Annotated in this window: 52 protein-coding genes and 1 other RNA gene (2 of these 53 cut by a window edge); 14 read left to right on the forward strand and 39 right to left on the reverse strand. The window is 51.1% G+C overall.

Annotated elements, in window-relative coordinates; genetic code table 11:
* The 8 genes in view from hisG to hisIE are tightly spaced (at most 16 nt apart) and all read left to right on the forward strand, a layout consistent with a single transcriptional unit that may run on beyond the window.
* Positions 1 to 235 carry the 3' end of an ATP phosphoribosyltransferase gene (gene hisG, locus CWE09_RS05545; protein WP_126802996.1) on the forward strand. Its footprint begins 665 nt before the window's first position, so 235 of the gene's 900 nt are visible here — the last part of the coding sequence; its start codon lies beyond the left edge, outside the window; it ends in the stop codon at positions 233 to 235.
* 2 nt (positions 236 to 237) lie between these two features.
* Positions 238 to 1,569, forward strand: a complete 1,332-nt coding sequence (gene hisD, locus CWE09_RS05550; RefSeq protein ID WP_126802997.1) for a histidinol dehydrogenase — start codon at positions 238 to 240, stop codon at positions 1,567 to 1,569.
* Complete coding sequence (hisC, locus tag CWE09_RS05555; RefSeq protein ID WP_126802998.1) at positions 1,566 to 2,633, forward strand: histidinol-phosphate transaminase; 1,068 nt, start codon at positions 1,566 to 1,568, stop codon at positions 2,631 to 2,633. Before hisD ends, hisC begins: the two co-directional genes overlap by 4 nt.
* Entirely contained in the window at positions 2,630 to 3,700 is a 1,071-nt protein-coding gene (gene hisB / locus CWE09_RS05560; RefSeq protein WP_126802999.1) for a bifunctional histidinol-phosphatase/imidazoleglycerol-phosphate dehydratase HisB, read from the forward strand. The genes hisC and hisB overlap by 4 nt, the downstream gene beginning before the upstream one ends.
* Before the next feature lie 2 nt (positions 3,701 to 3,702).
* Positions 3,703 to 4,317 (forward strand): imidazole glycerol phosphate synthase subunit HisH, encoded by a 615-nt coding sequence (gene hisH, locus CWE09_RS05565; RefSeq protein WP_126803000.1) that lies wholly within the window; start codon positions 3,703 to 3,705, stop codon positions 4,315 to 4,317.
* Positions 4,311 to 5,048, forward strand: a complete 738-nt coding sequence (hisA, locus tag CWE09_RS05570) for a 1-(5-phosphoribosyl)-5-[(5-phosphoribosylamino)methylideneamino]imidazole-4-carboxamide isomerase (protein WP_126803001.1) — start codon at positions 4,311 to 4,313, stop codon at positions 5,046 to 5,048. Before hisH ends, hisA begins: the two co-directional genes overlap by 7 nt.
* Entirely contained in the window at positions 5,030 to 5,803 is a 774-nt protein-coding gene (hisF, locus tag CWE09_RS05575; protein WP_126803002.1) for an imidazole glycerol phosphate synthase subunit HisF, read from the forward strand. Before hisA ends, hisF begins: the two co-directional genes overlap by 19 nt.
* Positions 5,804 to 5,819: 16 nt before the next feature.
* Positions 5,820 to 6,440 (forward strand): bifunctional phosphoribosyl-AMP cyclohydrolase/phosphoribosyl-ATP diphosphatase HisIE, encoded by a 621-nt coding sequence (gene hisIE / locus CWE09_RS05580; protein ID WP_126803003.1) that lies wholly within the window; start codon positions 5,820 to 5,822, stop codon positions 6,438 to 6,440.
* Positions 6,441 to 6,583: 143 nt separating this feature from the next.
* Here the strand turns inward: hisIE and CWE09_RS05585 are convergent, their stop codons facing one another.
* The 20 genes from CWE09_RS05585 to CWE09_RS05675 all read right to left on the reverse strand — a co-directional run bounded on the left by CWE09_RS05585 (position 6,584) and on the right by CWE09_RS05675 (position 28,822).
* Positions 6,584 to 7,996 (reverse strand): MATE family efflux transporter, encoded by a 1,413-nt coding sequence (locus tag CWE09_RS05585; RefSeq protein WP_420807988.1) that lies wholly within the window; start codon positions 7,994 to 7,996, stop codon positions 6,584 to 6,586.
* A 40-nt stretch (positions 7,997 to 8,036) separates the two neighbouring features.
* Positions 8,037 to 9,233 carry an aminotransferase class V-fold PLP-dependent enzyme gene (locus CWE09_RS05590; protein ID WP_126803005.1) on the reverse strand — a complete coding sequence of 399 codons (1,197 nt, stop codon included), beginning with the start codon at positions 9,231 to 9,233 and terminating at the stop codon, positions 8,037 to 8,039.
* 7 nt (positions 9,234 to 9,240) lie between these two features.
* Positions 9,241 to 9,999, reverse strand: a complete 759-nt coding sequence (locus tag CWE09_RS05595; protein WP_126803006.1) for an alpha/beta fold hydrolase — start codon at positions 9,997 to 9,999, stop codon at positions 9,241 to 9,243.
* A gap of 5 nt (positions 10,000 to 10,004) precedes the next feature.
* Positions 10,005 to 10,409 (reverse strand): MAPEG family protein, encoded by a 405-nt coding sequence (locus CWE09_RS05600; protein ID WP_126803007.1) that lies wholly within the window; start codon positions 10,407 to 10,409, stop codon positions 10,005 to 10,007.
* Entirely contained in the window at positions 10,406 to 11,050 is a 645-nt protein-coding gene (gene adk / locus CWE09_RS05605) for an adenylate kinase (RefSeq protein ID WP_126803008.1), read from the reverse strand. The genes CWE09_RS05600 and adk overlap by 4 nt, the downstream gene beginning before the upstream one ends.
* Positions 11,051 to 11,168: 118 nt before the next feature.
* Positions 11,169 to 13,094: a molecular chaperone HtpG gene (gene htpG / locus CWE09_RS05610; RefSeq protein ID WP_126803009.1), complete on the reverse strand. Its 1,926-nt coding sequence runs from the start codon at positions 13,092 to 13,094 to the stop codon at positions 11,169 to 11,171.
* Between the two features lie 114 nt (positions 13,095 to 13,208).
* Entirely contained in the window at positions 13,209 to 13,808 is a 600-nt protein-coding gene (gene recR / locus CWE09_RS05615) for a recombination mediator RecR (RefSeq protein ID WP_126803010.1), read from the reverse strand.
* A gap of 15 nt (positions 13,809 to 13,823) precedes the next feature.
* Positions 13,824 to 14,153, reverse strand: a complete 330-nt coding sequence (locus CWE09_RS05620; RefSeq protein WP_126803011.1) for a YbaB/EbfC family nucleoid-associated protein — start codon at positions 14,151 to 14,153, stop codon at positions 13,824 to 13,826.
* Between the two features lie 96 nt (positions 14,154 to 14,249).
* Positions 14,250 to 16,133 carry a DNA polymerase III subunit gamma/tau gene (gene dnaX / locus CWE09_RS05625; RefSeq protein WP_126803012.1) on the reverse strand — a complete coding sequence of 628 codons (1,884 nt, stop codon included), beginning with the start codon at positions 16,131 to 16,133 and terminating at the stop codon, positions 14,250 to 14,252.
* Between the two features lie 36 nt (positions 16,134 to 16,169).
* Complete coding sequence (locus CWE09_RS05630; RefSeq protein ID WP_126803013.1) at positions 16,170 to 16,721, reverse strand: adenine phosphoribosyltransferase; 552 nt, start codon at positions 16,719 to 16,721, stop codon at positions 16,170 to 16,172.
* A 132-nt stretch (positions 16,722 to 16,853) separates the two neighbouring features.
* Positions 16,854 to 19,769, reverse strand: a complete 2,916-nt coding sequence (locus CWE09_RS05635; protein WP_126803014.1) for a TonB-dependent receptor domain-containing protein — start codon at positions 19,767 to 19,769, stop codon at positions 16,854 to 16,856.
* Between the two features lie 166 nt (positions 19,770 to 19,935).
* The gene (locus tag CWE09_RS05640; protein ID WP_126803015.1) at positions 19,936 to 20,313 is read right to left on the reverse strand and encodes a response regulator; all 378 of its coding nucleotides are present in this window, start codon (positions 20,311 to 20,313) and stop codon (positions 19,936 to 19,938) included.
* Positions 20,314 to 20,340: 27 nt separating this feature from the next.
* Positions 20,341 to 20,466 carry a hypothetical protein gene (locus tag CWE09_RS14290; RefSeq protein WP_275541088.1) on the reverse strand — a complete coding sequence of 42 codons (126 nt, stop codon included), beginning with the start codon at positions 20,464 to 20,466 and terminating at the stop codon, positions 20,341 to 20,343.
* A gap of 185 nt (positions 20,467 to 20,651) precedes the next feature.
* Positions 20,652 to 21,998, reverse strand: a complete 1,347-nt coding sequence (locus CWE09_RS05645) for a tetratricopeptide repeat protein (RefSeq protein WP_126803016.1) — start codon at positions 21,996 to 21,998, stop codon at positions 20,652 to 20,654.
* Entirely contained in the window at positions 21,998 to 22,612 is a 615-nt protein-coding gene (locus CWE09_RS05650) for an energy transducer TonB (RefSeq protein WP_126803017.1), read from the reverse strand. The genes CWE09_RS05645 and CWE09_RS05650 overlap by 1 nt, the downstream gene beginning before the upstream one ends.
* Before the next feature lies 1 nt (position 22,613).
* Positions 22,614 to 23,015 (reverse strand): ExbD/TolR family protein, encoded by a 402-nt coding sequence (locus tag CWE09_RS05655; protein ID WP_126803018.1) that lies wholly within the window; start codon positions 23,013 to 23,015, stop codon positions 22,614 to 22,616.
* A gap of 12 nt (positions 23,016 to 23,027) precedes the next feature.
* A complete protein-coding gene (locus tag CWE09_RS05660) occupies positions 23,028 to 23,555 on the reverse strand; it encodes a MotA/TolQ/ExbB proton channel family protein (protein WP_126803019.1) in 528 nt (175 codons plus the stop codon).
* Positions 23,556 to 23,557: 2 nt separating this feature from the next.
* A complete protein-coding gene (locus tag CWE09_RS05665; RefSeq protein WP_126803020.1) occupies positions 23,558 to 24,919 on the reverse strand; it encodes a MotA/TolQ/ExbB proton channel family protein in 1,362 nt (453 codons plus the stop codon).
* A complete protein-coding gene (locus CWE09_RS05670; RefSeq protein WP_126803021.1) occupies positions 24,916 to 25,701 on the reverse strand; it encodes a DUF3450 domain-containing protein in 786 nt (261 codons plus the stop codon). The genes CWE09_RS05665 and CWE09_RS05670 overlap by 4 nt, the downstream gene beginning before the upstream one ends.
* A gap of 382 nt (positions 25,702 to 26,083) precedes the next feature.
* Positions 26,084 to 28,822 (reverse strand): TonB-dependent receptor plug domain-containing protein, encoded by a 2,739-nt coding sequence (locus CWE09_RS05675; RefSeq protein WP_126803022.1) that lies wholly within the window; start codon positions 28,820 to 28,822, stop codon positions 26,084 to 26,086.
* Between the two features lie 333 nt (positions 28,823 to 29,155).
* Here CWE09_RS05675 and priC point away from each other — a divergent pair, with 333 nt between their 5' ends.
* Positions 29,156 to 29,683, forward strand: a complete 528-nt coding sequence (gene priC / locus CWE09_RS05680; RefSeq protein ID WP_126803023.1) for a primosomal replication protein PriC — start codon at positions 29,156 to 29,158, stop codon at positions 29,681 to 29,683.
* Here priC and CWE09_RS05685 read toward each other — a convergent pair.
* Positions 29,680 to 30,762, reverse strand: a complete 1,083-nt coding sequence (locus tag CWE09_RS05685) for a tryptophan 2,3-dioxygenase family protein (RefSeq protein ID WP_126803024.1) — start codon at positions 30,760 to 30,762, stop codon at positions 29,680 to 29,682. The genes priC and CWE09_RS05685 overlap by 4 nt on opposite strands.
* Before the next feature lie 140 nt (positions 30,763 to 30,902).
* Here CWE09_RS05685 and CWE09_RS05690 point away from each other — a divergent pair, with 140 nt between their 5' ends.
* Positions 30,903 to 31,175, forward strand: a complete 273-nt coding sequence (locus CWE09_RS05690; protein ID WP_126803025.1) for a late competence development ComFB family protein — start codon at positions 30,903 to 30,905, stop codon at positions 31,173 to 31,175.
* Positions 31,176 to 31,189: 14 nt separating this feature from the next.
* On the opposite strand, the gene ffs is transcribed toward CWE09_RS05690, so the two are convergent.
* The 7 genes from ffs to CWE09_RS05725 form a co-directional block, all read right to left on the reverse strand.
* Positions 31,190 to 31,286: signal recognition particle sRNA small type (gene ffs, locus CWE09_RS05695), an RNA gene on the reverse strand.
* Positions 31,287 to 31,372: 86 nt separating this feature from the next.
* Positions 31,373 to 35,977, reverse strand: a complete 4,605-nt coding sequence (locus tag CWE09_RS05700) for an RCC1 domain-containing protein (protein ID WP_126803026.1) — start codon at positions 35,975 to 35,977, stop codon at positions 31,373 to 31,375.
* A gap of 82 nt (positions 35,978 to 36,059) precedes the next feature.
* A complete protein-coding gene (locus CWE09_RS05705) occupies positions 36,060 to 36,242 on the reverse strand; it encodes a hypothetical protein (protein ID WP_126803027.1) in 183 nt (60 codons plus the stop codon).
* A gap of 13 nt (positions 36,243 to 36,255) precedes the next feature.
* Positions 36,256 to 36,747, reverse strand: a complete 492-nt coding sequence (locus tag CWE09_RS05710) for an LPP20 family lipoprotein (protein ID WP_126803028.1) — start codon at positions 36,745 to 36,747, stop codon at positions 36,256 to 36,258.
* Positions 36,748 to 36,860: 113 nt separating this feature from the next.
* The gene (locus CWE09_RS05715; protein WP_126803029.1) at positions 36,861 to 37,619 is read right to left on the reverse strand and encodes an enoyl-CoA hydratase; all 759 of its coding nucleotides are present in this window, start codon (positions 37,617 to 37,619) and stop codon (positions 36,861 to 36,863) included.
* 58 nt (positions 37,620 to 37,677) lie between these two features.
* Positions 37,678 to 39,036, reverse strand: coding sequence for a hypothetical protein (locus tag CWE09_RS05720; RefSeq protein ID WP_126803030.1), 1,359 nt, complete (start codon positions 39,034 to 39,036; stop codon positions 37,678 to 37,680).
* Entirely contained in the window at positions 39,015 to 40,109 is a 1,095-nt protein-coding gene (locus tag CWE09_RS05725) for a ketoacyl-ACP synthase III (RefSeq protein WP_126803031.1), read from the reverse strand. The genes CWE09_RS05720 and CWE09_RS05725 overlap by 22 nt, the downstream gene beginning before the upstream one ends.
* A 141-nt stretch (positions 40,110 to 40,250) precedes the next feature.
* Between CWE09_RS05725 and CWE09_RS05730 the strand changes: the two genes are divergently transcribed.
* The 4 genes from CWE09_RS05730 to CWE09_RS05745 are packed head-to-tail and all read left to right on the forward strand — an operon-like array spanning position 40,251 to position 43,916.
* A complete protein-coding gene (locus CWE09_RS05730) occupies positions 40,251 to 40,793 on the forward strand; it encodes a YajG family lipoprotein (protein WP_126803032.1) in 543 nt (180 codons plus the stop codon).
* A 4-nt stretch (positions 40,794 to 40,797) separates the two neighbouring features.
* Positions 40,798 to 41,397: a peptidylprolyl isomerase gene (locus CWE09_RS05735; protein WP_126803033.1), complete on the forward strand. Its 600-nt coding sequence runs from the start codon at positions 40,798 to 40,800 to the stop codon at positions 41,395 to 41,397.
* Positions 41,398 to 43,014 carry an AmpG family muropeptide MFS transporter gene (locus CWE09_RS14250; RefSeq protein WP_126803034.1) on the forward strand — a complete coding sequence of 539 codons (1,617 nt, stop codon included), beginning with the start codon at positions 41,398 to 41,400 and terminating at the stop codon, positions 43,012 to 43,014.
* On the forward strand, positions 43,014 to 43,916 hold the full coding sequence (locus CWE09_RS05745; protein WP_126803035.1) for a ketopantoate reductase family protein: 903 nt from the start codon (positions 43,014 to 43,016) through the stop codon (positions 43,914 to 43,916). Before CWE09_RS14250 ends, CWE09_RS05745 begins: the two co-directional genes overlap by 1 nt.
* A gap of 642 nt (positions 43,917 to 44,558) precedes the next feature.
* Here CWE09_RS05745 and CWE09_RS05750 read toward each other — a convergent pair.
* The 11 genes from CWE09_RS05750 to CWE09_RS05800 form a co-directional block, all read right to left on the reverse strand.
* Complete coding sequence (locus CWE09_RS05750; RefSeq protein WP_126803036.1) at positions 44,559 to 45,068, reverse strand: REP-associated tyrosine transposase; 510 nt, start codon at positions 45,066 to 45,068, stop codon at positions 44,559 to 44,561.
* Between the two features lie 1,077 nt (positions 45,069 to 46,145).
* Positions 46,146 to 47,261: a bifunctional 3,4-dihydroxy-2-butanone-4-phosphate synthase/GTP cyclohydrolase II gene (gene ribBA, locus CWE09_RS05755; protein WP_126803037.1), complete on the reverse strand. Its 1,116-nt coding sequence runs from the start codon at positions 47,259 to 47,261 to the stop codon at positions 46,146 to 46,148.
* 1,259 nt (positions 47,262 to 48,520) lie between these two features.
* Entirely contained in the window at positions 48,521 to 49,648 is a 1,128-nt protein-coding gene (gene ribD, locus CWE09_RS05760) for a bifunctional diaminohydroxyphosphoribosylaminopyrimidine deaminase/5-amino-6-(5-phosphoribosylamino)uracil reductase RibD (protein ID WP_126803038.1), read from the reverse strand.
* Positions 49,641 to 50,090 (reverse strand): transcriptional regulator NrdR, encoded by a 450-nt coding sequence (gene nrdR, locus CWE09_RS05765; protein WP_126803039.1) that lies wholly within the window; start codon positions 50,088 to 50,090, stop codon positions 49,641 to 49,643. Before nrdR ends, ribD begins: the two co-directional genes overlap by 8 nt.
* 23 nt (positions 50,091 to 50,113) lie before the next feature.
* A complete protein-coding gene (gene glyA / locus CWE09_RS05770; protein ID WP_126803040.1) occupies positions 50,114 to 51,370 on the reverse strand; it encodes a serine hydroxymethyltransferase in 1,257 nt (418 codons plus the stop codon).
* 48 nt (positions 51,371 to 51,418) lie between these two features.
* Positions 51,419 to 53,257, reverse strand: coding sequence for a TonB-dependent receptor domain-containing protein (locus CWE09_RS05775; RefSeq protein WP_126803041.1), 1,839 nt, complete (start codon positions 53,255 to 53,257; stop codon positions 51,419 to 51,421).
* The gene (gene ettA, locus CWE09_RS05780; protein WP_126803042.1) at positions 53,257 to 54,921 is read right to left on the reverse strand and encodes an energy-dependent translational throttle protein EttA; all 1,665 of its coding nucleotides are present in this window, start codon (positions 54,919 to 54,921) and stop codon (positions 53,257 to 53,259) included. The genes CWE09_RS05775 and ettA overlap by 1 nt, the downstream gene beginning before the upstream one ends.
* An 80-nt stretch (positions 54,922 to 55,001) precedes the next feature.
* Positions 55,002 to 55,718, reverse strand: coding sequence for an ABC transporter ATP-binding protein (locus CWE09_RS05785; protein WP_126803043.1), 717 nt, complete (start codon positions 55,716 to 55,718; stop codon positions 55,002 to 55,004).
* Positions 55,711 to 56,709 carry a FecCD family ABC transporter permease gene (locus CWE09_RS05790; RefSeq protein ID WP_126803044.1) on the reverse strand — a complete coding sequence of 333 codons (999 nt, stop codon included), beginning with the start codon at positions 56,707 to 56,709 and terminating at the stop codon, positions 55,711 to 55,713. Before CWE09_RS05790 ends, CWE09_RS05785 begins: the two co-directional genes overlap by 8 nt.
* Positions 56,706 to 57,533, reverse strand: coding sequence for an ABC transporter substrate-binding protein (locus tag CWE09_RS05795; protein WP_157982818.1), 828 nt, complete (start codon positions 57,531 to 57,533; stop codon positions 56,706 to 56,708). Before CWE09_RS05795 ends, CWE09_RS05790 begins: the two co-directional genes overlap by 4 nt.
* 22 nt (positions 57,534 to 57,555) lie before the next feature.
* Positions 57,556 to 57,671, reverse strand: the final stretch of a protein-coding gene (locus tag CWE09_RS05800) for a PilZ domain-containing protein (RefSeq protein WP_126803046.1). The gene runs 2,428 nt beyond the window's last position; only the last 116 of its 2,544 coding nucleotides appear in the window; its start codon lies beyond the right edge, outside the window; it ends in the stop codon at positions 57,556 to 57,558.

Here is a 57,671-nt window from a genome sequence, read left to right on the forward strand (position 1 = left end):
GGCCAAAGAAAGCAAATACATCATGCTGCATGCACCTAAGAACAAACTCAAAGAAGTTGAAGACATTCTGCCTGGTGCTGAGCGCCCGACCATATTGCCGCTCAGTCACACCGACGAGATTGTCGCCATTCACGTGGTCAGCACAGAAACTTTATTCTGGGAAACCATGGAAAAACTGAAAGCGCTGGGCTGCAGCTCAATACTGGTGCTGCCAATTGAAAAAATGATGGGGTAACTATGATTGCACAAGCCGTAATCTGGAATCAGCTCAGCAGCAGCGAGCAACAGCAACGCCTATCCAGGCCCGCACAGCAGGCCAGTCAGCAACTGATGGCTCAGGTGCAGGCCATTATTAATGACGTGCAGCGTGACGGTGACAAAGCCCTGCTTGAGTATACTCAGCGCTTTGATAAGGTCAGTCTGACCAGACCGCGTCTTGAGCAGGAACAGGTTGCAGCACTGGCAGCGCAAACCCCGCAAGCGGTCAAGGAAGCCATAGATCTGGCGTATGCCAATATTAAAGCCTTTCACCAGGCCCAGCAGCCGCAGAATGTGGTGATGGAAACCATGCCTGGTGTGCGCTGCGAACAACGTTTTGCGGCACTGGAAAAAGTCGGTTTATATATTCCAGGTGGCAGCGCCAGCCTGCCCAGCACTGTGCTGATGTGTGGCGTGCCCGCGCAAATTGCCGGCTGTCAGGAGCGCGTACTTATCAGCCCTCCGGACGCCAGCGGCCAGTTACGCCCCGCTATTTGTTACGCTGCGCAGCTATGCGGTGTCACTCAGGTCTTTTTAGGCGGCGGCGCGCAGGCTATTGCCGCTCTTGCTTATGGCACAGCAAGCATTCCTGCGGTGGATAAAATTATCGGCCCGGGCAACAGCTATGTGACCGCGGCTAAACAATTAGTCAGCCAGATACCTGGCGGCCCGGCTATTGATTTACCCGCTGGCCCTTCAGAACTGCTGGTGATTGCTGATGACAGCGCTGAAGCTGAGTTTGTGGCTGCCGATCTGCTCTCTCAGGCTGAACACGGACCGGATTCTCAGGCATTACTGCTCAGCCCGGATGCCGCTATGGTCGAAGCCGTGCGTAAAGAACTGGAACGCCAGCTAGCCGAATTGCCGCGTGCTGAAATCACCGCCCAGGCATTGACCAGCAGCAGCCTGATTGTTACCGAGAGTCTGCAACAAGCCGCAGAGATCAGTCAGCGTTATGCGCCCGAGCACCTGAGTCTGCAAATCCGCGATGCCAACAGCTGGATAGAGCGCACCAACAAAGCAGGTTCAGTCTTTGTGGGTCACTATGCACCGGAATCCGGCGGTGACTACGCAACAGGCACCAATCACGTACTGCCTACCTATGGTTATGCGCGTAATTACAGTAGCTTAGGCCTGCTTGATTTCTACCGCCGTTACACGGTGCAGGAGCTCACCCCGGCCGGTCTGGCGGCGCTGGCACCTGCCATTACCACTCTGGCGGCAGAAGAAGAGCTGGACGCCCATCGCTTAGCGGTTACCCGACGCATGCAAAGTGCACGTATGCAAAAAGATGCCGGAGGCAATTCATGAATATAGCCCAGCAGTTACTCCGTCCGCACCTGCGGGACGTCACCCCGTACGCGTCAGCACGACGCAGCATGAGCTGTGGCAATATCTGGCTGAACGCCAATGAATCGCCATACAGTGGCGAATATCAGGTGAGTACCGCACAACTTAATCGTTATCCGAATTTTCAGTCATCGGCTTTGAATCAGGCCTACGCCCGCTATGCGGGCATAGACGCCGATCAGTTGCTCAGTCACCGTGGCAGCGATGAGAGCATTGAACTCTTAATCCGTAGTTTCTGCGAACCTGGTAGCGACCGCATCATGATCTGCCCGCCGACCTATGGCATGTACAGTATTTCAGCGGCGCTGAACAATACACCTGTAGTTTCAGTACCTTTGCGCTCTGACAACTGGCAGCTCGATTTAGCAGGCATACAGGCACAACGTGAACAGGTAAAAGTAGTCTTTTTATGCAACCCGTCGAACCCACTGGGTAACAGCCTGAATGCCGATGACGTGCGCCAGATGATTGAGTTCTTTAAAGAGCAGGCACTGGTGGTGGTCGACGAAGCCTATATTGAGTTTTCTGCCAGCGACAGCTTCGCCAGCCTGATTAACGAATACCCTAATCTGGTGGTCATGCGCACCCTGTCCAAAGCCTTTGGCCTGGCCGGCATACGTGTTGGCTTCACGCTCAGTAACCAGGATGTGATTCAGGCGCTGGTGCCTGTACTCGCTCCCTATCCTTTGCCGGATGTCAGCATTCAAATCGCCGAGCAGGCACTGAGTGCGGACAACCAAATACTGATACGACAGAACACCATTGAAGCTCAGCTTGAACGCCAGCGCTTAATGGCCGCGCTGCCGCAGCTCGACTTTGTCAAAAAGCTCTACCCCAGCGATACCAATTTCATTCTGCTGCAGGTCACCGATGTGGAGGCTATCATGCAGCACTGCCAGAGTGCCGGCATTCTGCTGCGCAATCAGTCCGCCCAGCTGGGCCTTAGTAATTGCCTGCGCATTACCGTCGGTGCGCCCGCTGAAAACGACGCCTTGCTTGAAGTACTTAACGGAGTTTCTTTATGAGCCAGCAAAAAATTCTATTTATCGATCGTGATGGCACCCTGGTTGAAGAACCCGCCATTGATAAACAGTTAGATAGCCTGCAAAAGCTGGTCTATGAACCCGGCGTTATCAGCGCGTTGCAACAACTGCAAAACGCCGGTTATCGTCTGGTCATGGTCAGTAATCAGGACGGCCTGGGCACAGACAGCTTTCCGCAGGCCGACTTTGATGCGCCCCATGATGCCATGATGGCGTTGTTTGAAAGTCAGGGCATAGGTTTTTCCGATGTACGTATCTGCCCACACTTTGAGTCCGACAACTGCAGTTGCCGTAAACCCAAGCTAGGCCTGGTGCAGGACTTTTTGCGGGAAGGTCTGGTCGACTTTACCCAAAGTGCCGTTATCGGCGACCGCGACACCGACCTGCAATTAGCCGCTGCCATGGGCATACAGGGCATTCGTTACGATCGGGAAAAAACTAACTGGCCGGCTATTGTTGAAGCTTTGACTAAAAAGCCGCGTCAGGCCAGCGTGACCCGCACCACCCGCGAAACCGACATCAATGTGAATATCGATCTGGACACCAGCGGCCCGGTCAGCATCAGCACAGGCATTGGATTTTTTGACCACATGCTCGAGCAGATCGCCACCCATGGTGGTTTTTCCATGCAGGTTAACGTCAAAGGCGATTTGCACATTGACGATCACCACAGCGTTGAAGACACCGCATTGGCGCTGGGCGAAGCTCTGAGCCAGGCCCTGGGCGACAAACGCGGCATCGGTCGTTTTGGCTTTGTGTTACCTATGGACGAATGCCGGGCGGAGTGTGTACTGGATGTGTCCGGTCGTCCTTACCTGGTATTTGACGCGGACTTCAGCGACAACCAGGTAGGCAGCATGTCGACCCAGATGGTCGGTCACTTCTTCCGCTCGCTGGCCGATGCCATGAAAATCACCCTGCACCTGAGCACCAGCGAAGGCAATGCCCACCATCAGGTGGAAAGCCTGTTTAAAGTCTTTGGTCGCGCCTTGCGTCAGGCCATTACTAAATCAGGTGATCAACTGCCTTCCAGCAAAGGAGTACTCTAAGCATGAACCTGGTTATCGTAAACACCAGTTGTGCCAACCTGGCCTCCGTCGACTTTGCTTTTAAGCGCCTGGGCGTGACCCCGGTGATCAGCGCAGACCCAACGGTTATCCGCAGCGCCGAGCGCGTCGTTTTGCCTGGTGTTGGCACCGCAGGCGCGGCCATGCGTGAACTGAACCGCCTGCAACTGGTCGGTACCTTGCAACGTCTGAGTCAGCCTTTACTCGGTATCTGCCTGGGCATGCAAATGCTGACCCGGCAATCCGCTGAGCTGCGCGACGGACAACCGGTATCGTGTCTGAATCTGATTCCTACTGAAGTAGAGCGTATGCCTAAAGCTTTGGATCTGCCCCTGCCTCATATGGGCTGGAACCGCACTGAAGTTAGCGAACACCCGTTATTTAAAGGTTTTGGTGAGGGCGAAGCTGCGCCTTATTTTTATTATGTGCACAGCTTTGCCGCACCTTTAAGTCAGCAAAGCATAGCGCGCTGTGACTATACCCAGCCATTTTCCGCCGCCATTGCGCAGAACAACTTTATGGGCGTGCAGTTTCATCCTGAACGCTCCGGTGAAGCCGGTGCCAGGGTCCTGCAAAATTTTCTGGAGATCTCATGTTAATACCTGCTCTTGATTTAATTAACGGTGAAGTGGTACGCCTGCAACAAGGGGACTTTGCCCAGCAAACCACCTATAACCAGGATCCTGTTGCTGTTGCCTGTGCCTATCAGGCATCCGGTGCTGAATTTTTGCATATCGTTGATTTAGACGGTGCCAGAGATCCCGCTAAGCGTCAGTTAGCGCTTATTCACCGTATGCAGCAGGAAAGCGGCTTACGCACTCAGACCGGTGGCGGCATACGTAGTCGCGACGACATAGCCGCTTTGCTCAAAGCTGGCGTAGAACGGGTTGTAGTCGGCTCCAGTGCGGTGAAAGACCCGGCTCTTGCTGCCCAATGGCTGGACGAGTTCGGCAGTGACGCTATTGTACTGGCGCTGGATCTTAATATTGATGCTGAAGGTGGCCGCTGGCTGGCCACTCATGGCTGGCAGGAGCAAAGTGACTTGCGCATTGAAGAGTTACTGGAAACACTGCGGCCTGCAGGCTGTAAACATGTACTTTGCACCGACATCAGTCGTGACGGCATGTTAAGTGGCCCTAATGTTGAGCTGTACCGTGACCTGAAACGGGACTTCCCGCAAATTGTCTGGCAGGCCTCAGGTGGCGTTGCCAAACTGACTGACTTAGAGGACTTACATAAAGTGAATTGCGACAGCGTGATTCTGGGTAAGTCTTTATTAACGGGTCAATTTACCCTTGAGGAGGCAACCCAATGCTGGCAAAACGCATAATTCCCTGCCTCGACGTCCGTGACGGCCAGGTCGTCAAAGGTGTTCAGTTCCGAAACCACGAAATCGTTGGCGACATAGTGCCGTTAGCCCAGGGTTATGCTGCAGCTGGCGCAGACGAGCTGGTCTTTTATGATATTACCGCCTCGTCTGACGAACGCGTAGTAGACAAATCCTGGGTCAGCCGTGTCGCTGAAGTCATTAATATCCCTTTTGCTGTCGCCGGTGGCATTAAATCCGTCGCCGCCGCACGGGACATTCTGGCTATGGGTGCCGATAAAATATCCATCAACACCCCTGCCCTGCGCGACCCGGACCTGATCAATACCCTGGTTGATGAATTTGGCCAGCAATGCATAGTGATAGGCATCGACAGCTTTTATAACCAGCAAAGCGGTGACTACGAAGTGCATCAGTTTACCGGCGATGAAGCCCGTAGTGGCAAGACCAACTGGCAAACCAGCGACTGGGTGCAGGAAGTCATTCGTCGCGGCGCTGGCGAAATCGTGCTCAACTGCATGAATCAGGACGGCGTGCGCCGGGGTTATGATATCGAACAGCTGAAAAACGTACGTAAGCAATGCACAGTGCCCTTAATTGCATCCGGTGGTGCCGGTAGCATGGAGCACTTCTATGAAGTCTTCAGCCAGGCTCAGGTAGACGGTGCGCTGGCCGCTTCAGTATTTCATAAAGCCGTTATTCAGATACCGCAACTGAAAGACTATTTACGTGCTCAGGGCATCAGCATTCGCCCCTGACGGAAAAGGAACGCATATGATCATCAATGACAACAACATCGATAAGCTGGCCTGGGACAAAATGCAGGGGCTGATCCCCTGCATAGTGCAGGACGCCGCCAGCGGCCGGGTTTTAATGCAGGGCTATATGAACCCTGAAGCCGTTGCCAGCACACTGCAAAGCAAAGAAGTCACCTTTTTCAGCCGCAGCAAAGAACGCCTGTGGCGCAAAGGCGAAACCTCAGGCAACACACTGCAACTGCAAGAGCTGGTCGCCGATTGCGATCAGGACTCACTGCTGGCACTGGTCAACCCCAACGGGCCAACCTGCCATTTAGGCACTGAAAGCTGCTGGATACCTGAACAGCAACCCGCAGCCAGTGAACTCATCGAATTGCAACGCACCGTGCAGGCACGTAAAGCCGAAGGCAACGATAGCAATAGCTACACCGCCAGCCTGCTGCAGGATGGTGTGCGTCGCTGCGCCCAGAAAGTCGGTGAAGAAGGCGTAGAAGTAGCGCTAGCCGCTGTTGCTCAGGACGACGAAGCCCTGCTCAACGAAAGCGCCGACCTGCTCTACCACCTCACCGTAGTGCTAGCCGCCCGCGACCTCAAGCTAGAAGACGTCATCAAAGTCCTCCGCCAACGCCGCAAATAACGGTGAAAACTGCGGGGTCAGAGCTAAAATTCACCACATTAGAAACGGTTAAATTTAGCCCTGAACCTTTTATATTCAATAGGTTGCTATAAGAAAAAAGTGGTTACTTTTAGCCCTGACCCCATCTTTTTCACCATTTTTTATTAGGGGTTTGGGGTGGTGAATTTTAGCTCTGACCCCATTGTTTTTTGGTGGACGCGGAAGAGGCGGATGGTTAGTAGTAGTGCGGCGACGCTGAGGCCGCTGATGAAACCTATCCAGAAACCGGCGGGGCCCATGGCGGGGACCAGGTAGTCGGTACGGCCCAGCACATAACCTACGCTCAGGCCAAACGGCCAGTACGATATAAAGGTTACCACCATAGCGGCGCGGGTATCTTTATAACCGCGCAAGGCGCCGATAGAAATAGCCTGGAAGGTATCGGAAACGGTAAAAATAGCAGCCAGTCCGAGCAAGGTACCGGCTAGCTCGATAATAGCCGGGTTATCGGTATAAAAAGAGGCTAGCCAGCGACCGGCTAACCACATGCCTAAAGCATTCACCACCGCGAAACCTACGCCCATCACCAGGGCTATCTTATAGCTGCGCATAGCGTCTGCGGCGCGCTCCGATCCCAAAGCAAAGCCAACCCGCAGGGTCACTGCCATGCTTATACTCAGAGGCACCATATAGACTACAGAAGACACATTCAGCGCAATCTGATGACTAGCTACCATGACTGACCCCAACGGCGCTATCAATATGGCAACAGCGGCAAAAAGGCTGACTTCAAAGAACAGCGACATGGAGATAGGGAAACCCAGCCGGACAAAATGCCAGATGTCGTCCCAGTCGGGTAAATACAACTTACGCAGTGGTGCTAATACCTGGTAGCGTTTGGCGGTAAGCACATAAAACAACAGGGATAACCCCATGCCCCAATACACAATAGCCGAGGCTATACCAGCGCCGGCGCCGCCTAAAGCGGGGGCTCCGAAGGCACCGTAAATAAAAATATAGTTAGCCGGAATATTAATAAGCAGGCCAATAACACCAATGACCAGCGACGGCATGGTATGCGACAGGCCTTCGCAGAAGTTACGCAGCACCATGTAAAGCACCAGTCCCGGCATGCCCCACAAAATATACTTCAGGTAGTCCAGCGTCATGATGCGAAAGGCTTCTTCCACATCCATGGAATTTAACAGCGCTGGGGCAAATAACATCAAAGTAACGACCAGTACAGCACTGATAGCGCAGGTATAAAAACTCTGCTGCAACTGATTGGCCATGTTTTTATAATCGCCGGCGCCATGGCTGTGAGAAATCACCGGCGCCAGGGCCATGGAAAAACCAAATACCAGCAGCATGGCCGGTGTCCAGATAGAGCCACCTACAGCCACAGCAGCAAGATCGACAGCGCCGACACGGCCGGCCATCAGCGTATCAACCACGCTCATCAGCATCTGAGTCAGTTGAGCGATCACTATCGGACCGGTAAGCAGGGACAGTTTACGGACTTCAGGCCAGAGTCCGCCAGACGTCGGCGACTTTCCGCCTTGAGCAGTATTTAACAAGACAACACTCCAACGAAAGGAAAATACCTGCCAGAGGCAGTTATAATAACAGGTCGGCGGCGTTATCCAGGCCCGCCGCGAGGCGCAGTATATCATCGCGCTGGCTATAAAGTCCCAGCGAAAAGCGTAAACAGCCCTCTTCGGTCAGTGCGTTGATTAAAGGTTGGGCGCAGTGACGTCCTGCCCTGGCGGCAATCCCGGATTCGTCCAGCAGCATGGCCAGGTCTCGCGGGTGCACTTTATCACTGTGCACACTCAACACTGGAATACGGCCGTTACTGTGCGGCAACATCTGCAACCAGTCATACCGTTCTACCACTGCCAGCAAATCATTAAACAGTTGATTCAAGTAGGCAGTACTGCCTGCATTACGCGCCTGTTGCAGGTATTCAACAGCGGCGGCAAAACCGGCGGCGCCAATCAGATTCGGAGTGCCGGCTTCAAAGCGCGACACACCCTGCAAGTAGGAAACATCGTTCTCATAAACCATATCGACCATGCCACCGCCAACCTGCCAGGGCGGCATGTCCTGCAGCACATCGCTTTTAATAAACAAAGCGCCGATACCTGTGGGTCCGTAAATTTTGTGAGCGGAAAATGCCAGCGCATCACAGTCGATCTGCGTTACATCAAGATTAATATGTGCAGCACTCTGAGCCGCATCCACAACGCTTAAAATCCCTCTTGACCGCGCCAAAGCACAGATATCAGCAACCGGGTTAATGACCCCCAGCACGTTAGACGCATGGGTCACGGACAGCACGCGGGTTCGCTCATCCAGAAAGGGTTCAACATCGGCAATAGTGCCATCTTCATTAAGGGGTACCACCCGCAACTCCGCACCTGCTTCCCGGCAGACACGCTCCCAGGGCAACCAGTTGGCGTGATGTTCAGCCAGGCTAATAACGATATTATCGCCTTTACCTACACGCGGGCGGGCCAGGCTATCGGCCAGCAGATTCATGCTTTCAGTGGTGCCGCGGGTAAAAATCAGCTGGTCAGCGCTGGTTCCGATAAAACCGGCAACCCGCACACGCCAGCTTTCATAAAGGGCTGTGGCATGCTGGCTTTGCTGATAACTACCACGATGAACATTGGCATGTTGTTCCCGTTGATAATTCAGCATACCTTCCAGCACCTGTTCAGGCACCTGGCAGGAAGCGGCGCTGTCAAAATAAGCCCAGTCTGGCCGCTGCTGAAAAACACTAAAATCCTGACGCCACTTGGAAACGCTCATCTCATTCTCACTCAATAGCCAATTGCTGCAATAAAAAGTCGGTCATCGCCGGCATCACCGAGGCTGGGTCGGTTACCGGGGCCATGTGGCCACCATTGATACTAAGCTCTGTACACTGCGGTAACGTCTGCCCCAGCAACTGAGCGACACGGCGACTGGATAGCGGAGACGCATCGCCATGCATCAATAACACCGGGCACTGCACCGCGGCATAGTCCTGTAGTTGCGCGGGTTCGCCAAGCAGAGCGGCAAAGTCGGCGAGGACTTTTTTCTGTTGCCCCAACATAACGCGCTGCACCCGCTCTGGCAATGCGTCAAAGTAACCTGGGTAGTTCCAGTAATCGACAAACAAACGCGCGCTCTCTTCTTCGCTTAACGACTCCATGTTCGCGGAAACACCGCTAATCTGCTCACGCGCGGGGTCATCATCGGCCAGCACATGAAAAGAAACCGGCTCATACAGAGTTAAAGAAGCGACCTGCGCAGGATTATCTTTAGCAATTTTAAGGGCCAGTGCCGCACCGTAAGAGTGCCCTACCAGGTGCAATGGCCGCCTGGCAAAGCTTTCACAGTGCTCAGATAACATGCTGACTTCATCTGCCAGACGGAATGCCTGGCTGTCTTCAGGGGCTGCCTGAGGGCAGGCACCGTAGCCGATAAGATCCGGGCTGACGATATCAACTTTCTGTTCGCGGAAAAAACGAAGCAGCGGGCGCCACTGCGCACCGCTGCTTTGAGAGCTATGTAAACAAACTACTGCTGTCATTTAATTCACATTGTCTGTTGAGCCAGCACCGCACCTATCAGATACCCGGCACTTAAAATAAGCATGCCGAATGTACCTAACACACCGATAGTACGGTAAATGCTGACACCTACTGATTTAGTTAACCCTATAGCATGAAATATCCGTGCTACAAATAACAGGCCACCCATAAAGAAGAGAAACTGATCCGTAGCGCCAGACAACTCCATCAGCGCCATCAGAATTAACCCCAATGGCACATACTCAGCAAAGTTGCCATGCACCCGCACTGCTACATTAAGCGGCTGGCTTTCACCAATACCAATACCTACCCGTTCAATCCAGCGTAAACGAATAATACGCACTGCTAAAACGACGTATAAAAGTGTCAGTAAAGCTGCAAACAGACTGGTAGTAGGTAAAGGTATCATGATAATAAACTCTTCAGTTCTTTGCTGATCACATCCACGTCGCGCGTTCCATCCAGCTTGTGATAACGCACTACATTTTGCTCCGCCAGTTTGCGGTAGTAGCTGACCAGCGGCTCGGTCTGCTCATGATAAACACCCAGGCGGTGACGCACGGTGGCTTCTTTATCATCCTCGCGGACAATAAGATCATCGCCAGTCTCGTCATCTTTGCCTTCTTCTTTCGGTGGGTTGTAAGTTACGTGATAAACACGCCCTGACCCAGGATGCACACGACGACCCGCCATACGCTCTACAATCACATCATCCGGCACATCGAATTCAAGTACATAGTCAATTTCAATGCCCGCTTCCTGCATAGCATCCGCTTGCGGAATAGTGCGTGGAAAACCGTCTAACAGGAAACCATTAGCGCAATCTTCCTGGGCAATACGCTCCTGCACCAGCCCAATCATAATGTCATCAGACACCAGCTTACCGGCGTCCATCACTTCTTTCGCCTGCTTACCGAGATCAGTGCCCGCTTTAATAGCTGCACGCAGCATATCTCCGGTGGAGATTTGCGGGATGTTAAAAGTGTTCATCAAAAATTGCGCTTGAGTGCCTTTACCAGCACCAGGTGCGCCAAGCAGAATAATCCGCATGTCGGGTCCTTAATGGCGTATTTAATAAATTTGAAAAGATGGTATAAACTTTACCTGTGCTACCGAAAAGATACAAGGCTCGCATAGCGAGCCTTGTACTATAGTCGTAACTAATTAGTTACTTGTTGGTAAGCGTTAACATCATCTCGTTCAGCTTACGCACATAACTTCCCGGGTCTTTAAGGCTGCCCCGCTCCGCTAATGTCGCCTGCTGTAACAAAATATCAGCCCAATCGCCAAAACGTGCGTCATCGGTTTCATCAGCGATACGCTGAACCAGTGCATGCTCGGGATTCACCTCAAAAATGTACTTGGTTTCAGGTACTTGCTGACCGGCCGCTTCCATCAGTTTAGCCATTTGCGTGCTCATATCGTTTTCATCGGTCACGATGCAAGCTGGAGAGTCCGTTAAACGGTGCGTTACCCGCACGCTTTTAACATTATCTCCCAGTGCTTTCTGAAAGCGCTCTACCGTAGTGGCAAAAGCTTTTTCGCTTTCTTCATGTGCTTTCTTCGCGTCTTCATTATCCATGTCACCTAAATCAAGGTCGCCACGGGTAACCGACTGGAACGATTTCTCCTGATATTCATTCAGGTGGCTCATTAACCACTCATCAATGCGATCCGACATCAGTAATACTTCGATGCCTTTCTTACGGAAAATTTCCAGTGCCGGGTTATTACGCGCCGCTTCATAGCTGTCCGCAACTATGTAATAAATCTTATCCTGACCTTCCTGCATACGGCTCAGGTAATCGTCCAGTGACACGCGCTGCTCAGCCGAATCTTCATGGGTAGAAGCAAAACGCAGCAGACTGGCAATTTTCTCAGCATTGCCCTGATCTTCTGCCGGGCCTTCTTTCAGAACACCACCAAAATTGTCCCAGAACTCAGCATATTTTTCTGCGTCATTTTTAGCCAGCTTGCTCAGCATGCTAAGCACTTTCTTAGTGCTGGCAGAACGCATAGAGCGGGTAATACGGTTGTCCTGCAGAATTTCCCGCGACACGTTAAGCGGTAGGTCATTAGAATCAACCAGGCCTTTCACGAAACGCAGGTATGTGGGCATAAACTGTTCGGCATCGTCCATAATGAACACCCGCTGCACATACAGCTTAATGCCTTTCTGGCTATCCCGGTTCCACAAATCAAAAGGTGCACGCTTAGGAATATATAACAGGCTGGTATATTCGTTCTTGCCCTCTACCTTGTTATGGCTCCACAGCAGCGGCTCGTCAAAATCATGCGCTACTGTTTTATAAAACTCTTTATACTCTTCGTCGCTAATGTCGCTTTTATCGCGGGTCCACAGCGCCTGGCCGGAATTAATAGTTTCCCATTCGCCCGGCTGTGCTTCAATTTTTTCGCCATCCGGGCCTTCGCTCTCTTCGGTGGCTTCTTTCCACATTTGCACCGGAATGTTCAGATGATCAGAGTAAGTAGTTACTATCTGGCGCAGCTTCCATTCATCAAGGAATTCTTTCGCTTCGTCCTGCAGGTGCAGAATAATGTCGGTACCGCGGCTTTGCTTTTCAATATCAGCAATCGTGAACTCACCATCACCGGCTGACTTCCATTCCACGCCTTGTGCAACATCAACACCCGCCGCACGCGTGCGTACAGTCACTGCATCGGCAACAATAAACGAAGAATAAAAACCAACACCAAACTGACCAATTAACTTCGAATCTTTGCTCTGGTCACCAGAAAGCTGGCTGAAAAATTCTTTGGTGCCTGACTTGGCAATGGTACCTAAATTACTCATCACTTCATCGCGGGTCATGCCCACACCGTTATCACTGATAGTAATAGTGTTGGCATCTTTATTGACACTGATTCGCACATGCAAATCCGGGTCAGACTCCAGCAAGGCATTATTTTCAAGGGCCTTGAAGCGCAGCTTGTCTGCCGCATCGGAAGCATTAGAAACCAGTTCGCGAAGGAATATTTCCTTGTTTGAATACAGCGAATGGATCATCAGATTCAGTAGCTGTTTTACTTCGGTTTGAAAGCCATGCTTCTCGGCCTGGGTCGTGTCAGACATCGGTTGTTCTCCCAACTCTCTTCAGTTTTATGACGCTAAACGAATTGTGGCTGTGATACAGCCACAATAAATAAGGTTATAGAAAAGATGGGGTCGCAGGATGCGAATTCAAGCTTAAACTTGCTTACGACCTGCAAAAGCATGACTTAAAGTAGTGTGGTCGACATATTCAAGCTCGCCACCAACAGGAACGCCATGCGCAATACGGCTGGCTTTGATGTTATTTTTGCGTGCTAAATCAGCTATGTAATGAGCGGTAGCGTCGCCTTCCACGGTTGGATTAGTGGCCAGAATCACTTCTTCGATATGGCCAGCGGCAAAACGCTGAGCCAGCTTATCCAGGCCGATATCTGCAGGCCCTATGCCGTCCAGGGGCGATAAATGCCCCATCAGCACAAAGTACTGGCCCTGGTACTGAGAGGTTTGCTCCACCGCGATCACATCCGCAGGGGATTCGACAATGCACAGAATGCCGTTCTCCGCCCGTTGCGGATCCGAACAAATCGCACAACGGTTGCCTTCCGTCAGCGTGCGACAAGTGTCGCAGCGCCCGACTACCTGTACGGCATGACTGAGCGCCTCGGCCAGTTGTCCGGCGCCATCACGCTGTCGCTCCAGTAATTGAAACGCCATACGCTGAGCAGACTTCTGACCCACGCCTGGTAGTATTTTCAAAGCCCGAATTAAACTGGCAATGGCCGGACTAAACTGCATAACGGCAATCCCTGTTTAGAATGGCAGTTTCATACCTGGAGGCAGACCCATGCCACCGGCTAAACCGGACATCTGCTCTTTGTTGGTTTCTTCAACACGGCGTACAGCGTCGTTCATGGCTGCTGCAATAAGGTCTTCCAGCATTTCTTTGTCATCATCATCGCTTAACAGGCTAGGATCGATTTCAACGCGTTTTACGTTGTGATTACCATACATGGTTACTTTCACCATACCCGCACCAGCTTCGCCAACGACTTCCATATTAGCCAACTCTTCCTGCATCTTCTGCATTTTTTCCTGCATCTGCTGCGCCTGCTTCATCATGTTGCCCATGCCACCTTTCATACTATTTCTCTCTCTGTAATTACAAATTAAATTTCATGCCACAGACCTATGCCTGCTGCTATTTATAATAAAGGACAGAACCTGCCTGCCCCAGCTTCAATCTTTAGGTTTTACTGAGTCCAGTTGCAACTCCGCATCAAAGCGCGTGACTAAGCCCTGAATACGGGCGTCTTCCTGCACACTTTGTAACGCACGCTGCTGGCGTTGTTTATCCAGCGACTGCTGCAATATAAACGGAGTCTGCACCGGTTCGCCAAACTCAATAGTTAATTCGCTACCGCCAACCAATTCACGCACCAGTTGCTCAACTTCCTGCAACAAGGCGGGCGAACACAAAACTTTTTGAGCTTCAGCCACAAGCAACTGATAACCTGACTCCTGCTGCTGTAAAACTGAATTCAGCAATACCTGTCGCACGCGGCCTCCTGCCTGCAAGCCGTCTACCGAGGCGCTCCAGGCATCTATTTCCGCCGCATAACGAGCTTCACCTACTCTCTCTGGCGCTTTTTTTTTTGCCAGCAACTGCTCGCGAGTCGCCATTAAATCTGCCATTCCATCCGACTGCTGTGCTTTTTTCGTCGTGGTCTCGATGTTTGCTGGCTGAGGCTGCGACTCCGCTTGAGGTTCTCGTTGCACCGACTCTGGTTGCACCGGCTCTGGTTGCGACTGTGCCTGTGGCGGCACTTCCGCCATAGGCGCAGGCTCCGGTCGCTGTTGCCCCCGCGCCTGCTGTAAAATTTCATCCTGCTCGGCATATAACGCCTGTTCATCGAGCTCAGGTTCAGCCGGTTTCGCCGCCGGGGCCTGTTTAACCGATTCAACCTGCTCTTTATTTTTTACCTCAGTATCATGCACATGGGCACTGTATTCAGAAGCCTGAAACTCATCACTGTCTACCGGACGAAAGGCAAGTAAACGTAACAAGGTCATTTCCACTGCACTGAAAGCATCCACAGCATGGGGTAACTCACGGCGCCCTTCCAATACAATACGGTAATACACCTGCACCACTTCAGGTGCTATTGCCTGGGCCAAAGACTGCAACTGCTCCTGGTCGGCAAAAAGATCGGTTTCTGCCACTTGAGGGCTGACTTGATACAGTGCCAGCTGATGCAGTAAATTCTGTAATTCAGGTAATACAACGGCGACATCAGGCACTTTGCTTTGCATGCTGCGTAAGCTTTGCAAGGCATTTTCACTCTCTCCCGCATGTAATTCCGCCAGTAACTGCAACACCCGGCGACCTTCAATGTGGCCGAGCATACGTTGTACAGATTCCAGCACCACGGCCTGGTCACCCTGTGCAATCGCCTGGTCGGTCAGGCTCAGCGCGTCACGCATACTGCCTTTTGCCGCACGCGCCAGAAGACTCAGGCCGCTTTCATCAAAAGGTACTGACTCCGCTTTTAATACGTAAGCCAGCTGCGCGCTTATCTCATCGCGGGTCAATGCACGTAAATGAAACTGCAAACAGCGCGACAGCACGGTCACCGGTAATTTTTCAGGGTCCGTAGTCGCCAACAGGAATTTCACATGTTCAGGGGGTTCTTCCAGCGTTTTTAACAGTGCATTAAAGCTATGCCGTGACAGCATATGCACTTCATCAATCAGATAAACTTTATAACGCCCCCGGGAAGGGCGATACTGCACGTTATCCAGCAGTTCGCGGGTATCTTCAACTTTCGTGCGCGAGGCCGCATCAATTTCAAGCAAATCAATGTAACGACCTTCATCAATTTCCAGGCAGGTTGAGCATTTCCCACACGGAGTGGCACTGATGCCTTCTTCGCAGTTCAGGCTTTTCGCCAGAATACGGGCGATGGTCGTTTTGCCCACACCCCGGGTGCCGGTCAGCAAATAGGCATGGTGCAGTCGCTGGCTGGTCAGTGCATTACTCAGTGCCTGCAACACATGCTGCTGTCCAACTACAGCGGAAAATGTTTGTGGCCGCCACTTACGGGCCAGCACCTGGTAACTCATCGAATCCCCTTTGCCTGCATACTCAATTCTGAACCTCTAATCGTACTCGCAAATGGCGTAGGTTGAAACACCCGCTTGCGCAATACGCTGCCGTCCCTGTAAACCGCTCAGTTCAATCAGAAACGCCGCTTCACTGATAGTAGCACCACATTGGCTGACAAGCTTAGCGGCTGCCTGCATAGTGCCACCCGTCGCCAGCAGGTCATCTATCAATAATACCTTATCGGTAGCACCCAGAGCGTCCCGATGCAGCTCCAGAGTATCTTCTCCATACTCCAGACTGTAACTTTGTTGATGCACAGCGCGCGGCAATTTTCCAGGCTTACGAATAAGAGTGACACCGGTTTGTAAACGGTCTGCCAGCGCTGCCGCAAAAATAAAGCCGCGGGCTTCAATACCCGCGATCTGAGTGATGCCAGATCGCTGATAACGCTCACTGAAAATATCCAGCACATAGGTCAGCGCACGGACATCTGCCAGAGTACTGGTAATATCACGAAAGATAATGCCTGGCTTAGGGTAATCCGCAATCTTCGTTACCGAATTGCGAATATAAGACACTCTCGAATCTGAAGCTTCTGAGTTCATATAAACAAAAAGTTGTGGTTTGCAGGGATTTTACTGTATCGACTGAGAACATGATAGTGCATTTCTGGATAAAAAAAGCCCCGCTTAAAGCGGGGCTTTGCTTAATTCCAGGGAAGGAATATTAACCATTATTTAGAACGAGTAACCTACACGAACATAACCAAAGCGTCCGATATTATCGTAGTAGGCTGAACCTGCGCCAGTACCTGTGGTGTTCTTAGGTAAGCCGCGGTCAAGTACGTTGTCAAGACCTAAGGTCAAACGTACGCCATTATCAAAACGATAAGTACCCGTAAGATCAGTCACAGCATATGAACCATAATCCATGATGTTACTAGGGTTCGGGTTATTAGCCATTTCTGTTGGGCTATATAAATCCACACCGCTGGTGTAACGCGTACGAGTTCCTACGCTCCAGTTATCACGAACATAATCGATAGTGAAACGTGCCTGAAGTTCAGCATCACCTAATACGCCGGCAAAATCTGTGTACTCATCAGGTTCTTCCTGGAACGGGTAAGAACGCGCATCGATCAGGTATGTGCCAAGGAAACCAGTGCGGAAAGCTCCGCCAAGGGCGTCAAAGTCATAACCAACTTCAAAATCAATACCACGGTTTAAGCTACGGGCAATGTTCAGTGCGAAGTTTTCTATAACAGTGATTTCACCTTGCTCACCTTCAGCAGGGTTAGCTCCACGACGATCAACTCGTGCACAGAACTGGTTATTGATAGACGCGGCATCCACACATTCATTAAGAATACGCTGTGCGCTAAGACCTGAGATAGTGTCCGTTATATCAATTTCCCAATAATCCATAGTTACAGACAGACCAGGAACTATACTAGGCTGATATACCAAACCAACAGTGTACGAAGTCGATTCCTCAGGCTGAAGCTCAGCGTTACCGCCTGTTCTGCCTTCCAGAGTCGCATCATCATACGTTGAGTCGAAACCATCTGGCACACCTAACTCAGCACAGCGCGCGCGGCGAGTTTCTGCTACTGCTGGATCCGCGTTGTTCAGGTTAGTGGCACGACAAGGATCGTTAACAGTGTAGAAAGTCTGGCTTTGAGCCCGGAACAATTCAGTGATATTAGGTGCACGCAATGCTTCAGATACCGTGAAGCGAGCCCGTAATTCATCATTAATGGTCCAGTCCAGGCCAACTTTCCAGCTAGTAGCATTACCGATAGTTGAGTAATCGGCAAAACGGACCGCTGTTTCAAGTATTAAATCCTGTACCAGGAACTGGTCTGCAAGCAATGGAATCGCTAACTCACCATATACTTCGGCGACGTCGAATTTACCATCTACTTCACCCAGTGCGTTAAAGAAGGTGTCGCCTTCTGCTACAAACGGGTCTTCTTTCGAGGAACTCTTCTCTTCACGATATTCAAAACCACCCGCAAAACCAACAGCACCTGCTGGCAGGTCATACAGGAACGGGTTGTTCACGTTGAAGTTAACAACTGTTTGCTCAATTTCTGAAGTACCCAATGAGCGAGTTGCTACATAGTCACGAGCTTCCTGAGAAACACCTTCACGGCCAAAGTTGTTGATAGGCACACACCCAGCAGCACGGGCATCGGCATCGCGACAAACAATATTTCCATCACCGTCAAACACTGCGTCAACCGCGTTTAACCAGTTAGGAATGATTACATTATTGTCGTTAGCACGGCTCAGCTCGGTTTTACCCCAAACTAAGTTAGAGTCAAATGACCAGTCATCTGTTAAATAACCCTCAAGACCAACCACGAAGCGGGTGGTTTCACGGGTATTTTCTTCAAAACGACGGCCAACATCGTCATGCATTTTATTGACCTGAATCGTTTGAGCGCCTGCATCATCCATTAACTGACCCAGTTCATCAGTAACATAAGCGTTATCGCGCTGCATGTTGCCGCGTGCGTTAAAGAAGTTAAAGTATGGCTGACCATAATCTTCACTGTCCGTGCGCACGTATTTAGCATCAAAAGTTGCTAACAGGTTATTTGTTACTTCGTAATTACCACGCAGGTTCACGTTAAAACGCTCAAACTCTGGCTGAATTTCGCTATATTGGCGAAGGTTGATGAAATCACACGGAGCCTGACACTGGCCACGGGCTGGATCAACAATACCGTCTAACTGAACTGGTCTTACTTGACCGTCATTAGAGAACGTATACCAATCGCCACCAATGTTGGCAGTACCATTTCGACTTAAACGATAATGACCCGTATTCGGAATTGAATAGGTATCAGGATGATTCGGACTTAAAGCGTCTTCTTCAGCACGAGGAAAACCATTAAAAGCTTCATAGCCTACAGAAGACCAGGAAGTACGAGTCCACGGATGGTCTAGTGCATTCAAGCGATCCTGTGAGTTATACTCAGCTGAAACCGCCACGTTGCCTCGGTTGTCAGCAAAGTTAGTACCATATGAAACGGTAAAACGCTCATTTTCATAGTCACTGTGCTCAGAGAAACCTTTAGTTGCTGTCGCATCAAAACCCTGAATATCACGCTTCAGAATAAAGTTAACTGCGCCTGTTACGGCGTCTGCACCGTAAACCGCTGATGCACCACCAGTAATGATTTCAACACGGTCAATCCAGCTAGATGGAATAGTGTTGGTATCTACTGAAGCAGAGCCAGTAGAACTGGCTACGTGTCTTTGACCATCGACCAGAACCAGCGTACGGCTCGTACCCATACCGCGAAGGTCAAGTAAGCTGACGCCTGCTGTACCAATGAAGCGACCGGAGTTGGCAAGAGTATAAGTGTTTGCCAATGCAGGTAGTCTTGAAAGCACCTCACCAATATTCATGGCGCCGCTATCAATCAAATCCTGACCCGAAATCACTGTAACTGGCGACGGAGCTTCAGCGCCTTCACGTAGTATACGTGAGCCAGTTACCTGAATACGCTCTGTACGTTCAGCGCTCTGTTCGTCTGCGTCATCTTGTGAAAAAGCGACACTCGGGCTGACGAGCAAACCCGCACCGATTCCCAAACTAAGTATGTTGCGTATCGATTTTGCTAAATCTGTATTACTACTCATAATGCTTCCCTCTGGTATTTTTATAGTTATCTTTCAAGTAACTCACGATATGAACTCAAGCAGAAGTTCCAGAGCACTACATACTTTTTAACATTAAAGGCACAAAAGAACAACAAGCAACTTACAAATTACTTACAGTTTTTTATCGTTACCGGAGGGGGGAGGATCAGGCTACACGGCGTGGTGCTATGCTTTTCAGCTCAGCTAGCAAGGTTTGTTTATCTACAGGTTTACCCAGCACCGCATCGGCGCCCAGCTTTCGTGCTTTGTCTTCCAAACTACGCACGTTCTCTGTCGTCATAAAAAGTATCGGCGTTTTATCATAGCTGTGTTGTTCACGTAAATGACGCAACAGCGCTAAACCGTCCATTAAAGGCATCTTATGGTCAACTATGACAACATCAAAAGCTAACTTCTTAGCCTTATTTAACCCCGCAAGGCCATCTTTAGCCTGCGTAACCGCATAAGGAGTTTCTGCCAGTATTTCAAGAATCTGAACGCGCGTGCGTTCTTTATCCTCGACCAGCAATAAATTCAGGGCCATAAAAACCTCTTTTACTACTAAAGTTACTTACCCGGCAATAAGTTGTATTACAGCAATAAGGACAGGCAACAATGCCACGCCAACAAAAACTAACACCCCTAACACCAGGTGACGGTTGCCCGACTCTTCGCGGTAATTCTGATTCTCTGCCATGCTCATACCTCCAGCGTAAATTGCGAGCAGAATTTTACTTGATCAAGCACCAACAATAAAGTTGAAATTTTGATCCATAATCATCCGATCCATAATCATCCAAGTATGGCACTTTATTGCAGGCAAACAAAAAATCCGCAGCCTTATGCAAGCTGCGGATTTTTTTATTTGCGGACTAATTGACTTTAATCTAAATCAACACCGCGACGTTCAGCCGTAGTTCGGATGTAACCAGCCCAGCTTTCTGCATTGCGACGATGTGCATCATAGCGCGTTGCATTTTCCGCAGCCGCCAATGCATCACCATATTGTTCTGCATAGAAATAAGCTTCAGCCAGTGACATGTAAAGCCGACCCGTGGTGTCATCATCAGGATCCATTAATTGAATCGCATTTGAGAACGCCTCAGCCGCATTACTATAACGGTCTACAAACAATAAGGCGTCACCACGACGACGATAATAATCACGACGGTCTTCATCGTCCTCAGCAACTGCTATCGCCTGTGTATACATTTCAGCCGCTTCATTAAACTCACGCGCTGAATGATACGAACGAGCCGCTATTGAATAATTACGGGGAGTTCCTTGCACCTCTCCAGATTCAATGTGACGTTCCATTACTGTCGCTGCGCGGTATGGAATACCGAGGTTACTGTACATCTGAACCAGTGCACGAAAGTCGTTTTCGCGATTCAGATAACCAGCAAGATAGGCTAATTCCATGGTTGCCAAAGCTTTTTCTAACTCTTCTTCCAGGAGATAAAACATACCTAACTGGCCCCACCAACGTTCTTCGCCTGGTAGCACCTCAAGACCTTCTTCCAGTACCTGAATAGCGTTTGCTATCTGTTGCGTTTCATAGAAAGCAGCTACCTGCAGAATATAAGGATTACGATTAGGGGTTTCCTGATGTGCCACAGATTTTCTGGCAAAAGGAATCACCTGTTCATAATTCTCTAATTCAAGATGAGCATTCGCCATGCGCATAAAGACTTCATGGTCCAACTCACCGGTAAACTGAATCCATTCCTGATAACGCTGCAAAGCTTCTTCGTAATTCTCATGCTGCAAATTTAAGTCTGCTAGCAAACGAATAGAGGCACCATGATCTCCGAAGCTAAGAATATTGAAATCAACTGCACGCTCTAATTGCGCGATGGCTTCATCCAGTTCATCTTCAGAGGCTAGCAAATTACCAATGAAACGGGCCAGATAGGCACGGTCAAAGTCGTTTCTCGCATTGGTACCACGAAGCACCTGAATAGCTTCCTGAGTAAGGTCTTCTTCATAAAGCTCGAAAGCTTCCATGATGTTTCGACCAACCCGTTCAGATACTGCCTGACTGGGGCGACGGTCACGAATGGCGCGCACTTCATCAGGGCTCGGAATACTAAAGCCAACATCGATACCCACTGTGTCACCGACAGTTTCCGCCAGAGCGTCCGCATCTTCGTCTTGAGCATGCACCAGTGGTGCCACTGCAAAAGTAAAGACAATGACTCCCGCCAATAATGTATATTTAAAATTCATTATTGCCCCTCCATCGTAAAGTCAAGCTGCACCGTCATGCCTTCCTGACGTTGTGGAACGCCATCAACCACTTGAGGTGCATAACGCCAGCGACGCAAGGCGCGGCGCGCTTCCTGATCAAATACGCGACGAGGCTCAGCTTCAATAATTTCAATGTCAGTGACTCCACCCGTTTCATCTATGGTGAAGCGCAGGCGAACCCAACCTTCTATGCCATCGCGAGCTGCAGCGGGCGGATAACGAGGCTCAATCCGAACTATCGGTTGTGCATCGCCATCACGCCCCATAGCCCCACCAGGACCTTGCAGGCCAGTATCGGCACCACCTAAATCGACACCACCCATGTCCATACCAAAAGAGACAGCATCGTCGGCAGCATCAGGCTCAGTATCAGGCTGATCTGGCGGTTGCTCCGGCGGTTCAGGAGGCGGTGGCGGCGTACGTTGCCGCTGTGTTACGTCCTGCTCTGGAGGTGCTGAGACGATGTCGATCCGAGTTGGTGGCTCGGGCGGTTCAGCCCGTTGCGCACCACCACTGATCAAGAAAGCCATAAAGACAAACAGAGCAAAAGTAACAGCGGCGCCTAGTAATATTGATACTATCAACCGCACCATATTAATCGTTCTCCGCTGCTATCGAAATTTGTGAAATGCCAGCTTCCCGGATTTGGTCCATTACCTGAACCACAACACCGTGACGCGCACCTTCGTCAGCCTGAATAACCACCATATCGGTAGGTTGCTCAGCTAACATACGCTCCAGGTTGGCGGCTACACGCTCCACATCAACCATACGGCGATCCATCCAGACTTCACCATTCTCACGAACCGCAATAAAGATGTTCGCTGACGGCTTATCAGAAGCCTGTGTAGCTTCAGGACGGTTCACGTCAATACCAGCTTCTTTAACAAACGAGGTTGTTACGATAAAGAATATAAGCATGATAAACACGATATCTAGCATCGGTGTCATATCTGCTGTTGCTTCGTCGTCCTCTCGTATACGTCTACGTGCCATAATTCTTCTCTCTTAGTGATGGGGCAAGCTATCTAGTAACTTGTCCCGCTCCCGGCGGATACGTGCATCAAGACGCGTCACAAATATCATTCCGGATAGTGCCGCCACCATGCCTGCCATTGTTGGGATAGTTGCCATTGAAATACCGCTGGCCATCAAACGGGGGTTACCCGTTCCCTGTACCGCCATAATTTCAAATACTGCAATCATACCTGTAACCGTACCCAGTAGTCCTATCATCGGACAAACTGCAATCATAGTTTTCAACAATAGCATGCGTGAGTTAAGTTTAACTGAAACCTCGGAAACCCAGGCCTCACGGATTTTATGCGCGTACCAGGAAGTCGTGTCCTTACGTGCTTCCCATTGCTCTATGATGCGTTTCCGGTCCTTCGGAAACACACCTAGCAGGTACCAATAACGCTCAACTAATACAATCCACATAATTAACAGCGCTATAAAGACGAGGTATAAAACATCCCCACCTGTCGCAATAAAATCCCTGACAGTTTCCCATAGACCCATCAGGTATAATTGCATGCTTACTCTCCTTTCTCCGCATGAGAAGCAACAATTCCTGAAGCTTGCTCATCGAGAACCTGAACGATTGATTTAGCGCGACCTGATACGATGCTATGCACAACAATCAGAGGTAACGCAGCAATCAGACCCAGGGCAGTAGTTACCAGTGCCATAGAGATATCGCCGGCCATAATACGAGGATCGCCCGTACCGAACAGAGTAATCGACTGGAACGTACCAATCATACCAATTACGGTACCTAACAGACCCATAAGCGGTGAAATAGCTGCCAGGATCTTAATAATACTGACACCAGACTCAATCTTAGGTGTTTCACGTAAGATTGCTTCGTCCAGTTTAAGTTCCAGGGTTTCCACGTCGGCCTGCTTATTATCATGATAAACCTTGAGGATACGACCCAATGGGTTGTTACCTGGATTTTCAGGATTCTTAAGCTGACTGCGGATAGACCCACCTGTCATAGTAAGAGTTATCAGCTTGTAAAGCGCGATCAGCATACCGATAGCAAATACAACGGTAATAGCGTAACCCACAGTACTACCCTGGTGATAATGCTCAGCCAGTGTAGACTTCTGAGTTAGCAGGCTAAGAATAGCGCCACGAGACGGATCGACGAACACACCCTGATAACCAGATTCAGCATTTTCAAAATCGCGTGCAGCACGTAAAACGTGGCCTGCTGGCTGACGACCTAACGGCTGAATTTGGTTGGTATCTTCGTTGTACAGCAGGTACTCACCATTTGAAATCAGGTTGAAAGCACCAACACGTACGATTTCGCGAGTTTCGCGACCACCTTCCAGCAAGGTAACTTCACCCTGGAACCGGCTTACACGACCTGATTCACGCATTTCTGTCAGAAGCGCTAGCCACAGTTCTTCAAGCTCTGCAATGTTCGGTAATTCCTGAGCTTCTGCCAGGCTTTCCAGCACATCTGCGCGACCTGGATACTCTGCACTTACCACTGAAGTTGAAATACGACCGATAGTGTCTGAAGCGGCACCACGGATAACACCAAAGATTTCACCTAAGGTACCGACCATGTTGTCCAGCTCAGTTTCTTTATTGGCAATATCAACTTCGTTTTGCGCAAAGGTTTCCTGCAAACGTTCACCACGAGCTTCTTCATCGGCCAACTGCTGACGAGCTTCTTCCAGCAACGCCTGACGGTCAGCACGTTCATCCATAAAGCGACGTTCGCGCTCCTGGTCAATACGCTGTGCTGCGGCACGGTTTTCCTGCACCAGACGGAGCAGATCATCAAGACTAGTAGCATCCTGTGCACTTGCAGAGAATGCAACACCTGCAGCTAAGGAGAGACCTGTTGCGGCTGTTATTAAATACTTAACTACCTGTTTCATTCTGCACTCTCCGGAGCTGAGATTGGTAAACGCACAATGTCATACTGAGTTTGATTACGCGCCATACGAATCGCTTCTGTCAGCGGATTCAGATAGCCATCATCAAGCTCTGTCCATTCACGGGCTTCGTTGTCCCACATCCACGCATTACGCATGTCCAGTGACTGAGCGAGAAACGTAATACGACCCAGATGGAAAAAGTCTACTGCGATTTCCTGTCCGCCAAATTCCAGAGTTCCCTGGTAAGCGTTCAAGCCAACACCGTAGTCCATTTCAGTCTGATACGCTGTCATGATCTGACGGAATTTTTCTGAATCAGTCACGTTAGAACGAGTCATGATGTCGCGCAGCCGTTCCACACGACTTTCACGTCGTTCGCTATAGATTGGAACATCCAGACGAACGAACTCATCCAGTGAGTCAATCATACGATACATAAGAGGAACCACGCCCTGGCGGGTTTCTTCAATACCGTCAATTTGACGCTGTAACGAATCAAGTGTCTCATTCTGATCGTCAACCAAACGCTGAACGTGATCATTATACAGACGCAATGATTCATACTGGCTAACTACATCGCGGTAGTCGGCAAGCAGTTCGCGACTCTGTTCAAATAATGAGTCAATGCGCTCTTGAGATTGCGCAGAGCTACGGTGAATTTCTGTTTGCTCCGATTGCAGACGCGGCAAGTCAACGTTAGCAGCGACAGTCGCGCTACCCGCCAGAGCCATTATGCCCGCAACAGCGGCAGCAGTTTTGCTTCGTTTGATTACTTTGGTCATAGTTCCCAACCAATTTGACGTAACTTTATGTTCCTGCGATTAGACGCCGTAACCTTTACAGATACGAGACTATCAGCCAGAAACCCAGTTTAGTGAGTGATGAAATATACGTTTCCTACACTTGCAGCTGCCGATTTTAAAATTCGGCAATTCAGCAATACTCCCAGACGGCGTACTTATTGTCAACTAACAAAAATGCATCCAGTTAACGATAAGATAACCGGTATTGTCCGCATATAGAAAAACAATTTCAGATAATAATTGCAACCCCAGCTGAACGACCAAAAATAGCCATTCAACTTATATGTAGCGCTAGAAGTATAACCGCAGAATACAAAAAACCCACTCCTCGGAGTGGGTTTTTATGAGATTTTCTAAGTTTTTAGAAACGTTGTGTGTAACGTAACATAAACTGACGACCAACAAACGGATATAAATTTTTGTTGAATTCATCGTTACGGTCAAGCGCAGGCTTCTCATCAGTCAGGTTATTGATACCTACGGTTACACGGCTATTCCACTGTGTTTCATAGGCATACTGTAACGAGTGATGTGCATAGCTGCTAACTTTGTACTTGTTCCCATCGGAATCTCTTAAACACTCAGCCAGGAATTCGCCGGTTTCAACAGAAGCAACATTCAAAGTTGTCGACTGGCAACGGCCAGGAATGAAGTAGCTGAACAGATTCACGCTGTGATTACCAACCGTATATCCCACCTGAACATCAAAACGATATTCGTTTTGAGTTAACTTAGTGTAATCCTGCAGTGCAGAACCTGGAGTAAACAGCGAGTTATATTCAAGTACATAACTCAGGTTAAAATCAGTTGTTAATACACCTGGACCAACATCATCAAACCAGTTGATATTCAGGTCAATACCTGATGTATCAAAGCTACGGAAGTTTGTAGGCTGTACAGAGTGTGGTATGACGTTGTGATTGTCACTATACTCAAGACCTTCAAACTGTTCTACCGTCTCCATAAAGGTTACCCAATACAGATCCTGAACACCTATTGTGGTAATTGTATCCTCAATTTCAGTCCAGTAGTAATCAGCAGAGAAACTCAGGTTTGTACCTGTAAGGTCAGTTGCGTCATACACTGCACCAACTACAAACTGCTTAGATGTTTCTGCATCCAGGTTTTGATTAGCCCCGAAGAACGTTTGTTCCTGACGCTCAGGACCTTCCAAACAACCCTGAATGTCGTTAGTGAAATCAGGATCAGCTGAAACTTCAGAGAAGGTTCCGCCCATACAACTAACCAGGTTACGCCCAAAAGCAAATGCTTGTGAAGGTTGCTGGAATAGCATATCCAGTGAAGGTGCACGGAAGCCGGTACCGTAAGAAGCTCGCACTACCAGATCGTTGGTCGGCTGCCATCTACCCGAAAACTTGTATGACACATTGTCACCGAAGTCAGAGTAGTCGTCATAACGCAACGCAAAATCCAGCTCAAGATCAAGCGTAAGAGGAACAGAAACTTCACCGAACAGAGCTCTAATCTCACGTGAGCCACCTGAAGTACCGCCTGAGGTACCTAAGATATTACCAGCTTCAGCCTGGGACTGTGCCTGGTCGTTATATGTTTCGTTGCGTATTTCACCACCGACGAAAAACATAGAATCCATAGGACCTTGCCCCTGCAGGCCAAAGTCTATGCGGTCTGTAACCATAGAGGCACGGCGATTTGCATTTTCACGCATATCTCCAACAAGAGTCGAGTATTCACTTTGGTCTGGTTGACGAGGATCCCAGCCTGCGTCTGCTGCAGCAGCCAGTCCCTGAGTATTTACATAACCATCACCCCACTCATGCATTTCATACAAGTTACGGGTATAGGTCAATTCATAATCCAGATCCAGATTAGTGATATAACCTTCAAAACCTAAAGTAATGTCTGTCACGTAATCGTTCTGATCAGTATCACGACCAGGACCTGTTATATCAAAGCGATATAATACGCTATCGCCAGGGTTCAGAGCTGCTAATGTCTGACCATTATCTAAAGTTTCTTCAGCTAAAGCCGGACCTGTCCAGCCAAACGCACCGGCTGCAGGAGCATAACGACCAAAACTGTTAGTGCGGTTATATAACGCCCGAGAAATAAAGCGATGATTGTCATCTATATTATAGGTTGCATCTAGGAATATATTATAGCTATCCAGCGAAGCTGTTTCTGCCATGATTTCGGTAAAATCATATGCACAAGATGTGTCACCTGGCCACGCGCTGTCAGCGAATACACCAGACACATGACCTTCACCGTAAATGGAGCAGTCTCCATCTGTCATGGCTACATATTGACCGTCTGGACGGATAATAGTACGGGCAGCCTGACTGTAACCAGAAGTCTGATTAAAGTCTGGTAAACCATCTACCTGAGTACTGTCGTCGTTGCGATCAAAGCTTTGGAAATAATCACGGTCACGCGCCCAGATAATGTCGCGGCGAGATTTTTCAAGTGCGTAGGTAATATTACCGCGGTCACCAGAGAAACCACCAACAACGCTGAAGCCGCGCTCATCGCCGCCTTCCTGATCAGAAATATTGGTGCTTGCAGTAAGTTCGACGCCTTCAAAATCACTACGTAAAATGATGTTAATTACACCACCAATGGCATCGGAACCATAAACTGCTGAAGCACCATCAGACAGAATTTCAATACGTTCTACTGCAGCGAAAGGAATGGCGTTCAAGTTTTGAGACTGACCATCCAAAACCGGCGAACCTGGCATACGACGGCCATTTAAAAGAACAAGCGTACGGTTAGAACCTAACCCACGGAGGTTCATCGTCGCCTGGCCCTGAGCCGTAGTACCAGAATCTTCACGGAAAGAGCCAGATACGTTGAAAGATGAGCTACGTAATACATCCGCTACCGACGCGAAACCGGTTGCATCAATATCTTCACGGTTAATAACCGTTACTGGGGTAGCTCCTTCTAAGGCGCTACGATTTAAACGTGAACCAGTTACCTGGATACGCTCAACAGCCGCGGCTTCTTCTTGTTCCTGGTCTTGCGCTACAGCAACGGACGCACCGGTAAAGGCAGTTGCTGTAGCACCGTACATTAGCGCTAAGCGGACAGACTTAGCTAATTTGCTATTGGTGTACATGTGTATTCTCCCTGGATCACTTGTTAGTGATTTTTTTAGGTTTATTGCGCACAAAGTTGTCTTTGTACTTATTGTAAAAGTCAGCAAGCTACTGACTAATCAGTCTCGATAGTAATCAAAAAAAATTGCCGGGGCAACCGTTGCAAACAAACATTTGTCATAAATTTGTGCTTTTTTAAACATTTATCTCATTTTCACAATGTAAAGCTAAGATAAAAGTTCAAATATAGCAAAAAGCATAACCTATGCAAGCCCGTATCTGCTTTTTCTGTAACCATTGTGACAACTATGCGATAATTGTTATCTAGTCAACAAAGGCTTACTGCAATCACCATGTCACAAGCTAAACCACCAACTATAGCGCCATATCAACAATTGCTGGAACGTCTGGAAAGTGCCTGTCAGGGTTTGCCCAAAGAATTAAAAAGCGATTGGTTTGCCGCAGAGCTGTTTTCCTGCCGTTCTGCAGATCCCGCTGATTATCTGGCGGAAATACGTCTCAATATTGAGCGTTTACAGAAGATGCCCCAACAGAATGAAAGTTATAGCTGGCTTTTCAGTCACCTGGAGCAACAGCTACAGGCATTAACGCAAGCGTTGTTCCGTGCCCGCAAACCAGACTCCCATAAAAGTGACAGCAGCAAACCAGGCATGCTCCGTGAAGCCAGCCTCTCGCGCCTGCACCAGGAGCTGGCCCGGCATCATGAATATGAACGGCGTTTGCAGGACAATCTGCGTGTTGCCCAGCAAACCGAGCATACTGAACAACAACAGCGGATAATGCAGTGCCAGCAGCGTTTATTACGCTGCCAGCGGGCCATACGGGGTATTGAAGAGCGTATTAGAAAAGCGGAAGGTTAACCCCGCCGTAGTGCGGTTTTCACTGAGTCCGGCAAAGGCGGCAATGCAGACTTCGGTAGTAAATAGGTCGACAAATTAAGTAAATCAGTAAAAATGCGGTTTTTCTCGGTGGTTTTACGCAGGTATTCATGACCCGATGAGCCACCCGTACCTATTTTCGAACCCAGCATGCGCTGCACCATCATGGCATGGCGGTAACGCCAGATGGTCATATTATCGTCCATGTCAGCAAGGCAGCTTAAAACCTGGAACGGCAGGTTAAACACCGGTTCTTCACGATACAGGTTAATAAATAACGCGCCCTGCATCGCCCGTTGCGACAAGCGCACCCGTCCTTCATCCTGCATATGCTTATATCTCTCCGCATCGAAGAGCGCCGCGAAGTTTTCCCGGGTACTGTCCAGCTCTTTCAGCTCAGCTTCCAGCTCGTCTTCACTTAACAATTCATTAGTACGCAAAATCTCTTCATCATGATCCAGGTTCTGCTTAATGGCCTGCTGATAGTGCTGCCAGAAGGCAAAGTCTTCAAACTCCAGAAAAGGCATACGCGCCAGCCAGTCATCGACGCATTCAAAAAGACTAGCCTTCTTTTCCTGCTCAGCTAAATAGGCTCTGTCTTTATCGTTAATGCGGGTATAAAACGATTCCTGATCAAAGTTAATCCGGCTTTTGCGCTTGAGCCCTAAACTGATCTCCAGCTCTTTGAACTGAATGCTCTGAAAACCAGAAGCTGGCACCAGGTAATCACGAAATTCCAGAAAGTCCTGCGGGGTCATGGTTTCCAGCACGCCAATCTGCTGATTCAGCAATTGCTGAATAGTGCCTATACGGTGCAATCTGTGTACAACCGTCATCAAAGACTCATCAGCAACCTGTTCGGCGCGGAAAATAGAAAGCACCGAACGCAGTTCGTGGGTGATTTGTTTAAACCACAGCTCATAGGCCTGGTGCACAATAATAAATAAGGTTTCATCATGCGCGGGCGCACCATACTTTTCGCTTTGTAGCGTCTGCGCCCCAAGGAGTTTATCCAGCTGCAGATAGTCACTGTAATAAACCGCTTCTTTGTTCTTTTTCATAATCTCTGGCCTGCTTATTATAAATACCAGCTTCATTAAAACAGGCGCAGGTAAAGAGGTAAAGCCAGCCATTGATAAAGTGTTGCTGCGCAGCGCAGCCCCCGCTATGCTGGAGGTATATTAACTGTAGGAGAAGTTGCATGACCTGGGATGATGATATTCACAATGTGTATGAAAAACTGGTCGTTGAATATGTTGAAGGTTTAGAGATGGAAAAAACCCATGACCACGACTTCATCGCCGACATGTGCTGTGTAGTACTGAACAAGTTGCCATCGCGTTACATCCGACATGACGTCGATATGCAATTTTACTTAACCGATTCGGAGCGCGAGGAAATGCAGGAGCGAGTTGCCCACGCTGTTAATGCAGCGCTGGTTAAGTTACAAAATAAGAATAGTAGAGAAGAATAAAAGAAGGAGGTGAACCCCACCAGCCACACCCCGGCACACACATCCCTGACTGCGGCTGCTCCCTTCCGGGCCTGACCGAGTCCGCCAGTTAATGTTGCGAGGGGACCCGTGGGGCCACCAAGGCGCATTATCAATTAAATGCGCCTTTTTTGCAAGCCAAGTCAGCTATTCAGTTAACGATTTCGTTAACTGTTTCGTTAACGGTAATGCCGCCCTTCCTGCGCATTTACTCTGGGCTCCAGACGATAACCGCTGGACATAAACGCATAACCCAGTCCTAAACGAACCGAAGGTTCAACACCTTCAATGGGTGTCACCACGCTTAATGTCAGGCCAACTCCCCCGCCTAAACTGAAATGCGTGTTCAGTTCAGCAAAAGAATAGCTATTGGCCACGCCATCACTGGGTAGTCGCTCCCAGGCTGCGCCCTGCTCTGGCTGCACCTCAGCGCGGCTATCATCACTCCATTGAGCATATTCCAGCCCATGATTAATGGTTAATGAAGTCACCACTGAGTCCTCCAGAAAACTGAACCAGAAACCAATACCTGCACTGACAAAATAATTATCCAGTTCCAGTCCCACATCACGGTTGCGGTCTTCCCGTTCAAGTAATAACTGATGACTGCGGGTACCGCCTGAAAACTGGGTGGTCAGATTAAAACGATTCAGATAGCGCTGTACCGAAATCTCAAACTCGCTCTCAGGGCCTTCATAATTAACATGATTAACACGTTCAATCTGTGTCAGGTCAGAATAATTGATGTTACGCCCCTGAACCCAGGGTAGCTTATAATCATCCGTGGGTTCTCCCCCGGCACGCATGTGATAAAAACTAAAACGCCAACCGTGGTGATATGGATGACGATAAGCCGGCGCGGTATATTCCCGGTTCACCGTCCGGTCCGTTATCAACTGAAAACGGTCATCAATAATCTGATAATCCGGATCAAACTCATCGCCGTCCAGGCGGCCCACTTCTATATGGTAAGCCCCGGCTTCGAGCTCACGATTCACATTATTCGATACCGATTTATAGACGGAGTTACCGTTACGATTCACCTGCAGTGTCGACCGCCGATCCCGCGCGCTTAACGCCAGCCAGCCATACTGACGCTCTTCAAGAGCAAAATAAGCAAAACCATAAGGGGCGCCTGCAGCAATATCGACGTCACTATGCAACGAACGGTGCCCTTGCATGTTAGCGCTGACTCTATAAGTCGCACCTGTGTCGACCGAGTGACGCACCGGAGACCCCACAGAACGGCCATCAATTTCAATATTAGCCTGCTGAGGATTTTTATAAATATAAACCGTAGCCTGTTCATTGCTGAACAATCGCTGCCGCGTAACACTATCGGTATGCATCAGCGCCAGTTCCGGATGCCGCCAGTCCTGAGCAATAGATTGCGTAGCATAACCAACAATAAAGATATTAAAATTGGCGGGCAAATCACTGAGCTCAACCCAGGCCGTAAAACCATTCGCATCGGTGCTCAGCTCTTCAGTGCTTATGCGCAGCACAGTATTCGGCTGCGGGCGGGCCGTTTCCTGATGCAGCAGTACAAAACGTACACGTTCACCATCATTAGCTACTATAGGCAGTACTTTCATAGCATCCACGCTACTTTCAACCGCCCCACGGAAATAGTTAGCAAAAGTCGCGCTCTGTCCATCGGCAGTGGTGAAGGTCGCGTCCCCCACACCATCACGAGCGGCTAACGCCAGACCTTCCAGCGCACGTCTTTGCCTGCGTGCCGGTTCACTCTCCGCCACCTGCTCGAGCTGCAAAACTTTATTCAGCGAAGCGGCGTTGCGTCGGGCCTGGGCGGTTATACGCTGCATCGTCTCGTTATCAATCTCTGCACGCACATACCAGCTGTCATCAAAGCGCTGACTGTGGGCGACCCTGACATTTTCCAGCTCTACATTTGACCAGGTAAACAAAGTACTGGTGAACTCTTCTTCCAGTTCATCGCCACTTTGGCGGAAACGTTGCTCATCTTCACCGCGTACATTGCTCAGCACCTGTTCAGCTATTTCAAACTGAGCATTCTGCAGTGCCTCTTCACGAGAACTGCCTGCCCCATGTCCCTGCACATAACCGGATCTGGGCGCCAGTTGACGTTGTTGGGTTTCGTATTCATACGCCTGCATATCCGTTTGCTCTGGAGTACTGGAACAGGCACTCAAACCCACGGCTAATAAAACAGTCAGTATGTAACGCTTTGCAGCCCAGCCAAGGCCCAAAAATAATACACCGGCAAGCAACAACCAGGGCGCGTTTAACAGCAACCAGGCAGCGGCAATAACGGGTAACAGTAATAATCGGACCACAGCAGCTAACCACTCATGCGTTGCTACCCTCTGCGCCAGCGCCGGAGAGTGTTCATAATAAAAAGCAATAAAAGCATCCCCGGCCCGGTGTCCTCGCAAGAAGCGATCACGGAACTGGCGCAGCGTCGACACCTGGGGCTCAAGCAATGACCCAAATGCGGCGGTAGCAATAAAGCATTGATCTTCGTCCATATCGATAGAGGTACCACCACTAATATCAAAACCTATCTGGCAAGCCGCTGTTTCTATAGGAGCCAGTTGTTGGCTTGCCGTTGACAGCGTGCCTTCTGCCTCCCAGGACGCATTAATTTCAAGCTGATAGGCAGACTCACAGCTAAGTCCTGAGACCGCAAGGCTGTCCTGGTTATGCTCAACAACGACAACAGCTGGTTGCCAGGAAGCCCCACCGTCTGCGCTTTTACGGGCACTGAATTCGGGTTCAGCGTAATAGAATGCGTCTTCGCGTAGATGGGCCCGCAGACTACTGCTGCCCGGTTGCGCTGGTGCCCGCAGAAAACCACCGTCACAGGACGAGGTGCCCATCGTCTGCACCGGCGTCACTGTGCGCTCATCGCTATTCTGACTTTCTGCAACAGCGCGTATATCAACTTCACTGGAGCACGCCAGCACCGCATAAAAGGCACTCAAATCACCGCTACCCGAACGGATCTCCTGCTGCGAACCTGTAATCCTCTGCCAATCTGCATCCTCGGCTATACGGTACTCAAACCAGGCGTCTGCATTACCATCCAGAGTCTCAACCGAAGCGGTTATCTGAATAGCATCAAAATAGTTATTTTCTTGCTGAGGAAGGCTCACCAAAGGGCGCAGTGAGAGCTCTCCGGAAGGCAAGGACAGCTGTTGAATCAACACATTTACAGGCTCATGTGTGTCCTGCAAAGCCTGCCACTCCACTTCGATGTCGGTTATGCCGTCATACAAAGGAATGTCTATCACTACCGACTGCAAGTTATCGCTGACATCCAGCTGCTCGCTCGTCCACACTGTCTGTTCATTCAACAAAATTCGAAGCTGTCCTTTATCAGTACCGTTATCAGTACCGTAAAGCAATGACAACGCCAGTTCAGCGCCTGCTAAAAAACGGCCGCTCAGTGACCAGCTAGCCGTTTCCTCTGCGGTTAACTCTGGCGCTCGCAAGGCGTTTTTCTCAATAAGCCAGCCTTTGCCCTGCAGTCCATTGATCAGGTAATACGGCCGCTCGGCCGCCAGAAAGTCAGCCGAAAAATACATCGCAGCACTACCCTTATCGTGCATCTGAATAGGTATCGTTTTGGAGTTACTGTCGTTGGCGGCAAGATAGTTGCTACGGCTATTCGCTCCCCAAGCATAGAAAGCTCCGTCCTCAGTAGCTGCGTAAGCGGCAGAGTGGCCTACTGACAACTGCTTAACCTCAGTTTCAGGCGCAAATTGCACCTGCCGGGGCGAAGACTGATCCTGGGTCGAACCTATGCCCAGTTGACCGTTGTTGTTATACCCCCAGGCAAACACCTCTCCGTTTTCTGTGCGCGCAAAAGCCAGCCCGCGGCCGGCATGATTCTGACCACCCGCTTGCAAATAATTCACCTGCGACAAATCGGCCGGATCAATACGCGCTGGCACCTCACCATCACCAGTCACCGCTGCATCACGCCCCAGAGCTGGTACTTCACGGCCCCAGGACCAGACATAACCTTCACTGTCGAGCGCGTAACTGTTCACCGGTCCTGCTGCTATCTGAACCCACTCAACATCATCCGGTTTTAATACCGCGACCGGAAAGCTTTCAGCAACACCATAACCTTCATCACCGTTACCTAATTGTCCATAACGGTTATTGCCCCAGGCCCATAACTGGCCCTCGGCATCCAGCAATAAAGCATGTTCTGCGCCCGCGGCGATTTTAACACCTGCGGCGCTGGCTGCAGGCATAGGCACCCGGCTCCAGCCACCACCGTTGCCCAATTGTCCCTGTTGGTCACGGCCTGCGCTGCGCACCTGCCCCTCATCATCCAGTAACAATGCGAAAAATTCGCCATGCGCCATAGCCACAACTGGCCGTTTATCCGGCATGACAATAGGCACTGGCGTAGACTGATTGGCGCTGGAACCATCGCCCAGCTGATCATCGTTATTGCTACCCCAGGCGTAGACATCACCGTTCTTCAATAAAGCATGACTGAAGTTACGACCTGAGCTGATCGCTTGCACACCGCTAAGACCGGTTATCTGGGTTAACTGATCAACATTATTATACGTGGAACCACCCAGGCCCAAACGGCCGGAGTTGTTTGACCCCAGACTCCAGAGCGTCGCGTCTTTTTTTAGCAGCAGGCTGAACCCCTCGCCACCGCTTATCGACTGACCATTGTTTGTCTCAGCAGCCAAAGCAGGCGCCGAAAAGAAAGCTACGCATAACCATGCGAGCACAAGAAGGCTCTGGGTTAAAGACACAACCGCAGTACTCATGGGAACTCCTGAGTTTATTCTTATTAGGTAGGAAAAAATAAAACGGCGCTGCAAACGCCGTTTTTATCATATTTTACTGTATTCAGCCGCCCAAACGGTCCAGAGCATCATCAGCCGCTCGCTGATTACGATCCTGACGTGCTTCACGCTCGTGCTGCTGACGCTGACGCTCGGCCTCTTCAGGAGTCATGCCCGTGGCACAACCGCTTAAACCAGAAACCGCTACCACCGAGGTCAATAACAATAGCAAAAATGATAATTTCATAACTTCCTCCGGCTTATCGTGTTGCCTGCATGCGCTCGTCCATCTCATCCAGTAACGCACGACCTGTCAATTCAGCCTGGTTACGTGGCATACGCACACCGACAAATACACGCACAGAACCATCGTCCTGGCGTACACGCTCAATCTGGTAAACTTCAGCGCCAGTTACTGCGGTTTGAGTGCGTTCCTGCATAGCGCTGGTAAAGACACCATAGGTTTCAGGGTCATCCAGATTATGTTGTCCGCCTTCACGAGCCTCGGCTTCAAATGACGTTTGCAGAGATTCAGCTAATTCGCCCCGGGCATTCAGACGCGCCTGACGCGCAGCCATATTTGCATTATTGCTATGGCCTTCAGCAAAACCATAAAAATACTGGTCATCATTCTGGCGAACGTCATACCATGATGGCCATTCTGATTGCACAGGCTCAGGTGACGATGAGCAGGCCGAAAGTGTGAAAGTAGCAATACCAACGATTGCCAGAGAGCGAAGAAATGATTGCATAGTCCCCTCCAATGGGATTTACCTGATTTAGTCTTTCTTATGTGTAATATTTATTAGTTTCATTAAGCTTCTTTGAGCTCTTCTATCTTATAAAAAACAAAGCCTTATTTCAATTACAGTGTTTTATTCGCCTTTTTCGCAATCACTTGCTGTGCCTCATCGCTGGCAAGGGCTTTCATGAATACTTTTAACTCACGCTGTATACGTTCAGAGGCACTTTCTGGCGCTGCTTTCAGTAACTTTTTGCTGTTTCTGAGCGCTTGTGGCGGTTTAGCTGCTAGTTTATCAGCAACCTGGTTTACCTCGGCTGCCAGCTGTGAATTTTTAACGACACTGTTAAGCAAACCAAACTGCAGCGCTTTTTGCGCATTAAAGGCTTCGCCTAAAAGCAATAATTCCGCAGCACGGGGGTAACCACAGATTTGCGGTAACAATAAACTGGAGCCAGCTTCAGGCACCAGTGCCAGATCAACAAAAGGCAAAGCAAACACGGCATCTTCAGCTGCATAAATAAGGTCGCAATGCAGTAGCAGGGTGGTGCCTATGCCTATCGCCGCCCCTTGTACCTGCGCCACCAAAGGCACAGTCAATTGAGGTAAACGCTGCAATAGTTGAAAAACCGGCGCTTCAGGGGTCAGTTCGCCGTGTTTCAGAAAATCCTGTAAATCGTTGCCAGAACAAAAGGCGTCGCCTTCGCCACTGAATATCACCACCGACACACCAGCATCCTGCTCAGCCTGATTGAGGCCATCAAGCAATGATTGATACATATCCTGTGTCAGGGCATTTTTTTTATCGGGGCGGTTTAAATGCAGGCGCATGATAGCGCCTTCGCGGGAAATTTTTACCTGTTCGGTCACGTGTTCAGTCATGAAAAAGTCCTGTTAACTGGTTGTACCTGTCGAAGGCACACTTTAGCATTGCCCCCAATTATTGCAACTGAAGCACGGCTTCCGGCGCATAATGCACACGGGGTAAGGGCTGTTGACGATACTCTGAATACCAGTCCTGCACCCGCGGCTGCATATAGCTGTCAATAATCTGCATCTGGCCAATGCACTGATTGAGCTCGCTCATCTGCAGACATAAATCATCGGCTATTTCAGGAGGAAGGCCAGCAGCCTGCGGCAGGCTATGGCACAAGCGCTGAGCCACTGGGCTATCAAGGCGAATTTTATAATAATCTGCCGCATCTTCTCTAATCCGGTTATAAAACTCAGCATCCTGCCCCGGTTGCTGAATAACGCGCAGCGCACGATCCAGCCAGGCCATATTAGGGTAACTATGAAAAGTACCCCGCGGTCGTTGACGGCTATCCGCTTCACGCAACAGGTACGCATGAAAATCGGCAATCATCTGCTCACGTTCGGTTTCACACTGATAACTACGCTCAGCTATAGCTTGCAGCAAAGCAACAACGTTGCTGCGCTGGTGACTGTCGCCCTGAAAAAAATCATCGTCGCGCAATGGCTGCAAAGTGCTGTGATCAGCACTGCCAATCACCGCTCCTGTCAACATTTGCTGATTATAGCTCTGTCCTTCAATGGCCAGAATACGATCGGACTCCGATCGTGCCGCCACGCTAAGCTCGTCCAGATCTGAAGCCATCACCCAGCCAGTTGTTAAGGTATCGGCAAAATAAGCATGTACCCAGTACTCCCCGTTATGCTCCAACAACACCACATCCAGCAAACTCAGCTGCTCATCCTGACGCAGAGCTTCCAGCAACTCGCTGTCTTCATCAGGCTGGGTTAATAAAGCCGTGCGTGATGTAGCCACATATAAGGTAGTCAATGCGGTAATATCCGGTGCTTCGGTTGGCAGGCCGCGACGTTGTTGTAGACGGGCCAGCAACGCCTGATAGCGCACCTGATCTTCAATCCGCTGCAAAGGACCGCCCGCGCTGTGCAAGGCAACCAACTGCTCAGCTGCGGTTAACTCACCCAGCTCAGCCGCCTCTTCGTACCATTGTGTCGCCTGCGCATAATCAGGTTGGCGCGCTTCGTCCTGCAAACCTCGCTCATAAGTCAGTGCCAGGCGCATGGCCAGTTCAACCCGCTCATCGGCAGTAGCCTGTTGATAGAGATCCTGCAGATTTTCGGTAGCCTGAGTGAAGCACCCTGCCTGTTGCAGTTGTTCAACACTAATCAGGTTAGCCGGTAGTTGCTGTTGCTTATTCTGGCAGGACTCATCATGCGCCTGCTCCGGACTGAGAGGCTGAGAGGAACAGGCGCTGAGCAGCAAAACTGCCAGCGCCATTAATGGTTTTAAGATTCGCGTTTCGCCCACGCTTCAGTAGCTCCCTTATGTAACGGCAAAACAAGATCCAGCGCGCTTTGCCCGTTACCAGGTAAAGTCATCTGGTTATCTTTTAACGGGGTTACTCGTTTACCCCATTTAATAATACCCGCACCACAAGTCAGGCCGCCGCCAAATACCGCTGACACAATAGTGTCCCCTGGTTTCACCAGGCCGGTTTCAATGGCCTCAGTGAATGCAATCGGCAAAGTTGCTGAAGACGTATTGCCATACTTTTGAATATTCAGCATGGTTTTGCCTTCCGGTACCTTACACATTTTAGCCAGAAAATCGATCAGCCGTTTATTGGCCTGATGAGGTATCAGCGCATCCACGTCATTCATGGTCAGGCCGGTTTCAGCAAATACATGTTCTACTGCTGCGCTCATGCCTTTAACTGCACGTTTAAAAATTTCCTGACCTTCAAAGTTAAAAGGCATCAGGCCATCAAAATTAAAGCGGTCAAAACTCAGGCCAAAATCCAGTGCCAACACGTCGCGGGCATCAGAGTCACAGCTGATTTTTGAAGACAACAAACCACTTTCTTCATCACTGGCCTGCAACACCATGGCTCCAGCGCCGTCACCGAACAGCACCGCGCTTTCACGTTTAGTCCAGTCCAGAACCCGGCTTAAGCGCTCGGCACCAATAATCAGCACGTTTTTATGCATGCCAGTACGAATACCCGCCGTCGCAAAATGCATAGCATAGAAAAAACTGCTACAGGCAGCATTGGTATCAAATGCCGCCGCACCCGTGGCGCCGATGTTCTTCTGTACTTTAGAGGCTACATTCGGAATGATTTCATCCGCCGTGCAGGTGCCCACTATAATGAGGTCAAGGTCCCGTGGGTCTAAATCTGCCGCAGCCAGCGCATTGCGTGCCGCCACCGTAGCCAGTTCTGATGTACCTACATGGCTGATACGGCGTTCGCCAATTCCGGTACGCGAACGAATCCACTCGTCCGAAGTATCCAGAAAAGTCGCCAGATCTTCGTTTGTCATTATCGCAGGGGGTACGCATTTACCCCACCCTGTTATTTCTGCATACTTCTCAGTTTTCATTCTGTAACCTTATTCTCTTCATCGATTCGCAGCTATGGACAACATTTGGGCCTGCAAAACGTGACTGTATAATAACAATCGTATACCTTATCGGATTGTATTCCCAGGTATTTAGCAAGGCTACTCAAACGAGGCTTTTTCATGATAAAACAAATAATAACGGTCGTACTACTAGCACTTACTCTTACTGCTTGTCAGTCAACTCCAGAACCATTATCCCTTAACCCGGTAACAGAGGCTACCCACAGTGGGCAAAGCATAGTCCTGAATGTTCGTGACCAACGGGCGCAGAACCATGTGTTACGCCTGGAGCGCCACGATAATCCGGCGGAGTTTGCCATGGCCGAGCCGTCGTTGGCTAGTCTGATCAGTGACCGTGTTAGTCAACGCTGGACAATCGACGAGCAATCCAGCAACAAGATGCAAATAAATATTAAAGATGGCCTGGTTATCATTAAACAAGGTACTTTACGCCATGACTCTGAACATCATGTGCGTATTCAGGTACAAGTGACCACAGCAGAAGGGGATCTGGAAAAAACCTTCCGTGGCCGTCGTGAGTCAGACGGTCCCCTGCGCGCCGACATCAGTGCGATTGAAAACGATTTTGCTAACTTACTGGCAGACGTACTGAACGACCTGATGCGGGATGAAATCATTAACAGTCAATTAAGCGGACAGTAATTTCATGTTTAATAAATATTTGCTTAACAGCCTGCTGGCGTTTGTTTTATTCACCGTTTCTGGCCTTGCCAGCAGCCAGGACATTCAGGAAAACAATCTGTTCCCGCGGGTTAAGTTTGTCACCGGGCAAGGTGAGATGATCGTTGAACTAGACCGTATGCGCGCGCCGCTAACCGTCGACAATTTTCTCCAGTACGTGGTTGCAGGCAAATACGACAACACCATTTTTCATCGCGTTATCGAAGACTTCGTTCTTCAGGGCGGCGGTTTTACCCCTGATTTTACAGAAATAGAAACCTTCGATCCTGTCGTTAATGAATCGGGTAACGGCCGCCAGAACAACTTCGGCACTATTGCCATGGCCCGACAGCGCCAGCCTCACAGCGCTGAAAGCCAGTTTTATTTTAACGTCAATGACAATGACAGCCTGAACCCCAGCTCTCGCCGCTGGGGTTATGCGGTCTTCGGTCGAGTAGTGGAAAACGACCAGCTGTTACGTGAACTGTCCGCAGTGGAAACCCATACCCATGAAGCAACCGGTTATGAAGATGTACCAGTGGAGAGTCTTATTTTGCAGCGAGTTGAACTGCTGCCGCGCGATTAGATGAATACTCCAAAACTGCGCACCTGGCGCGACACGCTGGCATTTTACACCCAGCGCCGACTGCTTATTATATTTCTGCTCGGCATGGCCAGCGGCTACCCCTGGATTATGATCGGCTCGTCCATGTCGGCCTGGCTCAACGAGCTCGGTTTTACCCGCGCCACTATAGGATACTTTGGTGCCGTTTTTGCCGCCTATTCAGTCAATTTTCTCTGGTCTCCTCTGATTGACCGGGTCAAACTACCACTGCTCACCCGCTGGCTGGGGCAACGCAGAGGCTGGGTTATTTTCTGTCAGGTAGGCATTGCTGCCAGTTGTTTTTATTTATCCACCCTGAATTTCCACGACAACCTCGCCTGGGCCGGTATGGTCGCGTTATGCATCGCCGTCTTTTCCGCCACCCAGGATATCGGCATCGACGCCTTTCGCATCGACACCATAGGTTTGCATGAAGCCCGGGTGCAATCTGCAGCGGCCGCTATGACCACCGCTGGCTGGTGGACAGGTTTCGGCGCCCTTGGCGCTATTCCTTTCTTCCTCGCCGACCTGCCGGCCTGGGATTGGAACGATATTTATAAAATAATGGCGTTGGGTATGTTAGTACTCACCATAGGTACCTGGCTGGCCAGTGAACCGCGCACCGCACGTGTTGAACTGCAACGCGAAGCCGAACTCAAATACCAGAAAATCGCCTTCGACAATCCCGCGCTGACGCTGTTAATGACTATCATGGCTGGGGTATTTATTGCCTCTGTCGTGTTAGCACTTAACTTTATACCGGGCGATCAGATCGGCGTCATTATCGGCTGGAGCATTTTTCAGGTCGCCCTGTTAGCTGCGTTTGTGAGCTTGTTGGTGAAACTACAAAAACGTGAGTTTGCACCAGCCGCGGAGGACCACCAGGGCCAGAGCATCAAGCGTAGTCATCGTATTATTGCCTGGATAATAGTCACCACCATAGAACCCATCAGCGAATTCTTTCAACGCAATGGCGTGCGCATGGCACTCACCGTGTTGCTCTTCGTGCTGCTGTTTAAAGTCGGTGAGGCCTTCTTAGGCCGCATGTCTATCGTTTTTTACCAGGAGATTGGCTTTAGCAATACCGAAATCGGTCTCTATTCCAAGCTCATGAACTGGTGGGTTACCATAGCTTTCGCTTTGATCGGCAGCTACGTCAATATGCGCCTGGGCATTATTAAAGGCCTCCTGATTGGCGGTAGCGCCATGGCTGTCAGCAATCTGCTATTCTCAGCGCTGGCCATTATCGGCCCCGACAAAGTCTTATTTGTGACTGCAGTCGTCTCCGACGGCTTCACCTCCGCCTGGTCTACCGTGGCCTTTGTCGCCTTTATCAGCTTGCTTTGCAACCGCGCCTTTACTGCTACTCAATACGCATTGATGGCTTCCCTCGGCACCCTGGGGCGTACGGTTCTGGCTACTTATAGCGGCGCTGTGGTCGATTTCCTCGACGGCAACTGGGCATTATTCTTTATGCTGACTACTCTGATGGTAATCCCGAGTTTATTCCTGTTATGGACTATTCGACATAAAATACGGGCGCTGGAGACGGAAAATAAAGAGCGTCAGGACGCCCATGATCGTTCGGAGGCTAATTAATGCAATGGGTGGTAGTAGGTACAGGAGCATTATCTACACTTTGGGCTTTCGGCCTGCAACGCCAGGGTGAAAAAGTCACCCTGCTTACCCGGCACGTCGAAGACGGCCGACACCTGGAATTAACTGCAGAACACACCGATGGACTTCAGGCACAGTCCTTTGAAGTCATCGGCGATCCTACTCAGGCCGGGCGCAACAGTGTCTGGCTTATCATTGTCAAAGCCTGGCAATTACAGGCTGTAGTTGATCTGCTTGCCGGACAGATACCGGACAACGCCCATGTCATCATCAGCCACAATGGCATAGGCGCTGCGCAGAACGCACTGCTGACAACCCCGGACTGGCACCTTTACGACTTAGTAACCACGCACGGCGCCTGGCGTCGTTCGCGGCTGCACAGCGTGCATGCGGGACATGGGCAAAGCTGGGTCGGTCCTCGCCAGCCTGGGCTCAGCGCCGTACCTGAATGGTTCCAGCCGTTACGCGCCGCCCTGCCCCCACTGGAATGGGACAGCACTATATTATACCGCCGCTGGCACAAGCTTGCTGTCAACTGTGCGATAAATCCGCTCGCTACCCTGGCTAATGTGCCGAATGGCATTCTGAAAAACCTGCATTTTCAGCAGGACATCAGAGCTATCTGCGAAGAAGTCGCTCTCGTTGCACAAACCCATCTGGGCAAAGCCTTGCCTGAGTTAAGCGCCGACCAGCTGGAGTCTGGTGTTTATCAGGTGATTCAGGCCACAGCGAATAACCGCTGCTCGATGTTGCAGGATATCGACGCCGGACAGCGCACTGAAATTGACTACCTGAACGGCTACATCTGCCAGCTAGGCCAGGATTACAACATCCCCACCCCCGTCAACCAACGCCTCTGGCAAAACATCACAGCCCTCACGTAGGGCAGGCTCCGCCTGCCGTGGTAACATGCACCACCCGAAAAACCACACACCGCAATGGTAGGGCAGGCTCCGCCTGCCGTGGAAACCATCCACGTCCACAATCCACCACCCGAAAAAACCACACACCCCAACGGTAGGGCAGGCTCCGCCTGCCGTGGAAACCATCCGCATCCACAATGCATCACCAAAAAAACCACACACGCAATGGTAGGGCAGGCTCCGCCTGCCGTGGAAACCACCCGCATCCACAATGCACCACCCGAAAAACCACACACGCAATGGTAGGGCAGGCTCCGCCTGCCGTGGTAACCACCCGCATCCACAATCCACCATCCGAAAACCCACACACCGCAATGGTAGGGCAGGCTCCGCCTGCCGTGGAAACCATCCGCATCCACAATGCACCACCCAAAAACCCACACACCGCAATGGTAGGGCAGGCTCCGCCTGCCGTGGAAACCATCCGCATCCACAATGCACCACCCAAAAAACCACACACCCCAACGGTAGGGCAGGCTCCGCCTGCCGTGGAAACCATCCACGTCCACAATGCACCACCCAAAAACCACACACCCCAATGGTAGGGCAGGCTCCGCCTGCCGTGGAAACCATCCGCATCCACAATGCATCACCAAAAACCCATCACCCCGAAATATACGCCCACTCGGCAGGAATATGACCGGCAGCAACGTCACGATGAAAAGTTGAATATGGCCATAAACCTATGCGCTCTACCAGGCCATGTTTTACTGGATTGAAATAACAATACATCACCTGATTATACAGGCGCTGTTCATTATGAATGTGATGCTCCCAATACCTTGGCTGCCAAAGACCACTCCGCCGTTTTTTCTTCTCAGACGGGGTTTGCTGCAAAGCACTTTGAAAACCAGATAGCTGAGTAGTGCGCCTTTTTATCATGCTTATCCGCTGCGGAATTTTCGGATCGTCAATTTCCAGCACACAATGAAAGTGGTCCGGCAGAAGTACAAAAGCGTGGATTTTAAATGGATAGCGTTGATTGGTTTCTTTTAAAGCCTGTTTCAGGGATTCCCGAACTTGCGGTTGTAACAACACGGCTTGCCTTTTGTAGGTAACCACCGTGAAAAAGAACCAACCGCCGGATTCATAATAGCGGGAGAAGTTTGGCATTTCGCTTCCTTGCAAAATAATGGTCTCTTAATTAAATACCCATTCGCCTGCCTTACCAGAAATATCCGCCATATCCGACACCGTCGACCATAATCTAATCCCCAGGCTTATGGTAGGGCAGGCTCCGCCTGCCGTGGAAACCATCCGCATCCACAATGCACCATCCAAAAACACATCCCCCCGCCACGGGAATCATCAAACACCATCCGATAATCTCCACACACCGCAACGGCAGGCACAGCCTGCCCTACAACAGATCACCCAGGCTTGTGGTAGGGCAGGCTCCGCCTGCCGTGGAAACCACCCGCATCCACAATGCACCATCAAAAAAAACCACACACCGCAATGGTAGGGCAGGCTCCGCCTGCCGTGGAAACCATCCACGTCCACAATGCACCATCCAAAAACACATCCCCCCGCCACGGAAATCATCAAACACCACCCGATAATCCCCACACATCGCAACGGCAGGCATAGCCTGCCCTACAACAGATCACCCAGGCTTGTGGTAGGGCAGGCTCCGCCTGCCGTGGAAACCATCCACGTCCACAATGCACCATCCAAAAACACATCACCCCGCCACGGGAATCATCAAACACCACCCGATAATCCCCACACACCGCAACGGCAGGCATAGCCTGCCCTACAACAGATCACCCAGGCTTATGGTAGGGCAGGCTCCGCCTGCCGTGGTAACCACCCGCATCCACAATGCATCACCCAAACACCCAACCTCCCGCCACGGAAATCATCAAACACCACCCGATAATCCCCACACATCGCAACGGCAGGCATAGCCTGCCCTACAACAGATCACCCAGGCTTGTGGTAGGGCAGGCTCCGCCTGCCGTGGAAACCATCCACGTCCACAATGCACCATCCAAAAACACATCCCCCCGCCACGGAAATCATCAAACACCACCCGATAATCTCCACACACCGCAACGGCAGGCATAGCCGAGGCGTGAGGCGGCAGGAGGTATTGGTGTTGCCAGGCGTCGAGCCCATGGATGGGTTCACGGCGTCCTGGCAAGGCAAAAAAACCTCAGGACACCGCGAGCCTCGGCCGAGCCAGCCCTATGCGTCTTCGATGAAATCTACAACTTCTAAACCGAAGCCGGACAGAGCGGAGTAGCGTTTGGGGGAGCTGAGCAGGTTCATTTTGTGTACACCGAGGTCGGCAAGGATTTGCGACCCTACACCCACATTGCGTGATTCCTGGCTCAAGGTCGCACTAGGCTTAGGTTCGCCACGGTCTTCGCGTTCGAAATGACGTACCTGATCAATCAAATCCATAGGAGTTTGCTGACGGCCCAGTAATACCAAAACACCGCCCTCTTCGCCAATCTTACGCATCGCCCGATATAACGGCCAGCTGCGACGAGTGGCACGCTCAGTAGCAAGCAGATCATTAAAAGTATCCTGCAAATGCACCCGCACCAGAGTTGGCTGATCACCATCTATTTCTCCGCTGCGCAGGGCGAAATGCACCTGACCATCAACAGTATCCTGATAAGTCACCAGGTCAAACTCACCATAGGCAGTCGGCAGTTTACATTCAGCTACACGCTCGACGGTGCGTTCCTGAATAGAACGGTATTCGATCAAATCGGCAATGGTGCCAATTTTAATGTCATGTTCAGCAGCAAAAACTTCCAGGTCAGGACGGCGTGCCATGCTGCCGTCTTCTTTAAGTATTTCAACAATCACAGCCGCAGGTTCATAACCCGCCAGGCGAGCCAGATCACAGCCAGCTTCGGTATGGCCGGCCCGGTTCAACACCCCGCCTTCTTTGGCTTTAAGCGGGAAAATATGGCCCGGCATGACCAAATCGCTCGGCTGGGCATCTTTTGCTACCGCTGCTTTCACGGTTTGCGCGCGATCTGCAGCTGAAATACCGGTAGTCACACCTTCAGCAGCTTCAATAGAAACCGTGAAGTTGGTCGCGTACGGCGAGTTATTCTGGTCTACCATTAAGGGAAGACGCAATTGCTGACAACGCTTTTCGCTTAAGGTCAGGCAGATCAAGCCACGGCCGTAACGGGCCATAAAATTCACCGCATCGGGTGTGACACATTCAGCAGCCATGATCAGATCGCCTTCGTTTTCACGATCTTCATCATCCATCAAAATGACCATTTTACCGGCTTTGATATCGGCGATAATTTCTTCTGTTGTATTCAGTGTGCTCATGCTTTACCTATTCGTCAGTTAACGGCTAACGGCAGGCCAAGCCTGCCCTACGGTGTTCATTAGCAGGCGTGTTTGGCCTGCCGCCCGGTGTGCTTTGGTAGGGCAGGTTTCACCTGCCGTCCGATTTAGCAGTCACCGGGATGTTTCCACGGCAGGCCAAGCCTGCCCTACGGTGTTCATTAGCAGGCGTGTTTGGCCTGCCGCCCGGTGTGCTTTGGTAGGGCAGGTTTTACCTGCCGCCCGATTTAGCAGTCACCGGGATGTTTCCACGGCAGGCCAAGCCTGCCCTACGGTGTTCATTAGCAGGCGTGTTGTGGCCTGCCGCCCGGTGTGCTTTGGTAGGGCAGGTTTTACCTGCCGTCCGATTTAGCGGACACCGGGATGTTTCCACGGCAGGCCAAGCCTGCCCTACGGTGTTCATTAGCAGGCGTGTTTGGCCTGCCGCCCGGTGTACTTTGGTAGGGCAGGTTTCACCTGCCGTCCGATTTAGCGGACACCGGGATGTTTCCACGGCAGGCCAAGCCTGCCCTACGCTGTTCATTAGCAGGCGTGTTTGGCCTGCCGCCCGGTTTGCTTTGGTAGGGCAGGTTTTACCTGCCGTCCGATTTAGCAGACACCGGGGTGTTTCCACGGCAGGCCGAGCCTGCCCTACGGTGTTCATTAGCAGGCGTGTTGTGGCCTGCCGCCCGGTTTGCTTTGGTAGGGCAGGTTTTACCTGCCGCCCGATTTAGCAGACACCGGGATGTTTCCACGGCAGGCCAAGCCTGCCCTACGCTGTTCATTAGCAGGTGTGTTTGGCCTGCCGCCCGGTGTGCTTTGGTAGGGCAGGTTTCACCTGCCGTCCGATTTAGCAGTCACCGGGATGTTTCCACGGCAGGCCAAGCCTGCCCTACGGTGTTCATTAGCAGGTGTGTTTGGCCTGCCGCCCGGTGTGCTTTGGTAGGGCAGGTTTTACCTGCCGTCCGATTTAGCAGACACCGGGATGTTTCCACGGCAGGCCAAGCCTGCCCTACGGTGTTCATTAGCAGGCGTGTTGTGGCCTGCCGCCCGGTGTGCTTTGGTAGGGCAGGTTTTACCTGCCGTCCGATTTAGCAGTCACCGGGATGTTTCCACGGCAGGCCAAGCCTGCCCTACGCTGTTCATTGGCAAAAGCACGGCGGTGATTAGGGGCGCGTGGGAAAGCGTGCCAAACGCGTCCCTCGCGAACCCCACCGCCGGGCTTTTCAACCCGGCCCGATTAGCGGCAGGCATAGCCTGCCCTACGTGGTCAATCGGGCGACGATTTTGATGTCAGGCCCGATACGTTCAATGCTTTCAAATTCAAACTCTGGCACCTGAGCCATGTCAGTCAATAACGACAAATCCAGCAGCCCCCGGGCATCCGGGCCCAGTAATTTAGGCGCCATATAAACAATTAATTCGTCCACCAGCCCGGCTTCTAACAAAGCACCGCCAAGGCGGCTGCCGGTTTCACACCAGACATCATTAATATCGCGGCTGGCTAAAGTCTGCATTAAATCTTTTAAATCCACACGCTGCTCAGCCGTGCTTTTCACCAGCAATTGCTGGCCCTGTTCAGGCAATGGTTGGCTACTTTCTGTAGTCCGCGCCAGCCACACCGGCCCTGAATGTTGCCAGAGCTGCAAATCCGGGCCTAGCTGATTTTGATTGTCCACTAAAACACGAACCGGCGGCCGTATAGGCATATCTTCAGGATACAATCCCTGCGGCAGCTGTTCGGGGCGCACGGTCAGCATTGGGTCATCGGTCAGCACGGTTCCGGCACCACTTAAAATGGCGCTACTGGCAGCGCGGTGCAACTGTACATCGGCACGAGCCTCGGCGCTGGTAATCCACTTGCTTTCACCATTGGCTAAGGCAGTACGACCATCCAGGCTGGCGGCCATTTTCAGGCGCACATAAGGCAGCCCCTTCTCAGCTCGCTTGATAAAACCTGCATTTAAGCGGCGTGCAGCAGCTTCCATTAAGCCGCAATCGACCTGAATACCATGCTCGCGCAGGCGTTTAATGCCACGCCCGGACACCTGAAAATAAGGGTCCTGCATAGCCACCACCACACGGGCAACTCCGGCCTTAATTAAAGCATCAGCACAAGGTGGGGTACGGCCAAAATGGCTGCAGGGTTCTAAAGTCACATAAACAGTGCTGTCAGCGGCCAGGACTCCCGCTTCGCGCAAGGCATGCACCTCAGCATGAGGCGTGCCGGCCTGGGCATGCCAGCCGTGGCCAACGACTTTATTATCACGGACAATGAGGCAGCCAACATTCGGATTAGGATGGGTAGTGAAACGGCCGCGCGCAGCCAGCGATAAAGCCTCTTGCATGAAGGCGTTATCAGCTTCTGTGAAAAGCGGCGAGTCAATCATCGAGGCGCGCTATCTCCTCGCCAAATTCGCGAATATCTTCAAATGAACGATACACCGAAGCAAAACGAATATAAGCCACTTTATCTACTTTTTTGAGCTGCTCCATGACCAGGTTACCAATCACGTCGCTGCTGATTTCGCGGTCCCCGGTCGCCCGTAAACCTGAGCGCACCCGGTTAATCAACTGCTCCATGGCTTCCAGACTCACCGGACGTTTCTCCAGCGAGCGCAGCAGGCCATTGCGCAGCTTATCTTCATTAAAAGGCTCTCGTGCACCGTCGCTTTTAATCACCCGGGGCATCACCAGTTCCGCGCTTTCAAAGGTGGTAAAACGCTCACGACAGGCACCGCATTCGCGGCGCCGACGCACTGACAGACCTTCAGCCACCAGACGTGAGTCGATGACCTTAGTATCCTGTGTATTGCAAAACGGGCAGTGCATGAGCGCTTACTCCCCCTGGGGAATTAAGAATATACCGGAAACTTAGCACAGAGCGCTTTAACCTGCTCGCGTACTTTATCTTCCACAGATTCGTCACCCAGGTTGTCCAGTACATCGCAAATCCAGTGTCCGACCTGGGTCGCGTCTGCTTCTTTGAAGCCACGACGAGTAATTGCCGGAGTACCCAGGCGCAGACCTGACGTAACAAAAGGTGAACGCGGGTCATTTGGAACCGAGTTCTTATTCACCGTAATATAAGCACGGCCTAAAGCAGCATCCGCGTCTTTACCGGTGATATCTTTATCAATCAGATCAACCAGGAAAAGGTGGTTCTTAGTGCCGTTCGAGACGATTTTATAACCGCGCTCCTGCATGGCGTTAACCATAGCATTGGCATTATCCAGCACCTGTTGCTGGTAAACTTTAAATTCTGGCTCTAAAGCTTCTTTAAAAGCAACGGCTTTTGCAGCAATTACGTGCATCAGCGGACCGCCCTGATTACCCGGGAATACTGCGCTGTTAAGTTTTTTGTGCAAGTCCGCATCGTCTTTACCCGATACAATCAGACCACTGCGTGGGCCGGCCAGGGTTTTATGCGTCGTGGTAGTGACCACGTCAGCATAAGGCACCGGATTCGGATACAGACCAGCCGCTACCAGACCCGCCACGTGAGCCATATCTACCAGCAGGTAAGCACCCACTTCATCAGCGATTTCGCGGAATTTCTGCCAGTCAATAATGCCAGAGAATGCCGAGAAACCAGCCAGGATCATCTTAGGTTTATGTTCACGCGCCAGATCAGCCACCTGCTCATAATCAATATCACCGGTGTCTGGATGCAAACCGTATGGCACAGCATTATAAGTCTTACCGGAGAAGTTAACCTTGGAACCATGGGTCAAATGACCGCCGTGATCCAGACTCATGCCTAAGAAGGTATCGCCTGCATTCATCAACGCCATAAAAGCAGCAGTATTAGCCTGCGAACCTGAGTGCGGCTGCACGTTGGCATAAGTTGCGCCAAACAGCTGCTTAGCCCGCTCAATCGCCAGGTTTTCAGCAATATCAACAAACTCACAACCGCCGTAATAACGCTTGCCAGGATAACCTTCGGCATACTTATTGGTCAGCTGCGAACCCTGCGCTTCCAGCACGCGTGGGCTGCAATAGTTTTCGGAAGCGATCAGCTCAATGTGCTGTTCCTGACGCTTTTCTTCCGCCTTCATGGCGTTCCATAAATCGGCATCAAAATCAGCAATATTCATATCACGGCTTTGCATGGTTACTCCTGGCTGTGGACACTTTTAAAAGTGCGGCTATTATAGCGGTTAATGTTGCCAGGATAAACCTAAACGCAGCTCACGCCCGGCCTGATGGTATCCATCCCGTACCTGGTAGTTCCTGTCCAGCGCATTATTAAGGCTGAACTGCCATTTCCAGTGGCGTGTTATGTCCTGCTCCCAGCGCAGGTTAAGCAAGGCATAACCGGAAGTACGCTGGCTGTTATCGGCATTCATATAGCGGCCGCTGCTTGCCTCAAGCTGAAAAGAAAGCATCGCACTCGGGTAGGCGTGGGAAAAGTTAATCATGCCGCTTTCCCGTGCCCGATTGACCAGCGTCATGCCGCTATCGCGATCTTCTGCACTCAGCCGGGTAGCATGCGCATCAATGCGCCACTGGTGCCATTGATGCTGCCAGCGAAGGGTAACGCCCTGAGTACGGGCACGGCTCACGTTCATCGGCTGCCATATAAGGCTGTCTTCGGCTACCGGCGCCCAGGCAATTAAATTACGTAATCGCTGATAAAAAAACTGCGCCTCGAGCTGTCCCTGCCGGGTGTCATACTGCACAAAAGCCTGAGCGTTGGTCGATCGTTCAGGTTCTAAGTCCGGATTACCGCCCTGCGGCCAGTACAGGTCATTAAAGGTTGGCGCTCTGAAACCATTGCCCAGATTGATACCACCACGCCAGCGTGAATTCAGCTCATGCGCCAGATCCAGATGGTAAAGGGCCTTCAACCCAAACTGCTGATTGTCTTCAAAACGCAGTGCCGCTGATGACTGCCAGTCAGCATTGCGCCATTCATACTGGTTATAGAACGCAAACTGACGGCGACTGTCGGTCATATACTCAAGATTACTGGCATCCACTTCATCGCGTTGAAAGTCAAAACCTGTGGTCAGGCTATGCTGGCCATCAAAGTCAGCCACCTGCTCCCAGCCGACCTGAGTACGCGCAGTTTCAAAGCTATCGCCCACCCCCGACCAGGCTTCGGCAACCGACACACGATCACCGGTATAAGAACGTTCGTCATACCAGGAAAAGGTCCAGCGATGCCGCAGGTCTTCGCCCAGCTGGTTATCCAGGGCCAATTGCGTGGCCTGTTGCCTGGAGTCAATAAAAGGCTCACACCGGACTTGTTCAATCCCGGCAAAACAGTTCTCATCGTAATCCGAAAGCGCGCTGTTGTACTGGTAACGACCGCTGAGCTGAGCACCGGCAAAGAGCTCTGTATCACCACGCAGGCTGAAGCTACTGGCTTCATAAGGGTTATCACGCTGCTTACCCAGGTCAGTAGCCGTAGTTTGATCAAAACCATCCTGCTGGCGTTTGCTGGCCTGGACACCCAAACCGCCGAGCTGACCACGGGTCTGCGCCAGGGCGCTGACTTCACGATGATTGTGGGTTCCATACACCAGCTGTGCGCGGGCCTGATTCTGCTGCGGGTCACGGGAGATGATATTAATCACACCACCGAGCGCCGCCGAACCATACATCGACGAGCGCGCGCCCCTAATCACTTCAATGCGCTCAATGTCCTGCGGGTGAATATGCTGCAAAGAAGGTGTGCCCAGCGTCGCGCTGTACATAGGCTGCCCGTCCAGCAACACCAATACCTGATCGCTGTTACTGCCCTGCAGATACAGACTCAGCTCGCCGCCTGGCCCACCGGCCTGACGTACATCCAGACCAGCTATCTGACGCAACACAGGCAGCATAGTGCTGGCCTGCAGCAGCTCAATCTGATGCCGTTCTATGACCTGCGCAGCTATCGGGCTTTCTGCAAGGCGCTGACCGGTGACCTGCAAACGCTCAACCGGCGCCGCCTGAGCGGCACCACTAAAGCCTGCTACAACCAGCAGCGCATATTGAAAAGGCCTCGCCATCAGCCGATAGGCTTATACTTAATGCGGTGCGGTTCCATCGCATCGGCACCCAGAGTTTCTTTCATATAGGCTTCGTACTCGGTGTAGTTGCCATCAAAGAAATTGACCTGACCTTCGTCACGATAATCCAGAATATGGGTCGCGATGCGGTCCAGGAACCAACGGTCATGCGATATCACCATGGCAGCACCTGGGAATTCCAGCAAGGCGTTTTCCAGCGCCCGCAAGGTTTCAATATCGAGATCGTTAGTCGGCTCATCGAGCAGCAACAGGTTACCACCGGCTTTCACCAGTTTGGCCAGATGCACCCGGTTGCGTTCACCACCGGACAGTTCGCCAATGCGTTTTTGCTGGTCGTTGCCTTTAAAGTTAAAACGACCGACATAAGCCCGGCTGGGCACTTCAAAAGTACCTATCTGCAGAATGTCCTGCCCTCCGGAAATTTCTTCCCAGACGGTTTTGCTGTCGTCCATGTCATCACGGAACTGATCGACGCTGGCCAGTTGCACGGTTTCGCCCAGCTCAATTTCGCCGGAATCTGGTTGTTCGGTACCGCTAATCATTTTAAACAGGGTCGATTTACCGGCACCGTTCGGGCCGATAATGCCGACGATAGCGCCTTTTGGCATGCTGAAACTCAAATCATCAATCAGCAAACGTTTCTCAAATGATTTACGCAAATGCGACACTTCCAGTACCTTGTCACCCAGACGAGGCCCTGGTGGGATATACAGCTCATTGGTTTCGTTACGGCGCTGGTAATCATTGCTTTGCAGTTCTTCAAAGCGGGCCATACGGGCCTTGCTCTTAGCACGGCGACCTTTCGGATTCTGTCGTACCCATTCCAGCTCGGTTTTAATCGATTTCTGACGTGCGCTTTCAGTGCGCTCTTCCTGCTGTAAGCGTTTCTCTTTTTGTTCCAGCCAGGACGAATAGTTACCTTCCCAGGGAATGCCATAACCACGGTCCAGCTCCAGAATCCAGCCGGCCACGTTGTCGAGGAAATAACGGTCATGGGTAATAGCCACAACAGTGCCTTCATAGTCATGCAGGAAGCGCTCTAACCAGGCCACGGACTCCGCATCCAAATGGTTGGTCGGCTCATCCAGTAACAGCATGTCTGGCTTATCCAGTAACAAGCGGCAAATAGCCACACGGCGGCGTTCACCACCGGAAAGGAATTCAATTTTAGCGTCCCAGGGTGGCAGGCGCAGTGCATTCGCCGCACGTTCCAGCGCGTTCTCAATATTGTGACCGTCTTTTGCCTGCAACAAGGCTTCCAGCTCGCCCTGCTCTTTGGCCAGCGCGTCAAAATCAGCGCCTTCTTCGGCATAAGCGGCATACAGCTCGTCTAAACGCGCCAGCGCTTGTTTCACGTCCGCAACCGCTTCTTCCACGGTTTCACGCACGGTTTTGTTGTCATCTAACTGGGGTTCCTGCGGCAGGTAACCAATTTTGGTGCCGCTCAGCGCATGAGCTTCGCCTTCATATTCGGTATCCACACCAGCCATGATGCGCAGCAGCGTCGATTTACCGGCACCATTGAGACCCAGTACGCCAATTTTTGCGCCGGGGAAAAAACTCAGAGAAATGTCTTTTAAAATGGTGCGCTTAGGGGGCACTACTTTGCTGACGCGCAGCATGCTGTAGATATATTGGGCCATGTCCGGCGATTCCTTATCTTAAACAAGAAGCTTTAAACAAGAAGCTTGAAACGAAATATGGCGCTAATTCTAACAGATATTCAGCCGATTCCGAATACTGCGCGCAGGTTCTGCGGCTGAATAATTTCACGGCTATCGCCAGCGGCAAAAACACCGCCCTGATGCAGCATCACTGCCTGGTCGCTGTGACTGGCAGCCAGTGCCAGATCATGCATCACAGTAATTACCAACGCGCCCTGCCGGGCTTGTTCTTGTAACAACCCCATCACTTCCAGCTGATGCCTGGGGTCCAGTCCTGCGGTAGGTTCGTCGGCCAGGATTACCTGCGGCCGGGAGGCCAGCAAGCGGGCGATTAATACCCGCTGCTGTTCACCGGCTGACAGCTCCAGTACCGGTCGGTTCGCCAGGCCCTCGCAATGGGTTTCCTGCATGGCCCAGGTATGTGCTTCTTCAGCTTCCTGCTTCGACCAGTCAGGGCGAGCATAGGTGCCCAGCCGCACTATCTCATGCACCGGCATGGACCATTCCGGGCGCCCTTGCTGAGCCAGATAACCCCAGTCACGGGCACGCTGGCGACGACCCAGGTTGACGAGATCCTGGTCACGCCAATGGATAAAGCCGGACAATGGCGGCATCAAACCCGCCAGGGTTTTCAGCAAGGTGCTTTTACCACTGCCGTTCTCGCCCAGAATACAGGTGACCTGACCGGCCTCGAATGCAAGCTCAATGTCCTGCAGCACCTGCGGGCGACGCGGGTAACCGACGCTCAACTGCTGGCAAATTAACTTCTCAGACATAACGCCGCCGCAATAACAGTACCAGGAAAAAAGGTCCGCCCAGCAGGCTCATTAATACGCCGATTTTAAGCTCCGGCCCCGGGCTCAGCCACTGCGCCAGAGCATCAATCAGCAGCACAAAAACAGCCCCTGCCAGAGCAGATATCAGCAATAAATGACGGGGATTCTGTTTCACCAAGGGGCGTACCATATGCGGCACCATCAGGCCGACAAAACCCACAACGCCTGCAACCGCCACTGAAGCGCCGGTTAATAAAGCCACCCCGGTGAGCAAGCCCAGTCGTTGCCGGGTCGGATCAAACCCCATGCTGCTGGCGGTGTCTTCGCCTAAGGTTAACACCTGCAGATAACGGCCACCCCACCAGAGCAACAACAAACCAGCCACAATAAAAGGCAGCACCATCAACACCTGGTTCAAATCCCGGTGGGCCACTGAGCCCATTAACCAAAAGCTCATTTCCTGCATGGCAAAAGGATTCGGGGCCAGGCTGAGCGCCAGCGCAATAGCGCCGGAAAACAAAGCTGAGCAGGCAACGCCCGCTAATATGAGCGTCGTCACGGAAGCCGCGCGACCGGCAATAAGCATGACCAAAAGCAGGCCCAGGCCGCTACCGACCACTGCACTTAAAGGCAATAAAGCGGAATGCCAGCCCACTAAACCAAAATATAACACCAGCACGGCGAGCAAAGCGGCACCGCTGGAAACGCCCATAATGCCGGGTTCGGCCAGTGGGTTACGTAACAGCCCCTGCATAGCAGCACCGGCCATACCAAGCGAAAGCCCCACCAGCGAGGCCAGCAATAAACGCGGTAAACGAATCTCACTGACAATCTGCCAGTGCATGCTTTGTTCAGGGGTCAGGGAATCGGCGCTGATAACCGCCGATAAAGTAGTCCACACGGGCACGGCAGTAGCGCCCATATTGAGCAATAACAGCATCAGCACCGCCCAAAGTGCAATCAGTAGTCCTGCCCACTGGTTTACTTTCATGGTGTCACCTGTTGTTTTACCTGTTGCTTTACCTGTTGCTTAAAGGACTCGTGTGGCTCGCGTAATGCCTTGATAAAAGCCACCAGTTGTTGGCCCATGCAACCACTTAATTGCTGGTCAATATACAAAGCGCGCTGTGCCAGCAAAGGCTGCAGCGAAGCATGCAGGATATTACGGTGCGCCAGCGCAAAATGCTGTGGCCGGGCGCGGTCAGTGGTTAAGATAATGATATCCGGCTGCCAGGCCAGGATCTGCTCCGGCACAACAGTCACCAGGCCCTGTCCCCGACGTGCCGCCAGGTTCTCAGCACCCAGTGATGTCAGCACGTCATGCAGCAAAGTGCCACTGCCAAAACTGTAATGATTCGCTTGTATGGCCAGTACTTGTTTGTTCTCAAAAGCATTGCTCTCAAAAGCAGGCGCAGGCTGCAGCAAAGCAACGAGCTCCTGCTGTTTTTGCTGAACCCCGTCAGACAATCCTGTGGCTTTAGCAAACGCCTGCCAGAAGGCTTCCACCTCAGCTATTGAACTGGCTTCCGGTAGAATAGCGACTTCAATACCGTGCTGACGCAAGGCGCGAATAAGCAGAGGGTCATTAAAAGCATTGGCCAGCACCACGTCAGGTGCGCGCTGCAGAATATCTTCCAGTTGCGCGTTGTGTGTCGGGTACCCCTGATCAGCATGATAGTGAGTAAGCACTACCGACTGCTCTGCGGGAGCCAGGTCCATCAGCAAAGCGTCATAACACAGGTTCAGAGAAAGTACTGAAGGTGGCTCAGGCGAAGGTGCTTCAGCCGCGCTTGCCGAAGCCGCGGCCAGCCACATAAGCAAAACCGCGCAGGCGAAATTACATTTCAGCCAGCAAATCATCCAGACGTTGTGCCTGTTGCTCACGCAGCTCCGGCTCCAGATTAAAACGAGTAAAGAGTTCATCGCTGCAATTAATAACATCGACCATGCCAG

The organism is Aliidiomarina minuta (assembly GCF_003987145.1).
In the GTDB taxonomy this organism is placed as follows: Bacteria; Pseudomonadota; Gammaproteobacteria; order Enterobacterales; family Alteromonadaceae; genus Aliidiomarina; species Aliidiomarina minuta.

What these genes read in the sequence shown, in the direction of transcription:
- CWE09_RS05630 (WP_126803013.1), bottom strand. Translation starts at nt 16,721, where the DNA reads ATGAACTCAGAAGCTTCAGATTCGAGAGTGTCTTATATTCGCAATTCG.
- CWE09_RS05660 (WP_126803019.1), bottom strand. Translation starts at nt 23,555, where the DNA reads ATGCAATTATACCTGATGGGTCTATGGGAAACTGTCAGGGATTTTATT.
- CWE09_RS05595 (WP_126803006.1), bottom strand. Translation starts at nt 9,999, where the DNA reads ATGACAGCAGTAGTTTGTTTACATAGCTCTCAAAGCAGCGGTGCGCAG.
- ettA (WP_126803042.1), bottom strand. Translation starts at nt 54,921, where the DNA reads ATGGCCCAATATATCTACAGCATGCTGCGCGTCAGCAAAGTAGTGCCC.
- CWE09_RS05685 (WP_126803024.1), bottom strand. Translation starts at nt 30,762, where the DNA reads ATGAAAAAGAACAAAGAAGCGGTTTATTACAGTGACTATCTGCAGCTG.
- CWE09_RS05700 (WP_126803026.1), bottom strand. Translation starts at nt 35,977, where the DNA reads ATGAGTACTGCGGTTGTGTCTTTAACCCAGAGCCTTCTTGTGCTCGCA.
- CWE09_RS05600 (WP_126803007.1), bottom strand. Translation starts at nt 10,409, where the DNA reads ATGATACCTTTACCTACTACCAGTCTGTTTGCAGCTTTACTGACACTT.
- hisIE (WP_126803003.1), top strand. Translation starts at nt 5,820, where the DNA reads ATGATCATCAATGACAACAACATCGATAAGCTGGCCTGGGACAAAATG.
- hisA (WP_126803001.1), top strand. Translation starts at nt 4,311, where the DNA reads ATGTTAATACCTGCTCTTGATTTAATTAACGGTGAAGTGGTACGCCTG.
- CWE09_RS05590 (WP_126803005.1), bottom strand. Translation starts at nt 9,233, where the DNA reads ATGAGCGTTTCCAAGTGGCGTCAGGATTTTAGTGTTTTTCAGCAGCGG.
- CWE09_RS05665 (WP_126803020.1), bottom strand. Translation starts at nt 24,919, where the DNA reads ATGAAACAGGTAGTTAAGTATTTAATAACAGCCGCAACAGGTCTCTCC.
- CWE09_RS05645 (WP_126803016.1), bottom strand. Translation starts at nt 21,998, where the DNA reads ATGAATTTTAAATATACATTATTGGCGGGAGTCATTGTCTTTACTTTT.
- CWE09_RS05745 (WP_126803035.1), top strand. Translation starts at nt 43,014, where the DNA reads ATGCAATGGGTGGTAGTAGGTACAGGAGCATTATCTACACTTTGGGCT.
- CWE09_RS05735 (WP_126803033.1), top strand. Translation starts at nt 40,798, where the DNA reads ATGTTTAATAAATATTTGCTTAACAGCCTGCTGGCGTTTGTTTTATTC.
- dnaX (WP_126803012.1), bottom strand. Translation starts at nt 16,133, where the DNA reads ATGAGTTACCAGGTGCTGGCCCGTAAGTGGCGGCCACAAACATTTTCC.
- priC (WP_126803023.1), top strand. Translation starts at nt 29,156, where the DNA reads ATGTCACAAGCTAAACCACCAACTATAGCGCCATATCAACAATTGCTG.
- hisH (WP_126803000.1), top strand. Translation starts at nt 3,703, where the DNA reads ATGAACCTGGTTATCGTAAACACCAGTTGTGCCAACCTGGCCTCCGTC.
- glyA (WP_126803040.1), bottom strand. Translation starts at nt 51,370, where the DNA reads ATGCAAAGCCGTGATATGAATATTGCTGATTTTGATGCCGATTTATGG.
- ribD (WP_126803038.1), bottom strand. Translation starts at nt 49,648, where the DNA reads ATGATTGACTCGCCGCTTTTCACAGAAGCTGATAACGCCTTCATGCAA.
- CWE09_RS05775 (WP_126803041.1), bottom strand. Translation starts at nt 53,257, where the DNA reads ATGGCGAGGCCTTTTCAATATGCGCTGCTGGTTGTAGCAGGCTTTAGT.
- nrdR (WP_126803039.1), bottom strand. Translation starts at nt 50,090, where the DNA reads ATGCACTGCCCGTTTTGCAATACACAGGATACTAAGGTCATCGACTCA.
- CWE09_RS05785 (WP_126803043.1), bottom strand. Translation starts at nt 55,718, where the DNA reads ATGTCTGAGAAGTTAATTTGCCAGCAGTTGAGCGTCGGTTACCCGCGT.
- CWE09_RS05715 (WP_126803029.1), bottom strand. Translation starts at nt 37,619, where the DNA reads ATGACTGAACACGTGACCGAACAGGTAAAAATTTCCCGCGAAGGCGCT.
- CWE09_RS05795 (WP_157982818.1), bottom strand. Translation starts at nt 57,533, where the DNA reads ATGTGGCTGGCCGCGGCTTCGGCAAGCGCGGCTGAAGCACCTTCGCCT.
- CWE09_RS14290 (WP_275541088.1), bottom strand. Translation starts at nt 20,466, where the DNA reads ATGGCAGAGAATCAGAATTACCGCGAAGAGTCGGGCAACCGTCACCTG.
- CWE09_RS05650 (WP_126803017.1), bottom strand. Translation starts at nt 22,612, where the DNA reads ATGGTGCGGTTGATAGTATCAATATTACTAGGCGCCGCTGTTACTTTT.
- CWE09_RS05670 (WP_126803021.1), bottom strand. Translation starts at nt 25,701, where the DNA reads ATGACCAAAGTAATCAAACGAAGCAAAACTGCTGCCGCTGTTGCGGGC.
- hisB (WP_126802999.1), top strand. Translation starts at nt 2,630, where the DNA reads ATGAGCCAGCAAAAAATTCTATTTATCGATCGTGATGGCACCCTGGTT.
- hisD (WP_126802997.1), top strand. Translation starts at nt 238, where the DNA reads ATGATTGCACAAGCCGTAATCTGGAATCAGCTCAGCAGCAGCGAGCAA.
- CWE09_RS05705 (WP_126803027.1), bottom strand. Translation starts at nt 36,242, where the DNA reads ATGAAATTATCATTTTTGCTATTGTTATTGACCTCGGTGGTAGCGGTT.
- CWE09_RS05790 (WP_126803044.1), bottom strand. Translation starts at nt 56,709, where the DNA reads ATGAAAGTAAACCAGTGGGCAGGACTACTGATTGCACTTTGGGCGGTG.
- ribBA (WP_126803037.1), bottom strand. Translation starts at nt 47,261, where the DNA reads ATGAGCACACTGAATACAACAGAAGAAATTATCGCCGATATCAAAGCC.
- CWE09_RS05620 (WP_126803011.1), bottom strand. Translation starts at nt 14,153, where the DNA reads ATGAAAGGTGGCATGGGCAACATGATGAAGCAGGCGCAGCAGATGCAG.
- CWE09_RS05640 (WP_126803015.1), bottom strand. Translation starts at nt 20,313, where the DNA reads ATGGCCCTGAATTTATTGCTGGTCGAGGATAAAGAACGCACGCGCGTT.
- CWE09_RS05690 (WP_126803025.1), top strand. Translation starts at nt 30,903, where the DNA reads ATGACCTGGGATGATGATATTCACAATGTGTATGAAAAACTGGTCGTT.
- CWE09_RS14250 (WP_126803034.1), top strand. Translation starts at nt 41,398, where the DNA reads ATGAATACTCCAAAACTGCGCACCTGGCGCGACACGCTGGCATTTTAC.
- CWE09_RS05725 (WP_126803031.1), bottom strand. Translation starts at nt 40,109, where the DNA reads ATGAAAACTGAGAAGTATGCAGAAATAACAGGGTGGGGTAAATGCGTA.
- CWE09_RS05730 (WP_126803032.1), top strand. Translation starts at nt 40,251, where the DNA reads ATGATAAAACAAATAATAACGGTCGTACTACTAGCACTTACTCTTACT.
- recR (WP_126803010.1), bottom strand. Translation starts at nt 13,808, where the DNA reads ATGCAGTTTAGTCCGGCCATTGCCAGTTTAATTCGGGCTTTGAAAATA.
- CWE09_RS05750 (WP_126803036.1), bottom strand. Translation starts at nt 45,068, where the DNA reads ATGCCAAACTTCTCCCGCTATTATGAATCCGGCGGTTGGTTCTTTTTC.
- htpG (WP_126803009.1), bottom strand. Translation starts at nt 13,094, where the DNA reads ATGTCTGACACGACCCAGGCCGAGAAGCATGGCTTTCAAACCGAAGTA.
- hisF (WP_126803002.1), top strand. Translation starts at nt 5,030, where the DNA reads ATGCTGGCAAAACGCATAATTCCCTGCCTCGACGTCCGTGACGGCCAG.
- CWE09_RS05635 (WP_126803014.1), bottom strand. Translation starts at nt 19,769, where the DNA reads ATGAGTAGTAATACAGATTTAGCAAAATCGATACGCAACATACTTAGT.
- CWE09_RS05655 (WP_126803018.1), bottom strand. Translation starts at nt 23,015, where the DNA reads ATGGCACGTAGACGTATACGAGAGGACGACGAAGCAACAGCAGATATG.
- CWE09_RS05675 (WP_126803022.1), bottom strand. Translation starts at nt 28,822, where the DNA reads ATGTACACCAATAGCAAATTAGCTAAGTCTGTCCGCTTAGCGCTAATG.
- hisC (WP_126802998.1), top strand. Translation starts at nt 1,566, where the DNA reads ATGAATATAGCCCAGCAGTTACTCCGTCCGCACCTGCGGGACGTCACC.
- CWE09_RS05710 (WP_126803028.1), bottom strand. Translation starts at nt 36,747, where the DNA reads ATGCAATCATTTCTTCGCTCTCTGGCAATCGTTGGTATTGCTACTTTC.
- adk (WP_126803008.1), bottom strand. Translation starts at nt 11,050, where the DNA reads ATGCGGATTATTCTGCTTGGCGCACCTGGTGCTGGTAAAGGCACTCAA.